Raw genomic sequence first — 57671 nt, forward strand, 5'->3', positions numbered from 1 at the left:
CCTCGGCAATCGCGTGTGGATGATGATGCGGGGCGCGCGTGCGATCCGACAGGCCCGCGATGCCCTCTTCCTCATAACGTTCGAGCCACTTGTAGCCGGTCTTCCGGCTCACCGCGAACCGCCGGCAAATCGCTGCAAACGACTCCTGCCGCTCCTCAACCGCCATCACAAAGCGCATCCGCTCTTCCACGGCACAGGTTCCCCCAAGTCCCATCGGCAAGGCCCTCCTTGCCGATCAGTTGACCTGTTACCCATGTCGTCGGTCTATTCTGTCACCCATGTAGCCGGTTAGGACCGCAGGGCTCCCTCCCCCTTGCGGGGGAGGGTTGGGGAGAGGGGTAAGCCACACACTCGAACGAAGAGATCGGGTGACCTTTGCCATCCATTGCGCGCCAGACAAGCTGTGAGCCTTGTGTCGCGCGACGTCTTACAGCGGAGCAAGCGGTACCCCTCTCCCTAGCCCTCCCCCGCAAGGGGGGAGGGAACCCGCCAGTGCGTCCCTGACTGACCGTGAGGAGCATCCGTAACCGCAATGTGATGATGAGACGGTGACGCGATGTGAGCACGCGCGTCAGGCTCCCTCCGGCGTCCGCGACGAGCGAAGCTCGCTCGTGGGTCGGGAGAGGGGTAAGCCGCGCACTCTAACGACAGGATCGGGCAAGCCCGTGTCAAACCATCGCGCGCTACGCTGAAACTGAAGGCCTCGCGGCTGTCTCAAACGCCTCCTCACCGCCTTCTTTTTGGCTGAAGACGTCGTGCTTTGCTGGTAGGACGTCACCGATTTCATCGTTCCGGGAAACTTCGCATGCGCGCGCTTTGCCTTCTGCTGCTTGGTCTGGCGACGGCTACCCCTCACCTCGCCTTCGCCCAGATGAAACTTCCTTCCAAGACGACGCCGGGCGCGAGCGAGATTAGGTATTTCACCGCGATCGATGGGCTGATGGATGGCAACGCCGACGTCGTGCTGAAGGAAACCCGCCAGGGCAAGACCGTCACCGCGGCTACCCTCGACGTCTGCTATCCCGCCGCAAAAGGCTCCGACCGCAAGGACCGCTTCGTCGCCAACCTCGCCGTCAGCGGCCAGAGCCTGACCGGCACCACGCAGAGCCTCGGTGACAAGCAGCCGGTCACCATCAAACTGACGCGCAAACCGACCGGCGATACCTTTGAATTCCGCGGCCAGATCACCATTGGCCAGAACGTCACTGAGGTGACCTCGACGGACAATTCCGATCTCAGCGAGAAGGAGTTTTTGGAGAATCAGACCAGCGATGACGGCATCACGCCATCGCCGAAGGATTTTACCGACGTCTCGCCGGAAGCGATCGGCGTGCGGATCAAGCTCGATGCGGCGCTGGATTTCCTCAGGGGTCTGAAGGGTGAGGCCGTCGAGGTCGGCCTCTCTAGCCTGTCGATCACCTGCGATGCGCTGCGCGCCGGCGAGCAGACTATCAACCTCACCGCCGATCCGGAGCGGGCTGCTGCGCTGATTGCGAAAGCCAAAGCGATGCCCGGCGTGGTCGCGGCGGGCTGGACCAGCGGCGCGATCGAGATGGACCGGACCATTCGCTTTGCAGCCGCCGAATGGCGTGACGGCGATAAGATCAACAAGGACAAGATTGCAGCGGCGATCTCGGCCGTACTCGCCAAGACGCTTTCTGCCAAGCCGGCGGAGGCCAGCTGGAACGCCAACACCGGAAAGCTGGAGCTGGCCTTCAAGCGGCCGAGCCCCATCTATCCGCCGCTCGGCCTCACCGAAACTGTCGAGTTCACCGCCCTGGTCTCACCGGACAAACCGGGCACAACCGACCGCCTGATGCTCTGGATCTCAAACCCTGTCATCACGACCGCGGACGAAAGCGCGGGCGCGAAGCTGAACCTGTCGGAGGATTCCACCGGCGCCGACGAGGAAGGCGGTGAGCCCAAGGACGACAACGGCTCGCTCGACGCGCTGGCGAAGGAGTTCAAGGGCCAGCGCTGGGACGCTGACAAGTCGGTGTGGAAGTAGTCCGCTTTGCACGATATCCGATGCCGTCGGTCATCACGCACAATTACCAGCCCTGTGCCTCGATCGTTAAGATTCGATTCAGCTTAGAGGAACATCATCGGCTAACCAAAATGCAGGTTACGCCATGTACGACCGCGAGCCGAGTACCGTTGAGAGCATCTTGTCGGGGAATGTGGCTGGCGGCTTAAGTCCGTCGAGCCTGCGGAATTTCCTCAGAAACGATCGCGACGACGTGTTGGTCGTGCGCGAGTCGCTTCACGATCGCGCACGCAGTTTCGTGCTGGTCGCCGCGGCAGTGGCCGCTAGCTTTGGACTGGGATGGGCCGGTGGCCTGAGCTGGCCGCAATTTGCAGGCACGCTCGGCCTTGAAACAGTTGCGTGGCAGGAAGCGCCCTCGCCGCGCGTTGCTGAAGCGCGCTCAGGCGGCAAGAGTGAAGGCGCCCGGAAGACGGCAGCCGCATCGGATTCGCCTGCCACTGTCGGCAGCATTCCAAAGCCATCCGCTCTGTCGCCGGCCGCTGCACGCCCGTCTGCAGGTGCGGTCTCGCAGGCCAATGTGAGCTCTTCCGCCGCTGCTATCGCGCTGCGACAACCGCCATTGGCCGCGCCGCCGGAAACCAGGCCGACGACCATTCCCGGTTGGACCGTCGTGGATGTGCGGGATGGCACAGCCGTTCTCGAAGGCCCTGATGGTATCAGGATGGCCGCACGGGGCGATGCAATCCCCGGGCTCGGGCGAATAGAGTCCATCGTGCGCTGGGGCAATCGCTGGATCGTTGCCACCGCCAATGGACTGATTGCGACGCAGTGACTGCCACGGGGAACGATGCCCGAGCCGAGTTCACGGCTCGCGCGATGCAGGCGTTCTAGTTCGTATTGATGCGGAAACGCAGCGTCTTCGTGCCGATGAACGACACGAAATCGCCCTGCCGTTTCCAGGTGCCCGCTTGCGCCAGGGCCGCGATCAGTTCGTCATCCTGTTGCGCGCGATCCGCCGGGCATGGCCGGTTTTCCATCGCACCGGGGACGAATATCACGGTGTTGCCGGCCACAGAGAACTGGCCCTTGCCGCCCTTGCACCAAAGTTCGAGCACCACCTCACCGTTGTCGCCGATCTCCAGGTTGGGAATCCGCTTCGACCCACGCTGACGATCCACATCGAGCTGCATTTCCGCTCCGAACGGAAAGCCGTCATCGGCGGCGAGCGCCAGGCCGAACGGCAAGACGGCGGCGATCAGCAGGAGTGAAGCGGCGCCAACCCGGGCCGTACGTATGAATGAAATCATGCACCCTCTCGAAAAACTTCCGGACCTACCGCGCCGCGCGCCGTTCTATTGAACGGCGGCGTGATTGGCTAGGGCCTACAGCAGCGGCAAGCGGTGATGTCTCGCGCGGTAACGGCTCGCGGAAGTCGTCGACGGATCCGGTCAGGGACGCACTGTCGGAAGGGTTCCCTCCCCCCCTTGCGGGGTTAGGGAGAGGGGTGCCGCTTGCTCCGTTGCTAAACGAAGCGCGATGAAGAAGGCTTCCGTCTCGGCGCGCAAATGTTTTGGCACATGCTGGCCTGATCTCTTCGTTCGAGTGCGTGGCTCACCCCTCTCCCCAACCCTCCCCCGCAAGGGGGGAGGGAGCCTGACAGTGTGCTCACCTAACGCTATTCTCCCGCGACTGCGCTATTTCAGCACCAGCAGCGTGAACGGGTAGACGTAGGCCTGCAGCGTCACCAGCACGCCGACCAGGCAGGCCAGCACGATCGAATGCAGGAAGACGTAGCGCAGGATCGAGCCTTCGTGGCCATACCAGTTGGTCGCGGTCGAGGCGACCACGATCGATTGCGCGTCGATCATCTTGCCCATGACGCCGCCGGAGGAGTTGGCGGCGGCCATCAGCACCGGCGACAGGCCGAGCTGTTCGGACGTGATCTTCTGCAAGTTGCCGAACAGCACGTTGGAGGCGGTATCCGATCCCGTCAGCGCCACGCCGAGCCAGCCGAGCAGCGTGCCGAAGAAGGGATAGAGCACCCCGGTCGCGGCGAAGGCGAGGCCGAGCGTGGCGTCGACGCCGGACAGCCGCGTCAGCGTGCCGATGGCCAGCATCGCCGAGATCGTGGTCAGCGAGATCGCGCACAGCCTGATGGTGCGGCCGTATTCGGCGACCATCTTCGCCGGCGAAAAGCCCATCAAGAGGCCGGAGATGATGGCGGCGAGCAGCATGCCGGTTCCGGTGAAGGACAAGTAGGTGAAGTCGAACACGGCGGCCTCCGGCGTCGGCTTAGCGGCCACCGGCGGCACCTTGTTGATCATGTTGTGCAGCTCGGGCACCTCGAATTTCCACGCGAAGTTCGCGTTCGCCCAGCCCTTGAACGCGCCGGTGCCCCAGATCAGCATCACGACGCAGACGATGATCCACGGGAGCAGCGCGCTCCAGAGCTCGCTCTGGCTGAGCTTCTTCGTATCCAGCGGCTTGGCTGGAGCCATGGTCGCAGCCGACTCATCGCGGCCGCGCAGCGCCGGCGAGGTCCAAAGCTCGCGCGGGTGCCACACTTTAAGAAACAGGATCAGGCAGCCCATCGAGATCAGCGACGCTCCGATGTCGACGATCCACGGATTGATGAAGTTCGAGATCACGAATTGCGGGACGGCGAAGGAGACGCCGGTGACGAGAATGGCGGGCCAGATCGCGATCATGCCGCGCCAGCCGGCGAATGCCCAGATCAGCCAGAACGGCACGACCAGCGAAAAGAACGGCAATTGCCGGCCGACCATCGCACCGAGCACATACGGATCGAGGCCGGTGACAGACGCAAGTCCCTGGATCGGCGTGCCGAGCGCGCCGTAAGCAACGGGCGCGGTGTTGGCGATCAGCGACAGGCCGGAGGCGGCCAGCGGCGAGAAGCCGAGACCGATCAGCACCGCGCCGGTGATCGCAACCGGAGTGCCGAAGCCGGACGCGCCCTCGAAGAAGGCGCCGAAGGCGAATGCGATCAGCAGCAGTTGCAGCCGGCGATCAGTGGTCACGCCGCCGATCGCACGCTGCAGCAGTTCGAACCGACCGGTCTCCACCGTGATGCGGTAGAGGAAGATGACGTTGAGCACGATCCAGCCGATCGGAAAGAAGCCGATGACGACGCCGAGCAGCGAGGCGCGTATCGACATATCCGTGGGCATGGTGAAGATGCCGATGGTGATAATGTTGGCGACGATGAGCGCGATGATGGCGGCGAGATGGGCCTTGACCTTGCCGCTCGCAATCAGCACCAGCAGCGTGACAACAGGCAGGGCGGCGGCGATTGTCGAGAGTGCGGTGTTGCCGAGCGGATTATAGTGCTGGTCCCACATTGCGGTTCTCCCACATTGTTATTGGAACGCCCGGCAGCGTGGAGGGGCCGGGCGGAGGTTTTCAGCGATTGTGGGAGCGACCTTGCAAGGCGAGGCCAGGCTGCATTAATGCCAGCCAACGCTCACAACCTCGCGAAGTTCGATGGCCGCCGCCCCTCGCCGTCGCAGCCATGCTAGGGTCTGACCGGCGCCTGCGACAAGCCGTCGCAGGCCACCTCTGCCATAACCTTAGTCGTAGACCCTAATTCCTCCATTCTTTCAGGGCCTTACGCCACATCTTCCGGAGACGGTGATCTGTGAACAACATCCGCCCGACGCTCGCCACTGTATGGCGTATCGCAGCCCCCTACTTCAGCTCCGAGGACAAATGGGCCGGCCGCATTCTGCTGGCCGCCGTCATCGCGATCGAGCTTGCGGTCGTCGGCATCAACGTCCTGATCAATCAGTGGAACGCCCGCTTCTACAACGCCCTGCAGGACCGCAACTGGGACTCCTTCGTCAGCGAGATCATCTATTTCTGTGTCGTCGTCAGCATTTTCATCGTGCTGGCGGTCTATCAGCTTTACCTCAATCAATGGCTGCAGATCCGCTGGCGGAAATGGATGACCGCGCAATATCTCGGTGACTGGCTGCATCAAGCCAACCACTACCGGATGCAGCTTCAGGGCGACGCCGCCGACAACCCCGACCAGCGCATGACCGATGATGTCAAGCTGTTCGTCGATCGCACGCTCAACATCGGTATCGGCCTGTTGAACTCGATCGTCACGCTGGCGTCCTTTGTCGGCATCCTGTGGGGTCTTTCAAACGCCGCGCCGCTGCACCTGTTCGGCCAGGAATATGCGATTGCCGGCTACCTCGTCTGGGGCGCATTGATCTATTCGGTACTAGGCACCGTGCTAACCCATCTGATCGGCTGGCCGCTGGTCGGCATCGATTTCCGGCAGCAGCAATATGAAGCGGATTTCCGCTTCAACCTGGTGCGCGTGCGGGAAAACTCCGAACAGATCGCACTGCTGCACGGCGAGCAGGCCGAGCGCGAGCGCCTTATGGTTCGCTTCGGACGCGTCGTTGAGAACTGGCTCGCCATCATGAGCCGGACCAAGAAGATTACGGCGTTCACGGCGAGCTACAATCAGGCGTCTGTGATCTTTCCCTACATCCTGGTGGCGCCGGCCTATTTCGCGCAAAAAATTCAGCTCGGCGGCATGATGCAGACCGCATCGGCGTTTTCGAATGTGCAGGGCGCGCTCTCGTTCTTCATCACCATCTATCGCCAGTTGGCGGAGTGGCAGGCCGTGGTCAATCGTCTCGACGGATTCGAGGCCGGCATCGCAGCGGCGAGAGAACTTGCCAGCCGCAGCGAACGCGTTCACGTCGTCAAGGCCGGCGATGGCGCCATCGACCTCAAAGATCTGACGCTGCGGCTGCCAAACGGAACGCCGCTGGTGAATGCAGGTAAGTTCAGCTTCCGCAAGGGCGAGCGAACGCTGATGACGGGCCCTTCAGGCTCCGGTAAGTCGACGCTGTTTCGCGCCATTGCTGGCATATGGCCGTTCGGGACCGGCTCCATCACGATTCCGGCCGGGGCAACCATGATGATGCTGCCGCAGCGCCCGTATTTCCCCACCGGTTCTCTGCGAGGCGCGATCGAATATCCAGCCAAGGAAGGGACATTCACAGACGGTCAAATCAGCGAAGCGCTCAAGCAAGTCGGGTTACCGAGGCTCGCGTCGCAACTCGACGAACACGGGCACTGGAACAGGACGCTTTCGCTCGGTGAACAGCAGCGCCTCGGACTGACCCGCGCGCTGTTGCACACGCCGCAGTATTTGTTCCTCGACGAAGCGACGGCGTCGCTCGACGAACCTTCCGAGGCGGCACTGTATCAACTGCTCGAGAAGAGATTGCCGACGACCACCATCGTCTCGATCGGCCATCGTTCGACGCTGGATGCCTTCCACCAGCGCAACATCGTGCTCGCGCGTGACGGCGATCGATTCGCGCTGCAAAAGGGAAACAGCGCCGCAGTGTCGTAGCCTTGTAGCCCTTCAAAACCAGCGCTGCGGCCAGCGCTGGCGGCGCACGCCGCGATGCCAGAAGTAGGAGAATGCGGTGAGCAGCAGTGCGCCGGCCAGCACCGGCGCCAATAGGAAGGTCCAGGGCAGATTGCCTGATACGACCAGCAGCGGATTGATACCTGCCGGCGGGTGAAAGGTGCCGGTCACGTACATGGCGAGGATCGCAAGGCCAACGGCCGCGGCAGCTGCCCAGGCCTGCGGTCCCGTCAGCTTCAGCACGGCGAGGCCAACCAGCGCCGATATCAGATGCCCGCCGATCAAAGCGCGCGGCTGCGCCGGCTCCGCGTTCGGCGATCCGATCACCAGCACGATGGAGGTCGCGAACGGAATCACCGCCAGCGGATAGTGCGCGGCGAACGAGAACAGCTCCATGACGCCGATGGCGATCGCGCCGCCGAGACCGGCGACTGCGCCAGCCACGGCGCTGCGGTGATCGTTGCGCGAGATCGCATTTCGTAAGCTGCGCCGCCAATCCCGTTTCATTCGCGCTACCCCAAAAGAAAAGGGCGGCAGATCGCTCTGCCGCCCCTTCGTCTTCGACAGGAAGAGCTTACTTCAGGCTGGTCATCGCGGTCAGGTCGGCCGACAGCTTGACGATGCCGGCGGCGCCGCACCAGTTCGAACCGACGCCGGTCGGATTGATCGGGGTCACGAAGGTGCCGGCGTTGACGGCGAGATTGCCGCGGGCCGAGAAGTCGCTGGTGAAGGCGTTGCAATCGCCCTTCGACAGGTTGGTGTCGGAGTAACGGAAGTCCAGCGTGAACACCTTGTAGGTAAAGCCGATGCCGATGTTCCAGGTGTTGTAGTCGGCATAGTTGATGCCGTTCGGGAATGCCGGGACGCCATAGAAGGAATCCGAGGTGCCGAGCCACTGGCGGCCGAACTCACCCGACACGTACATGCCGATGCCGCTGGCGCCGAACCATGCGCTGGGGGCGATCGCCTTGCCGACGATCGAGGCGTAGGTACCTTCGGCGCCGCTGTTGAGGAAGCTCGGCGTATAATAGACGTTACCGCCAAGCGAGAAGTTGTCGTTGAAGGTGTAGTTCACCTTGCCATAGACCTCGAAGAAGCTGAGGTCCTTCTTGATGACGTTGCCGTTGATCAGCGCGTTCTGCTGACATTCGAGGCTGAGCGGAACGCCGGCAGTATCGGTGGCAGCGCCGTAGTGGCAGGTGCCGCCTGGATAGATGTAGCCCCAGGCGCCGACGTCGAAAGCAAAAGCGCCGAGGGTGTAGCGGGCGCCGCCGTAAGCGTCGACTTCAGCCGCGGCGCGGTTCGGGAAGGAGATGCTCGCGGCACCCAGGCCGACATAGAGCTGGAAGTCCTTGGTGACGTTGAAGCGCGGCTCGAAATAAGCGTTGACCGAGGGCTTGTGATTGGACTGGGTGATGCCGCGGAAAATGTAGTCGTTGGTGATCCCGGCGCCGAAGGCGATGTCCCAGGGATCGAAGGCAGGCGGTGGCGGGGCCTTGACGGCCTTCACCCGCAGATCCGCGGCGAGAGCCGAGCCCGATACCATTGCCAGCGCCGTTGCTAACAAAGCCAGTTTCTTCATGACAATCCCCAATTACCCTTCTTGGCAGTTCGTCCCGGCCCCCCGGCCAAGCGATAACCGACTGCGACCAAATGTCTTTGCGGTCACAGAGTGGGCTGCGGCACCACTATCGTGAAGCAAAAAAGTCAAGCAGCCGCCGCCTTTTTAGGCATTCTACCGATTTTGAGAAATGTTCTGCGCGCGTGTTGCATTCTCACAACAATTTTCTCGGCTTCCGTGCCGCTCGGACGACACCAGAAACCGAAAGAGGCAACACCAGCGAGCACCCGAACGAAGCTTTTTGCGAATCAACTTCCCCGTGAAAACACCGCTTCGGTCGTCTCGCGGACTGAACGAAAAAGGCCGCAGCGACGGACGCTGCGGCCTCTGGAAATCATTCTACGCGAGCGGCTAGGTGTGGTCGCCGCCATTCGACGAACCCGCCGCCCATGAGGGGTTGGACGGTTCGGGAGAAGCCCAGCTCGGCGTCGACGCAGACGCGGGCTCCGGCTCGGGCGCCGCCGTCTCCGGCGGAGGAGCGGCAGGCTTGCGCTTCTTTGCCGGGCTCTTCTTCGCGGCTTTTTTCGGCGCGGCCTTTGATTGCTTGGCAGCCTTCTTCGCAGCCTTCTTGGCGGATTTCTTCGCGCCTTTCTTCGCAGTCTTCTTTGCCGATTTCTTCGCGGACTTTTTCTTCTTCGCCGCTACGGCCGTCTTGGCCTTTTTAGCCTTCTTGGCCTTCTTACTCTTCTTCGCCATCTGGTCCTCCTGTTGACGCTGTCCATGTCTGACGAGCGCTTCGCATAGTCCTGTTCGAATAGTCCCGTTCGAATAGTCCTGGGCCAGAACGGGACGACACTTCTTCGAAGTGTCCTCCTGCTCTATCCCACATCCGGGCACGATCTCCGGGCAGACATATTCGCGTCTGTCGGTGAAGACCCTGCCCCAACCGGCGCCACCGGTGCAGGGCAGGCTCATCAAGATCACGCCCGAAAGGCCGATCGATCAATTCAATCCTGGCTTTGGACCTCCTGTCGCCCAATCGAGAAGCTCAATCGTGTGCACCACAGGAACTGACGTACCACCGGCAATCTGAACCATGCATCCAATATTGCCCGCAGCGATCATGTCCGGTTTGACTGTCGCAATATTGGCGATCTTCCGATCGCGCAATTTGCTCGCAATGTCAGGCTGGAGAATGTTGTAGGTCCCCGCCGAACCGCAACACAAATGGCTCTCAGGCACATCTTTCACCACGAATCCATTCTTGGAAAGCAATTCTTTCGGAAGGCCTGTGATTTTCTGTCCATGCTGTAGCGAACAGGCCGAGTGATAGGCCACTGTCACGTCGCCTTTCTGACGCGATGGCGCGAGCTCGAGGCTCGCGAGATACTCCGTGATATCCTTTGCCAGCGCAGAGATTTGCGCAGCAGAAGCAGCGTAGTTGCGGTCCTCCCGCAGCAGGTAGCCATAGTCCTTAATGACCGTGCCGCAGCCCGATGCCGTGACCAGGATGGCGTCGAGGCCGCCTTGTTCCGCCTCCTTTTTCCACAGCGTGATGTTGGCGCGCGCCCGCGCCAGCGCGTCGCCATCCTGCCCGAGGTGATGGGTGAGCGCGCCGCAACATTGCTCGTCCTTGACCAGCACCACCTCGATGCCGTGGCGCGTCAGGAGGTTGATGGCGGCCTGGTTGATACGCGGGGCCAGCACCTGCTGGGCGCAGCCCTGCAGCAGCGCGACCCGCCCTCGCCGCTCGCCCTCGGCCGGAAACACGCTGCCGCCGGCGGGCCCCGGCGCGGGAAGGCTCTTGGGCGCGAGCTCCAGCATCGCCTTGATCCGGCGCGCGAGGCCGGGCGTCGCGGCTTTCGGTGCAGGCAAAAGGGCCGCGAACGGACGGGCGAGCCGCGCCATGATCATGCTGGCGCGAAACAGGTCGGGGCGCGGCAGCACACGCGCCAGCACCGCGCGCAAGGCCCGTTCGGCCAGCGGCCGCGAATAGTCCCGCTCGATCCGCACTCGCGCCTGATCGACCAGGTGCATGTAGTGCACGCCCGAGGGACAGGTGGTCATGCAGGCGAGGCAGGAGAGACAGCGGTCGATATGCTTGACCACTTCCGCCGTCGGCGGCTTGTCCTTCTCCAGCATTTCCTTGATCAGATAGATCCGCCCACGCGGGCTATCGAGCTCGTCGCCGAGCAGAACATAGGTCGGGCAGGTCGCGGTGCAGAACCCGCAGTGCACGCAGGCGCGGAGGATCTTGTCGGCTTCGGCGATGTCAGGATCGGCGAGCTGGGCCAGCGAGAATTCGGTCTTCATGTCGGAGTTCCCCGCGCCATTCGCCCGCGGTTGAGAATGATCTTGGGATCGAAGCTGTTGCGCACGCGTTCGCTCAAGGCGGCAATCCCGGCAGCTTGCGGATGGAAGACGTCAACGTTCTGCCTGATCTCCGCGGGCGCCCGGATCAGCAAGGCATGGCCGCCGGCTGCCTCGACGCGCTGCCGCACCAGGGCGGCCTGCGCGTCCGGCCTGGGCGGCAATGCCGCCCAGATCAGGCCGCCGCCCCAATCATAGATGACATCGCCCCCGGTCTCGCGCGCCAGCGCCTGGCCCAGCGCACCGCCGGCAGCGGGCGGACAGACGATCCGCCACACCGGCCAGGCGCCGAGCGCGCCATTTGCGGCAAAGGGCTCGACATCGCGGATGGCGCCCCACGCCGTCGCCGAGGCCGCATCCTCCAGCACGTCCACCGCGCCAAATTGCGTCAGCACTTTACCCAGCGAGCTGGCGCGATCGGCGACCGACGCCGCAATGCCTTCGAGCCGCAATAAGGTGACCGCCCGCCCCTGCGCCGCAACGCCCGCAAGCGCTCCGGTTGCAGGCCGGAACGCCGAGTTCGGCAGATGCGCCGCGCCCGACACGTCATAGGGAGAGCCGAGCGCTGCAGTCATCGCCCGGTTCGCAGAGAGATCGTCGAGCCCGAAAAGCACCAGCGTGCGCTCGCTCTCGCCCTTCGGCATCACCTTCAGCGTGACCTCCGTCATGACCGCCAGCGTGCCCCATGAGCCGGCCAGGAGCTTGCAGAGGTCGTAGCCGGTGACGTTCTTCACCACCTTGCCACCGGTCTTGAAACTGTCGCCGAAGCCGGAAACCGCGTGCGCGCCGAGCAGATGATCGCGCGCCCCGCCAGCCCTGATGCGGCGCGGACCGGCGAGGCCGGCGCCGATCATGCCGCCGATGCTGCCGTTGCCGGATACGCCCAATAGCGCGGACGTATCCATCGGCTCGAAGGCGAACTGCTGGTTCTTGGAATCGATCAGCGACTGCACATCGGCAAGCGGCGCGCCTGCCTGCACCGTAATTATCAGCTCGTTCGGCTCATAGGAGGTGACGGCGTTGAGATCAGAGACATCCAGCACGGCATTGGTCGCCATCGGATGGCCGATGGCGCGCTTGGTGCCATGGCCGATGATCTCAAGCGGTTGCTCGCTGGCGATCGCCGCGCGCATGACGTCCTCGACGTCCTTGGCGTCTCGTACCTTTAGGGTGTCCACGGCGCACCTGAATTGATCGGAACATTCGCTTTCGCGTTGCGAGGTCTGTTGATGCGCAGTTTCCGCATCTCCTCTGTCACCGCCCGGGGCTTACCCCTCTCCCCAACCCTCCCCCGCAAGGGGGGAGGGAGCCCATCTGCCCTTGCGTCCCTGACGAACTGCAATCCTCCTGTTTCTTCACAACGCGCTGGAGCTGTAACGCAACGTGAGGCAAGCACGCTGGTCAGGCTCCCTCCCCCCTTGCGGGGGAGGGTTGGGGAGAGGGGTGAGCCGCACGGGCGGTGCCTATAAAAGCTCCCTTCGCGTCTGCAACTGGCTTCGAAGTCCATCACTAAAATCTCGGTAAATCCGGAAACGCCAGCTTGCCGGCGTGGACGTGCATGCGGCCGAGTTCGGCGCAGCGGTGCAGGGTCGGAAACACCTTGCCGGGGTTGAGCAGGCCCTGCGCGTCGAAGGCGCATTTCAGGCGCTGCTGCTGGTTGAGGTCTACTTCCGAAAACATTTCACCCATCAGGTCGCGCTTCTCGATGCCGACACCATGTTCGCCGGTCAGCACGCCGCCAAGCTCCACGCAGGTCCGCAAGATATCGGCGCCGAAGGCTTCGGCGCGTTCGATTTCGCCCGGCTTGTTGGCGTCGTAGAGGATCAGCGGGTGCAGATTGCCGTCGCCGGCGTGAAATACGTTGGCAACACCGAGGCCGTATTTTTCGGAGAGCTCGCGGATACGCGTGAGCGCCTTCGGCAGCGCGCCGCGCGGGATGGTGCCGTCCATGCAGAGATAGTCCGGCGAGATGCGGCCGACCGCGGGGAATGCCGCCTTGCGGCCCGCCCAGAACAGGTTGCGCTCGGCCTCGCTGGTGGAGATCTGCAACGTGACGGAGCCGCAGCCTTTCGCGATTGCCTCGACGCGCGTGATCAGCTCATCGACCTCGATCGCGGGGCCATCGAGCTCGATGATCAAAAGCGCTTCGACATCGAGCGGATAGCCGGCATGGACGAAGGCTTCGGCGGCGTGGATCGCGGGCTTGTCCATCATCTCCATGCCACCCGGAATGATGCCGGCGCCGATGATCCGCGCCACGCATTCGCCGGCAGCCTCGACTTCGGCAAAGCCGACCATCAGGGCGCGGGCTGTTTCCGGCTTCTGCAGAATGCGCACCGTGATCTCGGTGATGACGCCGAGCAGCCCCTCGGAGCCCGTGATGATGCCCATCAGGTCGTAGCCGGAATTCTCCGCGGCCTTGCCGCCGATCCTTAGGATCTCGCCCGACATCAAAACGATCTCGCAGCCGAGCACGTTGTTGGTGGTCATGCCGTATTTCAGGCAATGCACCCCGCCGGAATTCTCCGCGACGTTGCCGCCGATCGAGCAGGCGATCTGCGAGGAAGGATCGGGCGCGTAGTAGAAGCCGGCATGCGCCACTGCCTGGCTGATGGCGAGGTTGGTGACGCCGGGTTCGGTCACCACCACGCGGTTGTCGAAATCGATCTCGCGGATGCGCTTGAACTTGCCGAGGCCCAGGAGCACGCCATCGGCGATCGGCAGCGCGCCGCCTGATAGCGATGTGCCGGAGCCGCGCGGCACCACCTTGATGCCTTGATCATGGCAGTATTTCAGAACGCGCGAGACCTGCTCGGTGGTGTCGGGCAGCACCACCACCATCGGCGGTTGCCGGTAGGCTGTGAGACCATCGGATTCATAGGCCAGCATTTCGGCCGGCGTATCGATTACGCCCTCGCCCGGCACGATCGCGCGCAAGGCGGTCACGATTTCGCCGCGACGATTGAGAACCGCCTGATCGGCAGCTGGCATCATGATGGCCATGCGTGTCCCTCCAGGCCTGGCGCACTCTCGAATTATCACGACAAATCAAGCACGTCTGACCTGCTTTGGGTAGGCCACCAAGGTCGGATACCGCGCCAAACGGCTAGTTCTCTCTCGGGCAAGTCCGCCGCAACGAAACCTGTCAAGGTTTCGTGGCTTGTCCAATCGAAGCGGCCCGTGCCACAAGCAATGGCCCCCGACAAACCTTAGGGAAGAGACAAAGAGCATCCTATGAAGAAATTGACTTGGAGTGCGCTGGTTGCCCTCACCTCAATGACTGCAACATCCGGCGCATGGGCGCAGGACGTTGCCGCCGGCAAGACCTCGTTCAACAAGTGCCTGGCCTGCCACGCGATCGGCGAAGGCGCCAAGAACAAGGTCGGCCCTGTGCTGAACGGGCTCGACGGTCGCAAGTCCGGCACCATCGAGGGCTATTCCTATTCGGAAGCCAACAAGAATTCCGGCATCACTTGGGGCAAGGACGTCTTCCTCGAATACATCAAGGAGCCGAAGGCGAAGATTCCCGGCACCAAAATGGTGTTCGCGGGCATCAAGAACGAGAAAGAGGCCAACGATCTGTGGGCGTACATCGCTTCCTTCGACAAGGACGGCAAGCAGAAGTGAGAGCTGGGCTCTCACTCTCCCCTGGAGGGCAGGGCTCACATGGAGCGCAGCGTAATGTGAGACGGGGGTGGGGTGATCTCTCCACTCGGGCACTGCTGCAGGTGGAGAGATCGTCACTCCACCCGCCGCTCATTGCATGAGCGCCGGCCCTCCCCCTCCAAGGCCCTGGAGGGGGAGGGTGAGCACCCGTCGCATCAAGCCAGCGTGTGCACGATCACCGGTCCGGCCGTCGCCGTTGCCGGCCCGGTTAACAGCGGCGCAAGATCGTGCTCGATCCAGGCCAGCGCGCGCCTGTTGGATTCTTCGGCGGCGGCAAAATTGTTGAACAGGCTGATCGCGATCACGGTGTCGTCGGGCGCGTAGACCACGTAATAGCCCATGAACCCCTCGACCCCGCTGATCACGGGTATAGCGCCTTCCTTGATCCTGCGTGTGATCTCTTCGGCCTTTCCGGCCTTTGCCTTGCCCTGACGAATGGCGGCATACATGGCGCTCTCCCCTCGAAGGTCGGCTGCCCGATATCGCAACTCTTTCAGGCTTATCCCTCGCGGGACGAGCAGCGGAATCCCGCGCGCACCGATCGTATCCCATCCGAAGCCATCAGACCACGCAACGTTCAACGCGCGGACGCCGCCACACTCGGCGCCACCGCGCCAATCATTGCCTCAATCTCGGCGACGACGAGGTCGGGAACCGCATGCTGGATCATGTGGCCGACGTCAGGCAGCACGATCAATTTCACGTTCGGCGCCGCCGCCGCGAACGGCCGCGAATGTCTGTCGGTCGACACCGTCTTGTCGGCCTCGCCGGTGATGATGGTGACCGGCGCCTTGATCTCACCGTAGCGCGGCGCCTGCTCGGTGACCGCCGCTTTCAGCGTCACCAGATCGCGCGCATTGGCGATGAACTCGCGCGGCCGCAGCAGCAGCGGGGTGGCGGTGTTTTTGACAAAGCCATCAGGCATGGTCTGCGGCAGGAACACGCCGCGCGCGCCGGAATCCGCCAAGAAAAGGCCGAGCGGCAGCGTGATCGTGTAAGCGAACAGCGGCCCGATGACCGGGGTCGCGATCAGGCGGTTGTAGCTCCCGACGCCACCGGGCCACGGATAGGCCACCGGCGCCAGCATCACGAGGCCCGCGACGGATTGCGGGTAATCCAGCGCAATCCGCGCCCCCAGCGCGCCGGCCCAGGAGTGCACCACGAAGATCGCTTTGCTGACGCCGAGCTTGGCCAGCGCCTCCTCGATCATGCGAGCCTGGATTTCGGGCGTGGAGTCCTCAAGGCGGGCACGGGTGCTCCAGCCATGTCCGGGGCGGTCGATCAGGATCACGCGGCGCTTTCCGGCGAGCAGTTGCCCGACCGGCTGCCGCATCACTTCGAGATTGGAACTTGCCCCGTGCAACATCACGACCGGCGGGCCGGCGGCATCCCGTGGACCGATATCGAGGATGTGGAGGGCACCGCCCACCACCTCGATCATCCTTCCTCGGGCCGGATGAGCGCGCTCCGCGAAGAAGACGCCGACCTGCGTGACAAGTGCCAGCACCGCCAGCGCCGTCACGACAATCACCACCGCCATCGAGAATTTCCGGCTGAATTTTTTGCACCAGCGAGCTACGGCCCTAACAGGCGCGGGTTTCGGAGATTGTCCGATAGTGTCTCGGTTTGAAATTTCATCAACCTTTTTCCGATAGGGTCCGCGCAGGGTCGGGATCTTAGCGGCCTCCGCATTGAGCGCCACGAGCGCCACGCCAAGCGTCCAGTGGACTCGGCGGAATTGTCGAAAACAAATACAAAGCAAGCGCATGACAGTGGTTCTCAAACTGGTTTGAGAACGCGTTCATCCATCGCATGAAACGGCGCAATGACATACGCAAGATCAGGTTCTATCGCTCGGCACACGCGTAGCGACCCCGCACCCGCATAGCTCACCCAAATAAGGATAAAGCCCCTGAGACTCAGGCTGAGAGCCATCCCGGTTGTCCACAGAAGGGCGCCTCTGTGGATAGCGGGGTCATAATGATGTCATCGGCAAATTTGTACAGTGGCGCTGACACTTTCGCCATGTGTGCGCGTGCTGATTAGGGGGCTAGTCAGGCGCCGCACTTTACCCAACATCCACAGGAACCGGGGCGCTCACTACAAATTGTTCCAGGCGTATCATTGGAGGACTGCCCATGATTTCCGACGCAAGCGAAGCCGCCATCGACCAGATCGTAGCGAGTTGCGATGGCGACATCCGCGGCGCACTCAAGGCCTTGCTGCTGGTAAACGAGAAGCTCGAGGCAGAATTGGCGCAGTTCTACGCGGCGGTCGGCCTCGACGGCATGGCCCGCGGCAGCAACGCTCTACACTAAGCTAGCGCCCTATTCTGGTTTCTTTTCGTCCGGTACCCCCTGCGGGAGGTTCCGGTACGAACCGGGCAACTGGGAATGTTCGAACGTGCCTGCTTGGCATCGTCGTTCGATCTGTACGGTCCGGTTCCGAACCAGATATCTCTGCCAACTTGGTCGTTGATGACGGGATTGTTGGCATTTGCCAGCGGTCCGCGGCGCGACGTTCCCGCCTGAAGCGCGAAACATCAAATATCGCGGCCTTCGACCTTTTCGGTGAGGGTCTTGACCAGCTCCGGCACCTTCTCGAGGTGCGGATTGACGGCCAGTGCCTTGCGGAACGCGTCCAGCGCGCGTTTCTCGTCGCCGACGTCTTGCATGATCATGCCAAGACCCGCCAGCGCGCCGAAATGCCGGGGCTCGCGGATCAGCACCTGGCGGATGTCCTCCAGCGAACGGGTGTAATCGTTCTTCAGGTAATGCAGCGTCGCGCGCCGGTTCCATGCCTCGGTATAGTCAGGGCGCAGCTTGACGACGGCATCGAGCAGCTTCAGCGCGACGTCGATCTGCTTGGCGTCCATCGCAGCCTTGGCACGTGTCATCAACAGCGCGGCCGTATCGCTCGGGGTCTGCATCCACAGCGCCCAGATCCGCGCCTCGACATGCTTGGCGCTGGCCTCATCAGGAGCGGCCTTCAAGGCGCCGAACAGGAAATCCAGCCCGCGGCCCCGGTCGGCACCGACGTTCGGAAGCTTGCTTGGCGCTTCCGGCAATTTCTTCTCGGCTTTCGGCGGAGGAATGACCCGGGGATCGTTCTGGGCGAACGCAGCCGCCGGCATGGCCGTGATGACCGCGGCAAAGATCGCGATCCGGCAGTTACGGGCGCTCGGGAATCTCACAAGCATGAGCCAAGTCTAGACGCGCAAAACCGCGCCGCAAAGCAGCACTTCGTCAAAGACCTGTGAAGGGAGGCGAAATCAGCCGGCTTGGCGGGCTTAGCCTTGGTGATTAACCTTGGCGGGCCTTGAAGCGGCGCTGCACCTTGTTGATCACGTAAACCCGGCCCTTGCGGCGGACCAGACGGTTGTTGCGGTGGCGCCCGCGCAGCGATTTCAAGGAGTTACGGACTTTCATGGGACAATCCTGATGCTTTGAAAGGCCGTGCTGGAGGCCCGAACCTGAGCTACCCGAAAGTGGCAAAATGGGATTAACCCCGAAGAGCGGCTGGCCGCCCGGGATGGGGCGGTTTCTAAGCAGCACGGCACCGAATGTCAATGCGGAAGGGCCGTTTCGGGCCTCTTGCGCTGCCGCCCCCCCGGAATAGCGGTATTCCCGGCGATGCGCAGCATCGAAACCGCGAGATTCCGGGTCTGGTCCTTCGGACCATCCCGGAATGACGCTGTGGAGTTACCTGACCTGATTTACTGGCAAAACAGGTCGCGCGGAAACTCTACCAGGGCCTCGCCGGTCGCGACCTTTTCGCCCGTCTGGTTCTTCACCACCACATCGATCAGCACCCAGCGGGATTTTTCGGTCACCTGCTTGGCCTTGATGATTCCCGAAGGCTGAATGGTGTCGCCGGGACGGACCGGCTTGACCCATCGCGTCTCCAGCCGGCGGTGGATCGCACCCGCAGGGTATGCCCAGTCAGTGATCATGCGCGAGATCAGCCCGAAATTGTTCATGCCGTGCATGATGATGCCGCCGAAATTGGTCTTGCCGAAATTGCCCTTCATGTACTCGTCGTCGAGATGCAGCGGGTTGTAGTCGAGCGAGGCATCGCAAAACAGGCGGATCGATTCGCGGCTGACCGCGAATGCGGGCCCATCGATGGCGTCGCCAGCCTTGAGCTTTTCGAACGTCGTGGTCATCGCGCCCTCCCGCTCACATCGGCCGAATCGTCCAGCCGCGGCCGGAACAGATTACGTCACCCTTCTGGTTGAAGAAGACGTTGTCGTGCACCACGAACAGTCTTTCGCGCTTGATGAACTTGTCGAGCGCGCGGGCCTGCAGCGTGATGACATCGCCCGGGCGTGCCGGAACATGATAGCTCCAGGACTGCCCGGCATTGACGGTGCCCGGCGAGCGCATCCAGTCGTCGGCGGGCGTGCAGGAGAACATCAGGAGGATGTGGATCGAGGGCGGCGCGATCAGCCCGCCATAGCGCGTGGTCCTGGCATAGGCCTCGTCGAAATAGATCGGATGGGTTTCGCCGACCGACTTGCAATACAGCTCGATCGCGTCCTTGGTCAGCGTGTAGGGAATGGTCTTGCGCGGCTCGCCCGGAACAATCTCGTCCCAGACCTTTCTCAAATTGGCGTCTTTCCAGAAATCGGTCTCGAAAGCTTGCGCTTCGGCCATGCCGCACTCCCGTTATTTTCCGCCTTTTGGTTCTGCCGCCTTGCGGAATTCGTTATATAGTATAATCAATTTTTTAGACCCAAAAATCAAGCTGCCGGGGAGCCCCATGCCCAAGCTCAAATTGCCCGATATCGAAAACGTCGTCGCGATCGACATCCACACCCATGCGGAAGAGCCCTGCGGCCTGCACGCCGACGACGGCTATGACGATTTCCAGGAGCGCATGGCGGAGTATTTCAAATCGCCGCACAAGCATCCGCCGACCGTGCCGGAGACCGCCGCGTGCTATCGCTCGAAGAACATTGCGGCCGTGATCTTCCCAGTCGATGCCGAGCGCGAGACCGGTTTTCGCCGCTACAACAATTACGAGATGCTGGAAGTGGCGTCGGATCATCTCGACGTCCTGATCCCGTTCGTCTCGATCGATCCGCACAAGGGCAAGTTAGGGGTGCGCGAAGCGCGCAAGCTGATTGAGGAATACGGCGTCCGCGGCTTCAAATTCCACCCGACCATGCAGGGCTTCTACGCTAACGACCGCATGGCGTATCCGCTCTATGAGGCGATCAACGAAGGCGGCGCGATTGCGCTGTTTCACACCGGACAGACCGGCGTCGGCAGTGGCATGCCCGGCGGCATGGGCATGCGGCTGAAATATTCCAATCCGATGTACATGGACGACGTCGCGGCTGATTTCCCTGATCTGAAGATCATCCTCGCGCATCCCTCCTTCCCCTGGCAGGAAGAAGCGCTGTCGGTCGCGACCCACAAGCCGAACGTCTACATCGACCTCTCCGGCTGGTCGCCGAAATATTTCCCGCCGATTCTCGTCCGCTACATCAACTCGATCCTGCAGGACAAAATGCTGTTCGGCTCGGACTGGCCGGTGATCACGCCGGACCGCTGGCTGGCCGATTTCGCCAAGCTCGACATCCGCGAGGAAATCCGGCCGAAGGTTTTGAAGGCCAACGCACGGAAGATTTTGGGTATCTAGCGGAAGATTTTGGGCATCTAAAGGAGTATCATCGGCGGCAAAGCTTGCGAGGTGTCCATGACCATCAAAGCCGTCGTCTTCGACGCCTATGGCACGCTCTACGATATCCAGTCGGTGGCCGATGTCACCGAGGATGCGTTCCCGGGCTATGGCGAAATCATCACCCAGGTCTGGCGGATCAAGCAGCTCGAATATACTTGGCTGCGTTCGCTGATGCGGCGCTACCGGGATTTCGCCGAAGTGACGCGCGACGCGCTGGCTTACACGCTGGCCAGTCTAGGGCTGGAATATGATGAGGCTACCTTCGCGCGCATCATCGACAAATATCTGCATCTCGATCTCTATCCGGACGCACTCGCTTCATTGTCGGCGATGAAGGATCGCAAGCTCGCGATCCTGTCGAACGGCAGCCCTGATATGCTCAATACGCTGGTGAAGAACAGCGGCCTCGACCAGGTGCTCGATGCGGTCATCAGCGTCGATGCCAAGAAGACCTTCAAGCCCGCGCCGGAGGCCTATGCGCTGATCGAGGAGGTGCTGAACGTCCCGCCCGCAGAAGTGCTGTTCATCTCCTCCAATCCATGGGACGCCTGTGGCGCCAAGGCGGTCGGGCTGAACGTCGCCTGGATCGAGCGGGTGACGCCGGAAGCGATGGCCCTTGCGTGCCTCGAAAGCGAGACGCTGCCGCCCTTGACGATGTTCAAGATATTGCGCACCCAGATGGATACGCTTGGCGTCGTGCCCGATCATCGTATCCATGGCCTCGCCGAGCTCCCTGCCCTGGTGTCTGCCCAAAGGTCCTGAAATGAGTCTGGAATCCGTTCGCGCCTTCTTCGCCGAGAAGGCGCCCGATATTGCCGTGATCGAATCCGAGATGAGCTCCGCCACAGTCGCGCTGGCTGCCGAGGCTTATGGCGTCGAGCCGGCGCGGATCGCCAAGACGCTGTCCTTGCGCGTCGGTGATCGCGTGGTGCTGATCGTGGCGGCCGGCACCTCGCGGATGGACAACAAGAAGGTGAAGGCGCTGTTCGGCGGCAAGCCGAAGATGCTTGGGCTTGAGGAAGTCGCCGAAATCACCGGGCACGAAGTTGGCGGCGTCTGCCCGTTCGGACTGAAGACGCCGCTGCCGGTCTATTGCGATGTGTCGCTGAAGGCGTTCGACATCGTGGTGCCGGCCGCGGGCTCGACCCACAGCGCGGTGAAAATCACGCCGGCGCGCATGGCCGCATTAACCGGGGCTGAGTGGGTCGATGTCTGCGAACTCAGGCCCGAGCGCGAAGCTGTGGCCTAATAGTCTTCCTCATAGTAGGGCGGGGGCTGCACCGGCCGCGGCCGTACCAGCGGCTGACCCGGCTGCGGGGCGCGGGCACGTGGCGCGTTTTGTTGCAGCCCGCGGGGCGCCGGGCGCGCGTCGGCCTGCGATTCGAATACCGCACGGCAATTGGGAGAGAGCTGCGGGGTGTTGTAGCGCAAGCAGGCCACGATGCGGCTGACATCCGGGATTTGGTCACCACATAGCCGCCACACATCAGGCGTGCAGGCCATCTGCTGTTCCCAGGTTCCGCGATATTCCTGCGACGATGCGGGAGCGATCACGCCGGTTCCGCCGATTGCAATGGCAAGGCCGAGGACAATCCGCTGCGTTTGCATGGATGAAGTCCCTTTGTTCGATTTCGAATTGACGCGGGAACCCCGCGCGGCGATGGGCATCAAGCCTGACGGGTGAATGCGGCCACGCGACGTTGGTGCGAACAAAAAAATGTGAAGCAGGTTCCCTACTCGACCTTGCCGATCTTCTTCACCGCGGCGACCAGCCGCGCGCTGTCTTCCGCAACGAATTTTGCGAATTCCGGCGCGTCGAGATAGGCGACGGGGCTGCCGGCGGCCTCAAAGGTCTTGACGACCTCGGGCGCCTTCACGGCTTCCGCCATCGCTTGGCGCAGCCGCGTCATGATCGGCGCCGACAGCGCGCTCTGCGCGAACAGTCCAGCCCAAATGTAGAACTCGACATCCTTGTAGCCGAGCTCCTTGAAGGTCGGCAGATCGGGAAAACTCTTGATGCGCTCGGCGCCCCAATTGGCGAGCACGCGCATCTTGCCGTCCTCGACCTGCTGCTTCAGCGTGCCCGGCGCCGATGCCACCGCTTGAATGGTGCCGCCGAGCAGGGCGGTCAACGCAGGGCCGGCGCCTCGGAACGGCACGTGCAGCAATTTGATGCCGGCGCTCGCGGCAAACATTTCCATCGCCACATGCAGCGTGCCGTACGGACCGGACGAGCCGTAAGGAATTTGTCCAGGACGCTTCTTCGCATCGTCGACGAAATCCTGCAGCGTCTTCCACGGCGCGGACGCCGGCACTGCGAACAATGTCGGATCGGCGAGCACGCGCGCGATCGGCGCGAACTGCGACACTTCATAGGCCACGGGGCGATCGAACAGCCGGTCGGCTTCGGGCAGCACCGCGAGCGACGACAGCGTCATCAGGAGCGTGTGCCCGTCCGGCTCGGCGCGCGCGGCCGCCGCATTGCCGACCGATCCGCCACCACCACCCGCGCGGTTTTCAACGATCACGGGCTTGCCGAGGATCCGCTCCAGCGCTTGGCCAATCGGCCGCGCCGCGAGATCGGCCTGGCCGCCCGGCGGGAATGGCACGATCATGGTGATGTTGCGCGAGGGGTATGGGCTTTGCGCTGACGCGACGGTGGTGAGCGCGGTGGACGCCAGCGGCAGCACGGCAGCGGCCTTGAGAAGTTCGCGGCGGTTCATGGCGAGTGCCTCCCAGTGATTTTGTTTTGATTATCAGGTGAGCCTAGCCTGAAGCCGACAGCAACGCGATAGCCGTACCTCTCCACCCTCCCCTGGAGAGCCCTCCAGGGGAGGGTGAAGACAAAGCCCGCTTAGCTGGTCTTCCGCCTCTTCGTTTTCGCAAAATGCTTGGCCAAAAACTCCGCCAGCACCTCGACGCGGGCGGGGCGTGGGCCGCCGGGTGGGGTGACGAGATGCACGGCGCCTTCGGGTTGATGCCAGCCCTTGAGGATCACCTCGACCTTGCCGGAGGCGATGGCGTCGCCGACGATGAAGTCCGGCAGGTCGGCGATACCGAGGCCGGCGATCACGGAAGGTAGCACCGCCTCGCCATTATTGACGCGGAGCTGGCCTGCGGGGCGCACGCTCGCCTGCTCGCCTGACGCGTTGGTGTAGTGCCAGACGCCCGCCGTCGAGAGATAGGCGTAGCCGAAGCATTTATGCTCAGCGAGGTGCATCGGATGCGTCGGCCGGCCGTAGCGCTTTAAGTACGACGGCGCCGCCACCGTGTAGCGCGGCATGCTGCACAGCCGACGTGCGATCAGCGAGGAATCCGGCAGCCGCGCGATGCGCAGGCCGGCGTCAAAACCTTCGCCGATCAGGTCGACCGTCGCGTCACTCAAATGAAGGTCGATCGAGACTTCCGGATAGGCGGCGAGAAATTCCGGCAGGATCGGCGCCACCGCCTTCACGCCGAAAGTCATGGGCGCCGCGAGCCGCACCAGCCCGCGCGGCGCCATCGATTGCGACAACGCTTCGTTCTCGGCGTCCTCGCCATCGGCGAGCAAGCGCGCGGCGCGCTCAGCGAGCCTCTGCCCGGCATCGGTCAACGCGAGCCGCCGCGAGGTGCGGTTGAACAGCCGCGCGCCGAGCCGCTGCTCCAGCCGGCTGACCGCCTTGGAGACGGTGGCCTTGGATAGCGCCAGTTCAGTCGCAGCCGAGGCAAACGACCGCAACTCCACCACTTTCGCGAAAATCGCCAGGGCCTCGAAATCCGGGAGTTTCGACACGGGCCGCCTCCTACGGTTCGCTTTTGGAAACAATGAGTTTCAATAGTTTCTATTTCTATATCACGGTCGAGCACATATCCCAGGGCCATCGGAATGCAAGCAATGGAGAAATCCAATGACCAAGAAGCTGTCAGGCAAGGTAGCCCTCGTCACCGGCGGTTCGCGCGGCATCGGAGCGGCAAGTGCCCGCGCACTTGCCGAAGCAGGCGCCAGCGTCGCGATCAGCTATGTCGCTTCCCCCGACAAGGCCGAAGCCGTTGTCACTGAGCTGAAGGCCAAGGGCGTCAACGCCCGCGCCTACAAGGCCGACCAGGCCTCCTCCGCCGACGTCGACCAGCTCGTGAAGAACGTCGCCAAGGATTTCGGCCGGCTTGACATCCTCGTCAACAATGCAGGCGTCGCTGTCGGTGGCCCGATTGATGACGCCGATACGGACACCGCAGCGCTGGCCCGCCAGGACGCCATCAACGTGCATGGCGTGATCACAGCGATCCGCGCGGCGGCGAAGCTGATGGGCGAAGGTGGCCGCATCGTCACCATCGGCTCCGGTATCGCCACCCGCGCCTCGTTCCCGGGCCTTGCCGACTACGCCGCCACCAAGGCTGCGGTCGTCGGCTACTCCAAGGGTGCAGCGCGCGACCTCGGACCGCGCGGCATCACCGTGAACGTGCTGCAACCGGGATCAATCAACACCGACATGAACCCGGACGACGACCGCGAATTTGCCGACGCCCAGCGCAAGCAACATGCGCTGCAACGCTTCGGCACAGCTGAAGAAATCGCTGCCGGCGTGCTGTTCCTCGCGAGCCCCGAAGCCTCCTTCGTGACCGGCACAGTGCTCAACGTCGACGGCGGCTTCGGCGCCTAACGCAAATCCAGCGAGGTCGAGCGCATGCCGCCCGGCCTCCTCATTCAAAACTTTTCAACGAAGGAATATCCCAATGATCGAACTCAGACCTTTTGCAAAACTCGGCAGCGCCGATCACGGCTGGCTGAAGGCGAAGCACCACTTCTCCTTCGGCAGCCACTACGATCCGAACAATATGGGCCACGGCGCATTGCGCGTGTGGAACGATGACGAGATCGCGCCGAACACCGGCTTTCCCGCGCATCCCCATGCCAACATGGAAATCATCACCTATGTCCGCGAAGGCGCGATCACGCACCAGGACTCGCTCGGCAACAAGGGCCGCACTGAAGCCGGCGACGTGCAGGTGATGAGCGCGGGAAGCGGCATCCGTCACTCCGAATACAATCTGGAGCCTTCGAAGACGAAGATCTTCCAGATCTGGATCGAGCCGACGACGACGGGCGGCCAGCCGACCTGGGGTGCAAAACCGTTCCCGAAGGCGGATCGCTCCGGCAAGCTCGTCACCATCGCGAGCGGCATCGAAGGCGACAGGGATGCGCTGCCGATCCGCGCCGATGCGCGGGTGCTCGCCACCACGCTGAAGGCAGGCGAGAGCGCGGAATACGAACCGCGCAAGGCGCGTCACCTTTATCTGGTGCCCGCTGCCGGCAGCGTCGAGGTCAATGGCGTGCGCGTCAATGCCCGCGACGGCGCCGCGATCCGCGACGAGGCGAAGCTGACGATCACAGCGCTGGAAGATAGCGAACTGGTGCTGGTCGACGCGGCGTAGCCACACTCACCGATCGTCATGCCCGGGCAAAAGCGCGAAGCGCGTCTTCGTGCAAGGTGACCCGGGCATCCATCAACTTCGGAAGACTCTTTCCGAAGAATGATGGATTGCCGGGCCAAGCCCGGCAATGACGGCCTCCAAGAACAATCGACATACCCGAACTCAACAGGAAAACCATCATGGCCAAAGTACTCGTGCTCTATTATTCCGCCTACGGTCACATCGAAGCGATGGCAAATGCCGTCGCCGAAGGCGCGCGCAAGGCAGGCGCCATCGTCGACATCAAGCGCGTGCCGGAACTGGTGCCGGAAGCCGTCGCCAAGGCCTCGCACTACAAGCTCGACCAGGCCGCGCCGATCGCGAAAGTCGAAGACCTCGCCAATTACGATGCGATCATCATCGGCACCGGCACGCGCTTCGGCCGCATGGCCTCGCAGATGGCGAACTTCCTCGATCAGGCCGGCGGCCTCTGGGCCAAGGGCGCGCTGCATGGCAAGGTTGGCGGTGCCTTCACCTCAACTGCGACCCAGCATGGCGGGCAGGAAACCACGCTGTTCTCGATCATCACCAACCTCCTGCATTTTGGCATGACCGTCGTCGGCCTGAACTACGGCTTCGCCGGCCAGATGAAACTCGACGAAGTCACCGGCGGCGCGCCCTACGGCGCTACCACGATCACCGGCGGCGACGGCAGCCGCCAGCCGAGCGAGAACGAACTCGCCGGCGCGCGCTATCAGGGCCGCGTGATCGCGGAGACCGCCAGCAAACTGCATGGGGGATAAGTAGATGCTACGTGGGGTGGGCAAAGGCGCACTTCCCGCCGTGCCCACCACCACACGATGGTTGTTGAGAGTGGTAGGCACGCCTGCGGCGTTGCCCACCCTGCGAAGCCGCGGTTCGTGGCTAATGCCGCAGCTGCGGCTTCACGATGGTCTGGCGCACCTCGGCGCCGCAGTCGGCGCATTCATAGGTGAAATCGATCTTCGCCATGCTCCAATGCGGCTCGACGTCGCGCACATACATTTCGAGCCCCACACAACTCGGACAGATGACGAAGCCCGGCTCGATATTGTGATTATGGATGTAGGCTGGCATGTCGGCTCTCCCCAAGAAGACCTAAAGAGCATTCACCCCTGCCCCGGCGCGGAGCATACGCCTGCCTCCCGCAGGCGATCATGAACTCTCGCGAACACAGGGAGAACGTCCCCACAATCCCAGCATGTGTGACAGATTTGCATCGCTACGGAACTGCAGCCGTAGCGCGTCAATTCTCTTCGTGTGACAACGGCTTACCCAGCAAGCTCGGAATACGTCTTATCCCATGTGCTGAAGACCTCCCGTCATCGCCGCGCTCCTAAAGGCTTCCCGTTGTCTCCGTCCCGAGATCGTAGCCAGGCGTCATGCTAGGGGTGGACGAAGCGGAGAACGCTGCTGCGGTTGCTCGCGTGAAACGGCCTGGCGTATCTGGCTTGAACCGCGGCGCTTGTCTGGCGCTATCTGGCCACCAATCCGCGCGCGCTCTACTATTGCTGAACGGAAGCCGATCGAGCGGCTTCGGCAGAAAATGGAAAAGATGAGCAGCCGTCCAGCTATTCTCGTCACCGGCGGTGCCGGCTATATCGGCTCGCACTGCTGCAGGGCATTGGATGCGGCGGGCTACCTGCCCATCACCTACGACAACCTTTCGACTGGCCACCGCAGCTTCGTCGCGGGTGAACTCGTCGTCGGCGACATCGCCGACAAGGTGACGCTGGCGCGGACCTTTGCCGAGCACGACATCGTCGCTGTCATGCACTTCGCCGCCTCGAGCCTGGTCGGCGAATCCGTCGCCGATCCGCAGAAATACTACGTCAACAACCTCGCTGGCACGCTGTCGCTGCTGGAGAGCATGCGCGCAGCCGGCTGCAATCGCCTGGTGTTTTCGTAGACCGGCGCGGTCTACGGCAATGCCGACAACAAGGCGCTGCCGGAAAACTACCCCTGCGCGCCGATCAATCCCTATGGCGCCTCGAAATGGATGATCGAGCGCGTATTGACCGATTATCGCGCAGCCTACGGCTTCGGCTCGTTCGCGTTGCGCTACTTCAACGCCGCGGGCGCCGATCCCGCCGGCGGCATTGGCGAGATGCGCGAGATCGAGACGCACCTGATCCCACGCGCCATGATGGCGCTGCAGGGACATGTGCCTGACTTCGCGGTGTTCGGCGATGACTACGACACGCCAGACGGAACGGCGATCCGCGATTACATTCACGTCGCCGACCTCGCAACAGCCCATGTGCTGGCGCTCAAGATGCTGCTGGACGGTCATGCCGGCGGCGCCTTCAATCTCGGCACCGGCAATGGCTTCTCGGTGCGCGAAATTCTCGCGGCGATCGCAGCCGAGACCGGGCGCGAAGTGCCGCATGCGATCAAACCGCGTCGCGCCGGCGATCCGACCTATCTGGTCGCCGATCCCTCCGCTGCGCGCAAGACGCTCAACTTCCACCCGGTGCATTCGGATCTGGCGACCATCATCCGTACCGCCTGGGCGTGGCACAGGAAGGCTCATCCGCTGAAGGCGGGTGTGCCTGATCGGGACTAATTCTGACGGCCTTGATGCGGAAGCACCCCCACCCCAGCCCTCCCCCGCAAGCGGGAGAGGGAGTCCAAGGTACGGCGCAAGCGATCAGCGGCCTTACAGCGGCTTGATCTGCACTTTGCGAAACTTGATCACGCCGGAACCATATTGCAGGGCGAACGGCCCGCTGGCGTGTTTTGAATCCTGAACGTCGACAGTTTTCTGGCCGTTAAACACGACGACGAGGTGCGGCCCCTTGGCGGTGATCTCGTAGGTATTCCACTTGCCGCCCGCCTTCGGCATCGGGTCGACCTTGGCTAGGTCGACGATCGCGCCGGTACCGTAGGTCGGATCGGGCCGTTTGTCGAAGATGTTGACCTCGTAGCAGATCTTGGCGTCGATCTTACCGGACTGGTCGCAGCGAATGAAAATTCCGCTGTTGGCGTCATCGTCGGCCCAGAACTCGACCTTCATCTCGAAATCCTTGTAGGATTCCTTGCTGACGAGATACGAGGGGTCCTTACCTTCCGTGATCTTGTCCGCCACCAGGGCGCCGTCCTTCATCGCCCAATTGGCTTTGCCGACCTCGGTCCAGTCGCCCATCTTGGTGCCGTCGAGAAGCGTCACCCAACCACCGCTCTGACCCGACGCAACGCTGGAAAATTGCACGGCTGCTGCACCCAGCAACAGGCCGGCCGCAAGTATCGTCAAACGCTTCATGAATGTAACCCTCCCGTGGCTGCTTTTTGGTTGGCGGCAACCTAGCATCACAACGAACGGCGTAAATCCGTTTTTCATGCTGCAGGTGCGTCGTACGATGGAGTCCACGAAGCTGTTGGCCGGTTGAATGACCACCTAGCAACCATTTCGGCGGCGCAGCGTTTTTTTGTTTCCAACCATAGAGGATGCGAAACATGAACGTTGCCTCGCAGATCCGAGAGCATATGGACGTCATCTCGTCGGACAAGAAAACGGTCGGCAAGGTCGACCACATGGAAGGGCCCGATAAGATCAAGCTGACCAAGCAGAGTTCACCCGATGGCCAGCATCACCACTTCATTCCGGTGTCATGGGTCGATCACGTCGACCAGCATGTTCACCTCAATAGGTCAGGCGCGGATGTAACCACGCACTGGGAGCATGGCCGCCAGTAACGGCCCGACATGCATTGCGCCGGGTCAGGATGCGGCTATGATCTGATGTCAGGAGATGGGATGCATCCAGCGGCACGACTGCAATTTGAACGCATAATCGGCGAATATGCCCGCTGGCGTGCCGTTCCCGAAGCGGAGCGATCGCCCGCCCCGGCCTGGTGGTGGGGACCGGCGATGGAGCTGCGCAACGCGCCGCAATCGTTGCCGGCGGAATGGTGTGCCGCGCTCGGCCTGCCCTATCAGGCGACCTATGCGGCAGGCGCGGAAATCTTCCTTAAGGCTTTCGGCGGACAGACATCCTTGCCCTGGCCATCCGAATTTCCTCGCAAGGCTGAAGGATTAGACGTCAAGCCCGAGCGCGAGCTGCATCCGCAACCGTCAGACGACAGCGCCTTTCAACCCTGAGCCGGCTTCCGGCTGCAATGGCGGGGAAGCGAGATGCGGCTCGGCCCGAAGCAGATCGGCCATTTGCTTTGCAGGTAGCGGTTTGGAGAAGAGGAAGCCCTGCATTTCATCGCAGGCGTGGTCGCGCAGGAAGGTCTCCTGCTCCACGGTCTCGACACCCTCCGCGATGATGGTCATGCCAAGCGCCTTGCCCATGCTGATGATCGCCTGGGCAATGGCCTGGTCTTCGGAATCGACGGGCAGGTCGCGAATGAAGGAGCGATCGATCTTGATGGTATCGATCGGAAACTGTTTCATCAGCGACATCGATGAATAGCCGGTGCCGAAATCGTCAATCGCAAGACGAATGCCGCGGCTCTGGATCGCGTCGAGGATCTTGATCGCGCGCGAGACGTTGCGCATCACCATGCTTTCGGTGACTTCGAGCTGCAACAGCACCGGCGACATGCCACTCGCCAGCAGCGCCTCGTCGACATCGTGCAACAGATGCGCATCGGCGAATTGCCGCGGCGACAGGTTGACCGCCATGGTCACCGGCCGCAGGCCGCGACGCTGCCAGGCCATATTCTGCGCGCAGGCTTCCTTGAGCACCCAGCGGCCGATCGGAACGATCAGGCCGGTTTCCTCGGCGAGCGGAATGAATTGCCCCGGCGAAACCGTGCCGAGTTCGGGATGATCCCAGCGCAGCAGCGCCTCGACGCCGGTGATCTGGCGGCTCTCCATGTCAATCTTGGGCTGATAGTGCAGCGAGAACTGATCCCGCTCCAGCGCGCGGCGCAGCGCGCTTTCCAGCTTCAGACGCTCGATCGACTGCGTCTTGATCTCCGTCGAGAAGAAGCGGAAGCCGTTCTTGCCGTCTTCCTTGGCGAGATACATCGCCATGTCGGCATTCTTGGTCAGCGTCTGTATGTCGGTGCCATCAGACGGATACATCGCGATGCCGATCGAGGCGGTGGTATGGCATTCATGACCGCTGAGCAGTAGCGGCTGGCTCAGGACCGAAAGAAGCTCGCCGGCGATACGCTCGACCTCGTGGCGCTCGGCAGTTTCCTCGAGAATAACCACGAACTCGTCGCCGCCGAGACGCGCCACCACGTCGCTCGAACGCAATGCGCGGCGCAGCCTGCCGCCGATCTCCACCAGCAGCATGTCGCCGGCGTCGTGTCCCAGCGAGTCGTTGATGACCTTAAACCTGTCGAGGTCGATAAACAGCAAAGCAAACTGACGCTGGTAGCGCGCGCCGGCATCGATCGCACGGCGCAGCAGGCCGTTGAACATTTCCCGGTTCGGCAGGTTGGTCAGGCTGTCGTGCGACGCCAGATATTCGATCCGTTCGTCGGCCTTGGTCTTTTCATCGGCCCGGTCGAAATTCTCCAGCGCGAAGGATACGTTGTTGACGAGCCGCTGCAGCAGCTCGGCGAATTCCGGCGTGAACGTATCCTTCTCGCGCGACATGAAGGACATCACACCGATGACCTGCCCGTGCGTCAACAAGGGGAATGAAGCGCCGGAATTCGTGCCGTTAGTGCGCGCTGTACCGTGAAATGCCGCGGCGCGCGCATCCGCGAGATAATCGTTCATGATGCAGGCCCGCTGCGAACGTATCGCCTGACCGCACAGCCCACGCCCCTCCGGGTGCGCCTCATTGGTTGATATCTTCGCCTGGCGGGCACTGTCGGCCGTCGGACCGTCGGCGGCCACGACCTCGAGATAAGCGCTGTCGGGCTTAATCAGCGCGATGGAGGTCAATGTAAACCTGCCGCCCTTCGCCGCCGCTTCGCACACCAGTTCGAACAGTTCCGGCCGCGACGATGCACGGATGATCGCCTCGTTGGTCGCGCTCAGCGCCGCCAGCATGCGGGTCAGGCGCTCCTTCTGAACTTCGGTTCTCGCCTTGTCGTCGGCGCGATCGAAGTTCTCCAGCGCGAACGATACGTTGTCGGCCAGTCGCTGCAGCAGCTCGACGAATTCGGGAGTAAAGGTGTCCTTGTCCAGGGACATATAGATCATGACGCCGACCGGCTCGTCACGCACCAGCAACGGAAACGCGGCGCCTGACTGTGCGCCATAGCTGCCTACGACGGCCTGGAAGGCGGCGACGCGGTGGTCGGTGACATAATCATTTGTGATGCAGGGACGCCTGGTTCGGAACGCCGAGCCGCTGAGCCCCCGTCCCTCCGGACGGTTTTCATCGGTCGACAACCTGACGTGCCGCGTTGTCTCGGCGGCCGGCCCCGAGGCCGCCACGATTCTGAGGAGATCGCTTGCGGGATCTTTCAAAGCAATCGTGGTCGAGGTAAACCTGCCGCCGTCGGCCGCCGCTTCGCACACGAGGTCAAAGAGCTCGATGCGCGACTTGGCCCGCATGATGGCTTCGTTGGTTCTGCTCAAGGCAGCGAACATCCGCGTCAGGCGCTCTTTCTGACTTTCGGTTCTGGCCTTCTCGTCGGCACGGTCGAAGTTCTCGATTGCGAACGAAACGTTATCTGTGAGCCGTTGCAATAGTTCGGCAAATTCGGGCGTGAACGTGTTCTTCTCAGAAGAGATGAAGAACATCACACCGACCGCTTGGCCGGAAACCAGCAGCGGAAATGCCGCGCCTGACATGGCGCCGTCGCTATGGATGAATTGATGGAATGCCGATCCACGCGGATCGGCGCGCAGATCGTTGCCGATGCAGGCTCTCCGGGAGCGGAAGGCGTTGCCGCAAAGGCCGCGGCCTTCCGGGCGATCCGCATTGGTCGAGACCTTGACTCGGCGCATGTTGTACGCGGTCGGACCCGCGACAGCAGCCATGTCCATGTCATCGCTGTCGGGTCCTGCCAGCAAGATGCTGGTTGAGTTGAAGCGGCCGCCCTTCGCGGCGGCTTCACAGACCAATTCGAACAGCTCCGTCCGCGACGTGGCGCGAACAATCGCTTCGTTGGTCGCACTGAGCGCCGCCAGCATGCGCGCCAGTCGCTCCTTCTGCAAGTCGGCTTTGGCCTTTTCATTGGCGCGCTCGAAATTGTCCAGCGCGAACGAGACGTTTTCCGCGATCCGCGCCATCAGGGCGACGATCTCCTCATCCTCCGCCCACAATTTTCCAACAAAGAACAACAGCACGCCGACGCTCTCGTCGGCCTTGATCAGGGGAACCGCGACGCAGGCCGTGACGCCGGTTTCGCGCGCGGTCTGATGCCAGGGCTGCCCTTGGGTCGAACTGAGGATGTCGTTGTTGATTGATGGCTGCTGGGTCCGGAACGCCTTGCCGCAGACGCCCTTGCCATAGGGATTGTCGGCATCGATCGAGAACGGCGCCCGCATGATCTGTTCGACGATTTCCCCCGTGCCGGCGACCGGCTTCAGCCAGATCGAGTCCGGCTGCGCCATCAGGACCACCGTGGCTGCGGACTTGCCGCTATGCACGGCGGCGTCGCAGACGCGCTGGTAGAGTTCCTGTTCGGTCTTGGCGCGAAGGATGGCTTCGTTGGTCGCGCTGATGGCGCCGAACATCCGGTTCAGGCGACGCAGGGTGCGCTCGCCGTTCTTGCGCGCGGCCTCGTGGTCGAAATTGTCGAGTGCAAAGGAAATGTTTGCCGACACGCGCTCCAGCATCGCGACGAGCTGCCCGTCGATCGAGTGCGCCTCGCGCCGCGAAACCAGGAGCACGCCGACGCTCTGGCCGTTGCAGCGCAGCGGCAGCGCAGCAGCCGCACCCACCTGATTGGCCCTCGCGCCCGCACGCCACGCCAGCGAGCGCGCATCGTTGAGGAAATCATTGCTGACGCATACGCGCCCATCACGAAACGCTTGTCCGGCAACGCCGGAACCTTCGGGCTTACCGGCTAGAACCGAAATGTCGATGCTGCGCAGGCGGGGAACGTCGTCGCCGCAGCCGGCGACAAAACGAAGGAGATTGGTTTCCGGCTCGAGCAGGAAGACCGCCACGGCCAGGAAGTCGCCGACCGAGAACGCCGCTTCGCAGACCTTCGCGTATAGCTCTTCCGGTGATTTGGCGTACAGAATCGCTTCGTTGGTCGCATTCAACGCCGCGAGTGTGCGCGCGATGTCGGTATTCACCGTCCCCACTCCCTGCCGGCAGCGCCGGGCTGCCCCTCGCGGATTTTATGCGTGTAGAGGGCCTAAATGCTCGTTATTGGCGATCCGAGTTTGCGAGTCAGAGTAAATGTCGGACCAACGTCAAACGACGCTGATCGGGAGAACTACGGTACTTTTACGATTTGTCAGCCATACCGCCGGCTCCCTGTGGCCCAGAGGCGGGTTCACCGGAGACAGCTTTCGGGATTCAGCAGGACGAAATTCCGGACGCGCTAGAGCCGTACTGGCGGCATGGCTAACAAGATATTTCCACGCTTGCCCTGCCGCCGCTGCTTTGAGAGCATGCCGCCAGCAAGCAAGACCCGCCATCCGCGCGGGCGTTCCAGGGCAAGGAAATTCCCATGCCGATGGTCCAGGCCGACCGTCTCACGCGTATTGGCATCGCCCTGCTCAAAGCCGCCGGTGCGTCGGAGGAAGAGGCCCGCGCCGTCGCAGTCGGCTGTGTCGATGCCAACCTTGCCGGCCACGATTCGCACGGCGTGATCGCGATCCCGACCTATATCGACCGCATCAAGGCCGGCCATATCGTGCCCGGCGCGAAATGGACGATCGTCCAGGAGTCGCCGACCACGACCGTGATCGACGGCCATTGGGGTTTTGGCTTTCACGTCAACGCCAAGGCAATGGCGCTGACGATCGAAAAGGCGAAGACCGCCAATGTCGCCGCCTGCACCGTATTCCGGCAGAGCCATGTCGGGCGGCTCGCAGCCTATCCGCTGATGGCGATGCGCGCGGGCATGATCGGGATTGCCGCCGCCGATTCCGGCCGCTCGCCGAAGCACGTCGCGCCGTTCGGCGGCCGCGAGGCAAGGCTCGGCACCAACCCGATCTCGATTGCGGTGCCATCGGATCTCGAGGCGCCGTTCTACCTGGACATGGCGACCTCCGCCGTCGCGGCCGGCAAGATCGCGCTGTCGGTCGCACGCGGCGAGCAGATTCCACTGGGCTGGATCATCGACGCCGAGGGACGGCACACCACCGATCCCACGCAATATCGCAAGGGCGGCGCGCTGCTGCCGCTTGGCGGCAGCGAGGGCTACAAGGGAAGCGGGCTCGCCGCGATGGTCGAGGTGCTCTGCGGCCTGCTCACGGGGCTCGGCTTCGGCGTCGAGCCGACCGGCCGTCACAATGACGGATGCTTTATGGCGGTGTTCAATGTCGCCGCGTTCCGTCCGCTCAAAAATTTTGAGAAGGAGGTGGGCGAGTTCGCGCGCTATCGAAATCGACCCCGCCGTCGGAAGGCTCACCCGGCGTGTTCTATCCCGGCGAGGTCGAACACATGCGCGAGCAGCAGCGCCGGCGCGACGGCATCGAGGTCGAGGACGCGACCTGGGAGAGGCTGAAGGCATTGGCCACCGACTACAAGCTCACCGCCGAGCTAGATCTGAAATGAAACCGGCGCGCACAAGGGGAACGGCATGACACGGCAAATGGTGCTGGTTGGATTCTTGCAAGCGCAGAACTGCACCAATCTGCCGAGTTCGTGGCGGCATCCGGAATCGCGCGACGATTCGATGTCGGCCGACTACTACCAGGAGATCGCCCGGATTCTCGAGGCCGGCAAGTTCCACATGGCGTTCTTCGACGATCGCCTCGCGATGCCCGACCGCTACGGCAACGACCACGCCCACACCGTCGAATACGGCATCCGCTGCGTGAAGATGGACCCGCTGATCGTGCTAACGACGATGGGCATGGTCACCGAGAGGCTCGGGCTGGGGTCGACCTGTTCGACCACCTATTACGAGCCATTCGACGTCGCGCGCCGCTTCGCCACCCTCGATCTGATGTCGGGCGGGCGCGCCGGCTGGAACGTCGTCACCTCACTCAATGACGGCGAGGCGCAGAACATGGGCAAGGACGCCCATCTCGAACATGACTTCCGCTACGACCGCGCCGACGAGTTCATGGAAGTCGTACTCGGCCATTGGGACAGCTGGGAAGACGGCTCGCTGATCATGGACAAGAAGAGCGGACGCTTCGCCGATCCTTGCAAAGTGAAGCGGCTCGATCACAACGGGCGGTTCTTCAAGTCGCGCGGGCCCTTCACCGTGCCGCGCTCGGCACAGGGCCATCCCGTGATCATCCAGGCCGGCGCATCCGGCCGCGGCCAACGCTTTGCTGGGCGATGGGGCGAGGTAATCTTCACCGCCGCCCGCAACGTCTCCGCCGCCAAGGAAGGCTATGCGGCCGTGCGCAACGAGGCGGCGAAGGCCGGGCGCGATCCTGACCAGATGTTCCTCTGCAACCTCACCACGCCCATCTGCGGTGCGACCAAAGCGGAAGCTGAGGACAAGATGGCGCTGATCAATAAGCTGCCGCTGCAGATCGACGCGCTGTCGCTGCTCGCGGAAGCGCTGAACTACGACTTCGCCTCCAAACCGCTCGACGAGCCGCTGACCACGGAAGAGCTCAAGAGCATGCAGGGCATCCTCGGCATACGCGACGGCGTGCTCAAGAATTCGGGCAAGAGCAATCCCTCAGCGCTCGACTTCGTCAACTTCTCCGGGCGCGGCCAGGTGCAGGATGCGATTGTCGGCGGCCCGAAGGAGATCGCAGACAAGCTGGAAGAGATGTTCGTCGAGCGCGGCTGCGACGGCTTTGTCATCGCGGCCACCATCGTGCCGGGCTCCTATGGCGATTTCGTCAAGCATGTCGTGCCCGAATTGCAGCGCCGCGGGCTTTTTCACCAAGAGTATGCCGGCAAGACCTTGCGCGAGAACCTCGGGCTGCCGCGTCCCGCCGCGGGCGCCTGGAAAACCCGGCCGCAGGCCGCCGCCGAGTAAGAGGAAGAACCATCCGTTGGCCCAAATTTACCGCCGCCGGCAAGTTTGTGGTCTAACGTCCTCAGAAATAAGGACAGGCGCCAGAACCGGCAGCAGGTAAAAATTGATCCGGACGGGTGTCTTATTCGCACGGAGGATCATTATGGCTCGCAGCTCCACCTTGCTCGGCTCGGCCCTTGCCGGCCTTGCGCTCGCCGCAACGTCTCCACTGGCGGGCCAACCGGCGATCGACCTCGATCAGCTTACCGCAACGCAAGCCGCCGCCGATCTCTGCGCCGGCAAAATCACTAGCAAGGCGCTGACCTCGGCGGCGCTGGCGCGCGCCAAGGCGAAGACCGATCTCAACGCCTTCATCACGCTGGACGAGGCAGGCGCGATGAAGGCCGCCGAAGCGTTCGATGCCAGCCGCAAGAAGGGATCGTGCAAGCCGCTCGGCGGCGTGCCGATCGTGATCAAGGACAATATCGAAGTGGCCGGCCTTCCCTCTACGGCCGGCACGCCGGCGCTGAAGAATTTTGTGCCGAAGAGGGATGCGCCGGTGGCGGCAAAGCTGCGCGCCGCGGGCGCCATCATCATCGGCAAGACCAACATGCACGAGCTTGCCTTCGGCATCTCCGGCTTCAACGCCGGATTCAAGACCGGCGCGGAGCCTGGCGTGCGCAACGCCTATGACGCGACGAAAATTGCCGGAGGTTCGTCATCGGGCACGGGTACCGCGGTCGGCGCGCGGATCGTCACCGCAGGCCTCGGTACCGACACCGGCGGCTCGGTCAGGGTGCCCTGCGCGGTGAATGGCTGTGCCGCGCTGCGCCCGACCGTCGGCCGCTATCCGCAAGGGGGCATCGCGCCGATCTCTCACACCCGCGACACCGCAGGCCCAATGGCATCCACGATGGCCGACGTGGCCGTGCTCGACCGGATCATTGCCGGCGGCGGGGCGATTGCGCCGGCCGATCTGAAGAAGGTCCGGATCGGCGTCGACAAGGCCATGCTGGCAAATCTCGACGGCGATACGGAGGCCGCGTTCAAGGCCGCCCTGGACAAGCTGAAAGCGAGCGGCGTCACGATCGTCGATATCGAGATGCCGAAATTGGCCGAGCTTAATGGTCAGGTCGGATTTCCACTCGCGTTGTATGAAGCCTATGACGACATGATCGGCTATCTCAAGAAGAGCGGCTCCGGCGTCAGCATCGAGAACCTTGCCAAGGAGATCGCAAGTCCTGACGTGAAGGGCACCTATGACGGGCTCGTCATTCCTCGCAAACTGCCGGGGCCGAATAACACGGTCACCGACGCCAAGCCGGCCTATGATGCCGCCATGAAGACCGCCCGGCCGGCGCTGCAGGCGCTCTATCGCGATACTTTCGCCAAGAAAAAACTCGACGCCATCGCCTTCCCGACCGTTCCGAAGGTCGCCATTGCCTCCAATCCGGACTCGTCGAGCCTTGCCAATTTCCTGCTGTTTATCCAGAACACCGATCCCGGCAGCAATGCCGGCATTCCCGGCATCCAGCTTCCGATTGCGCTGGGCGCATCGAGCAAGCTGCCGGTCGGTCTCGAACTCGATGGCCCTGCAGGGAGCGATCGCAAGTTGCTGGCGATCGGCATGGCGATGGAGAAGGTATTCGGGCGGTTGCCGCCGCCGCGCTAACCGCAGCTAATGCCGTGCGAACAGGCTGGCGACCCCGCTGCGGCGGCGGACGCCGAGCTTGGCAAAGATACGCTCGATATGGGTGCGGACGGTCGAGACTTCGACCTGCAGCCGGTGCGCGATCTCCTTGTCGCTGAGATCGTCCGATATCATCCGCGCGATCTCGAACTCGCGTACCGAGAGTTTCAGGATCGGCGAGCCATCCGCCGCGATGGCTGCCGCTCCGCCGGCCGCGCGGACCAGCGCACCGGTGAAGGCCGGCTCGATCAGCCGCAACAGCTCCAGCGTATGGCCGTCGAAATTCTCCCGCCGCCGGCCGCGCCAGATCCTGACGTCGCCGATATTGCGGCTGCCGACGAAGCTGTAGGCATTGACGCCCCAATGCAGTCCGTCGCGGGCGAGAAAGTCGTTGAAGAACTCCGTCCGCATCAGCTCGCGCTGCGGCATCACCTGCGTGACCAGCGTCGCCTCACGCCGCGCCTGAAGCTTTAGGGTGATCGGATCGTGCTGCTGATAATAGCGGTCATAGGCCGCGATATTGGCCGGGTCCATATTCAGGAATACGGCATTCTCGAAGCGGCCGGTCGCATCCTGCCAGACGAAGGAGGCGTAGTGATCGGCTTGCAGGAGTTCGAGCAAATGATGGCCGACCGCCGCACGCACGTCGCGCTCGCTGAGATCTTCGGACAACAGCCCGAAGATGCGCGCCAGCACCCGGCTTTCGGAAGCGCTCACATACATGGCGCGATCCTAGCCGGGAACGGCGATCAGGGGAACCAGGGTCGCCGCCGCGGCCGCTCCGCTGTTACACCGCCGTCGCCTTGGCGAAATCGATGTAGATCTCGCGCAGGCGGTTGGTCATCGGGCCGGGTTTGCCGTCGGCGACCTGCTTGCCGTCGATCGACACCACCGCCTGCACAAACACGCTGGCGCTGGTGACGAAGGCTTCCTTGGCGGCTAGCGCCTCCTCGATTGAAAACGCCCGCTCCTCGACGCGGAGTTGGCGCTCTTCGGCCAGCGCGACTACCGCCTTGCGGGTGCAGCCGGGCAGGATCTCGCTGCCGTTCTGTCGCGTCACGATCACATCGTCCTGCGTGAGAATGAAGCACGAGGACGAGCCGCCCTCGGTGACCTTGCCGTCCTCGATCATCCAGGCCTCGCCGGCGCCCGCTTCCGCCGCTGCCTGTTTGGCCAGCACCTGCGCTAGCAGCGCCACGCTCTTGATGTCGCGCCGCGCCCAGCGCAGGTCGGGCACCGTGATCACCTTGATGCCGGTCTTGGCCGAAGGCGCGTTGATGATGTCCTTTGAGGTCGTGAACATGATCAGCGTCGGCTTGACGCCCTTGGGAAAGGCGAAGTCGCGCCCGGTATCGGCGCCGCGCGTCACTTCCAGATAGACCATGCCGTTCTCGAGATTGTTGCGCGCGACCAGTTCCTTCTGGATCTCCTGGATGCGTTCGATCGTCTCCGGCAGCGCCAATTCGATTTCGCCGACCGAGCGCTCCAGCCGTGCCAGATGCGAGGCGTTGTCGATCAGCTTGCCATCGAGTACGGCGGCGACTTCATAGATGCCGTCGGCGAACAGGAAGCCGCGATCGAGGATCGAGACCTTCGCCTCTGAAAGGGGCACAAACGAGCCGTTGACGTAGGCGATCTGTTCCAAAGTAGAGTCTCCTGGGTAGCGAAGCCGCTGCAGCGGACGTTATAGATAATCGTCATTGCGAGGAGTGAAGCGACGTTGCTTCGCTTCGCTCGCAATGACGCGGATAGGTCGACGCACCTCAATGCGACAGAATCTTCGACAAAAATTTCTGCGCGCGTTCGCTGCGCGGGCTGCCGAAGAAGTCGGTCTTCTGCGCGTCCTCGACGATCTCGCCCTTATCCATGAAGATCACGCGATGCGCGACTTTGCTGGCAAAGCCCATTTCGTGGGTGACCACCATCATGGTCATGCCTTCATGGGCAAGATCGACCATGACGTCGAGCACTTCGCTGATCATCTCCGGATCGAGCGCCGAGGTCGGCTCATCGAACAGCATCGCAATCGGGTCCATCGCGAGCGCCCGCGCGATAGCGACGCGCTGCTGCTGCCCGCCGGACAGTTCAGCCGGATACTTATTCGCATGCACCGTCAAGCCGACGCGCTCGAGCAGCTTGTTACCTTTGGCGACGGCCTCCTCATGCGAGCGGCCCAATACTTTCTCCTGGGCCAGGCAGAGATTGTCGATGATGCGCAGATGCGGAAACAGCTCGAAATGCTGGAACACCATGCCGACGCGGGCACGCAGCTTCGGCAGATCGGTCTTGGGATCGTTGACCTTGATGCCGTCGAGAATGATCTGGCCTTCCTGGAACGGCTCCAGCGCGTTGACGCATTTGATCAGCGTCGACTTTCCCGAGCCCGAGGGGCCGCAAACCACGACCACCTCGCCCTTGGCGACACTGGTGGTGCAGTCCTTCAGCACCTGGAAGGTCGGCCCGTACCATTTATTGACGTGGCTGATTTCGATCATGAGGTCTCACCGAACGATAGCAATGCGTGCCTGCAGGCGCCGGACGCCATAGGACGCAACACAGGAAATCACGAAATAGACCGCGGCGGCGAACAGGTACATCTCGACCAGGCGCCCGTCACGCTGCGCCACCTTGCTGGCGGCGCCGAGGAAATCCGGGATCGACAGCACGTAGACTAGCGAAGTGTCCTGGAACAGCACGATGGTCTGCGTGAGCAGCACCGGCAGCATGTTGCGGAAGGCCTGCGGCAGCACGACGTAGCGCATGCTCTGGCTGTAGGTAAGGCCGAGCGCGCTCGCGGCGGCCGGCTGCCCCTTGGAAATGGACTGGATGCCGGCGCGCATGATCTCGGAGAAATACGCCGCCTCGAACATGATGAAGGTAACGAGCGAGGAGGTGAACGCGCCGACCCGAATCGGCCGCGACGCGCCGGTCAGCCACTGCCCGATATAGGGGACCAGGAAATAGAACCAGAAGATGACCAGCACCAGCGGTAGCGAGCGCATGAAGTCGACATAGAGCCCGGCGATGCGGCCGAGCAGCTTGTAGCCGGACAGCCGCATCAGCGCGATCAGCGTGCCGAAGATCAGCCCGCCCAGCGCGGACAGGCCAGTCAGCATCAGCGTAAAACTCATGCCGTCGAGGAAGAGGTACGGCAGCGAGCGGCGGATGACGTCGAAATCGAGGTTGTCGAACATCGTCATTTCCCCGTGATATAGCCGGGGATCGCCAGGCTGCGTTCGAGGAAGCGCATGCCGGTGACGACGATGATGTTGATCGCAAGATACATCACGGTCGCGGCGGTGAAGGCTTCGAACACCTGGAACGAAAATTCCTGCATCGCGCGCGCCTGGCCGGTGAGCTCGATCAGACCGATCGTGATCGCCACCGAGGTGTTCTTGACGGTATTGAGAAATTCGGACGTCAGCGGCGGCATGATGATGCGGAACGCCATCGGCAGCAGCACGTAACGATAGCCTTGCGTCAAGGTCAGCCCGAGCGCGGTCGCGGCCTGCTTCTGGCCCCGCGGCAGCGAGGCAATGCCGGCGGCGAGCTGCACGGCGACGCGCGCCGACATGAACAGCCCGACGCCGATCGCGGCCGTCCAGAACGGCGCATTCGGAAGCTGCTTCAGCCAGAGCCCGGCAGCACGCGGCAGCAACTCGGGCAGCACGAAGAACCACAGAAACAGCTGCACCAGCAGCGGCATGTTGCGGAAGAATTCGACGTAAGCGAAGCCGATCCAGGATGCCGTCTTCGACGGCAGCGAGCGCAGGATACCGATGACCGTACCGAAGATCAGCGCAATGATCCAAGCCAGCAGCGCCGTCTTGATCGTCAGCCATAGTCCGGACACCAGCATGTCGAGATAGGTGCCCGACCCCGTCGGGTTCGGCTCGAAGAAGATGTGCCAGTTCCAATTGTAGTTCACGAAGCACCCCGCCCGAAAGCGCCGGTAAAGCCCTTGTTCACTAACGCTTATGCAAAAGTCCGGCCATTCTGCATTTCAAAATGGCCGGACTATTGCTGTTCGCCTTCATCCTGAGGAGCAGCGCTCCTCACCATGAGGCTCTGGCTTACTTATACGAATCCGGATCCGGCGAGTCCGACGGCTTCGCAAACTGGTTCTTCAGCTCGGCGCTGATCGGCACGTTGAGGTTCAGCCCCTTCGGTGGAATCTTCTGCATGAACCACTTGTCGTAGATCTTCTGCCCCTCGCCGCCCGTATAGAGCGCGGTAGTTGCAGCATCGACCACCTTCTTGAAGGCCGGATCGTCCTTGCGCAGCATGATGCCGTAAGGCTCGGGCTTGGAAAATGCATCCTTGGAGATCACATAATCACCCGGCGCCTTCGAGCCGGCCACCAGGCTTGCCAGCAGGATGTCATCCATCACGAACGCCACCGCGCGGTCGGTCTCGACCATCAGGAACGCTTCGGCGTGATCCTTGGCGGGAATGATGTTGATGTTGAGGCTGCGCGCGGCGTTGGCCTCAGTAAGCTGCTTGATGTTGGTGGTGCCAGCGGTGGAGACCACCGACTTGCCCTTGAGATCGTCGATCGAGTTGATCTTGCTCGCCTTCTTTGAAACGTAGCGGCTTGCGGTCAGAAAGTGGGTGTTTGTATAGGAAATCTGCTTCTGCCGTTCGACGTTATTCGTGGTCGAGCCGCATTCGAGATCAATGGTGCCGTTGGCGAGCAGCGGGATGCGCGTCGAGGACGTGACTGGATTGAGTTTGATCTCGAGCTTGTCGAGCTTGAGCTCCTTCTTCACGGCATCGACGATCTTGTAGCAGATGTCCATAGCGTAGCCGATCGGCTTCTGGTTGTCGTCGAGATAGGAGAACGGAATCGACGAGTCGCGATAGCCGAGCGTGATGGCGCCGGTTTCCTTGACGTTCTTCAGCGTCCCGGTGAGTTCCTGGGCCATTGCCGGGGTGGTGCACAGCGCACCCGCGAGCAAACAGCCGATAATCTGACGATGTTTCACGTAACTTCTCCCTCCAAAGGTTTCAGATGATTGCTCATCCACCCTAACTCAGCGACTTGCCGGGCCGTTTGGCCGGCGGTCTCGAGCCTGTTTTGGCAAGACCGCCTCCGGCGTGCCCGGTACTATACCTGCACAATTCGGACCAAAACAGATTTAGCGGCCGCTGGCTATTCGTCCGATCGCGAAATGCTACTAAGGATAAAGGCAGCGCCCACTTCTCGCCGCCGATCGGAGTTAACCGCTTCCGGCCGGACGCCGCCGCGGTGCTCTCCGTTAACCAAGCGACGCCCCGGCCAGCGAGCGCCATGCCGCATAAAACATCGGACATGTCGCTTTCAATGACCCGCACGCCGACAATCGGGGCGCCTTCCAGGATCAGATCGACCAGCCGGGCGAAATAGACGCCGGGCGAATACATCAAAAGCGGCACCGGATGCGACGCCCGCCCGGGCAGCAATCCACCGCCCTTGGCGACCAGCCCCACGCTGGCATAGGGCCGCAGCAATTCAGTGCCGAGGGTGACGCGCTCGTAGCGATCCGGATCGAGATGGATCGGCTGCTGGGCATGATGGTAGCAGATCATCAGGTCGACATTGTCCGAGACCAGCGAGGTCACGAGATCGTGGATGTTGCCGACGACGACCGAGCAGCTCAGCCGCCGCTCCTGTGACCAGGCCTGCCACCAATGAGGCAGCCGTGCGGTTGCCATCGCGAACGGCAGGGCAATGCGGATATGTTCATTGCGGCGAAGCGGCTTGCCGCCCAGTTCGTCGCGGCTGTCGAGCATCTGCCGCAGGAGTTCGCCGGCATGCTCGCGGAAGCGCTCACCCTGCGGCGTGAGCTGCGTCGGGTAGACGCTGCGGTCGATCAGGTCGAAACCGAGCCAGGCCTCCAGCGACTTGATGCGGCGGCTGAACGCGGCCTGCGACGTGTTTCGTCTTTCTGCTGCACGGGTAAAATTGCCGGTCTCGGCCACCATCAGAAAATCCTGAAGCCAGCGCAGCTCCATCATGGCCCCCGCGCTGCAGGCGACCGGCGCGGTAGGGCGACGGCGGCCGCCCTCGGACCGCACGGGATTGCGGATACCGTGCCGCGTTGGTTCTCGATAGGAAATCTGAAGCCCCATGCCGCCAAAGCTAGCGGATCGGCCTCTCGCATGACCAATGCAAGCTTTGCATCATGGCGGGCCGCCGGCTCCGCTTCAGCCATTCCCGTCAATCCTTGCCGTATCATCTGAGCCCCCGCGCCTCGCCCAAGAAAGATCATTCTCCTTAGCCTGCCACGTCTCCGGAAGGCTATGCAAATTTTGCATCATGCAGAGTTCGCATCAGTAGCGGGCTTCGGGGCGGCCTAACCTCGCGAGCGACAATGCTTCGGCCGGTCTGACTCACGCGTCGATCGGGCGATCACCAGAACGAGACCTTGAAATGAAAATCTGTGTACTAGGCGCCGGCGTCATCGGACTGACCACCGCATGGTGCCTCGCGGAAGCCGGGCACGACGTCGTCATCATCGACCGGCATGCTTCGACCGGGAAAGATGCCAGCGCCGCCAACGGCGCCCAGCTCTCCTACGCGTTCGTGGCGCCGTTGGCGTCGCCGGCAACACTCAAGAAGCTGCCGGCGCTATTGCTGTCGCCTGACGCCCCGATGCGTATCCGCGCTGGCCTCGATCCGGCCCTTATCTCCTGGGGCATACGATTCCTGCTCGCTTGCCGGCCGGGCGCTGTGCGCGAGACCGTTGCGGCACAGCTCGCGCTCGCCGCCTTGAGCCGGCGTGAGCTGACACGACTGACGCAAAGCCTGGGCCTGTCGTTCGGGCTACGGACGGCCGGCAAGCTGGTGATTTACCGCTCGGCGCGCGAATTCAAGACGGCATTCCGCAGCGTCGTCGCGACCGGCAAGCAACACGATCAGCAGGTTCTGACCGCGGCCGAATGCCTCGCGCTGGAGCCGGCGCTCCAGCTTGATGCGGGGCAACTCGCGGGCGGTATCTTTACTGCTTCCGAACAGGTCGGAGATTGCGCCGCGTTCTGCGCAGCGCTGACAATTCGCCTGAGACAGCGAAGCAATGTCGAGTGGCTGCTCGATACGCCCATTATCGGGCCGATACGATCCGGCGGCCGGCTCGTCGCCATCGATACCGGCAAGGGACAGGTGCAGGCGGACCATTTTGTTCTATGCATGGGCGCGACGTCAGGCGCGTTTGCGCGAGCATGCGGCTTTTATCTGCCGATCTATCCGCTCAAGGGCTACAGCATCACGCTTACGCCGCCGGCGGGGGCGCGCATTCTTCGACACAGCGTCACCGACATGGCGCGCAAGCTGGTGTTCGCTCCGCTCGCGCGGGATGGACGACCGGCGGTCAGGATCGCTGGCATCGCCGACCTTGAAAGAAACGACATGACACTCGATGGCCAGCGCGTCGACATTCTGCGACGCGCCGCGGCCGAGCTGCTCGGGATCGACGCGGCCGGTGACATAGCGCCATGGTGCGGGCTGCGCCCAACCACGCCGGACAGCCGGCCGATCATCGGTTGGTCGCCGCTCGACGGTCTCTTCATCAATTCGGGCCACGGCATGCTCGGCTGGACCCTGGCCTGCGGCAGCGCGCGGCTCACGGCCGACATGATCGAACGCAAACGCTCGACCAGCGAAACGAGCGCCTTTGCCCTGCGGCGCGCGGCCTAGCGCGACCCACACTGCGAATGAATGGAACCGACCTCTCCCGGGCAGGTCCATAGCGCTGTTTCGAACATGTCGTGATGCACGGCAGGCAAATTCCGTCTCTCGGGATGGCCGCGTCAGGCCAATTGTCGCACATGCCATTCCAGCCGATTGCAGCGCCGCCGCTTGTCAATAAGCTTTTCTTCTACGGCGATTTCGGGGAAGATCGCCTCCGGGAAAGAAAACAAACGCGCCTCACCAAAAAAGGGGGCCGACGGGGAGTGTTACGAAATGTTGCGACGCAGCCATTTGACGATCGCTGTCGCCGCCATCGGCATGCTGATATCGGCAGCCGCCGGCGCGCAGGAATATCCCACCAAACCGATCACGCTGATCGTCCCATGGCCGGCGGGCGGCTCGACCGATATCTCGATGCGGGCGATCGCCGAAAGCGCGTCCAAGGTGCTAGGACAGCCGATCGTCATCGACAACAAGGCCGGCGGCAGCGGCACGGTCGGCCCGGCCACCATGGCGGCAAGCGCCAAGCCCGACGGCTACACCATCGCGCAAATTCCGATCACCGTCTTCCGCCTGCCCTTGATGCAGGAGGTCTCGTGGAATCCGGACAAGGACTTCACCTATATCATCCACCTCACCGGCTACACGTTCGGGGTCACCACCAGCGCCGAGTCGCCCTTCAAGACGTGGAAGGACGTCGTCGATTACGCCAAGCAGAATCCCGGCAAGGTGACCTATGCGACACCGGGCGCCGGCACGTCGCTGCATATCGGCATGGAGCAGATTGCATCGATGGCCGGCATCAAGCTGACGCAGGTGCCGTTCAAGGGCGGCGCGGAAACCAATGCCGCTGTGCTGGGGCAGCACACCATGCTGCAGGCGGATTCGACCGGCTGGCGGCCGCTCGTCGATGCCGGCAAGCTGCGGCTGTTGATGGTATGGACCTCGGCGCGCTCGCCGAACTATCCTGATGTGCCGACGCTGAAGGAGCTCGGCTATCCCATGGTCTACGACTCCCCGTTCGGCATCGCCGGACCGAAGGGCATGGACCCGAAGATCGTCGCCAAGCTGCACGACGCGTTCAAGAAGGCGCTGGAAGATCCGGCTGTGATCGCCACGCTGGCCAAGTTCGACATGGTGCCGAACTACAAGAATACCGAAGACTACAAGAAGTTCGTCGTCGAGGTTACCGAGTCAGAGCGTAAGGTGGTCGACAGGCTCGGTTTGGCGAAGAAGACGAATTGAACTCCGCCGTGTCCCGGACGCGGTGCAGCGCGCTTGGCGCTGCTCCGCGGAGCCGGGACCCACTGCGTCCGCAAACACTACGCCCGCAAATTTATGGACCCCGGCTCTGCAGCGCACCACTTCCGTGCTGCGCAGCGTCCGGGGAACGGCTGAAAGAGTAATCGATGAGTAACGACAGCCACGTCAAATTCCGCCTCAACAATTCCGAACTGTGGGGCGGGCTGATCGGGCTTGCTTTCGGCGGCTACGTCATCTGGTCCGGGCTCAAGCTCAAGCTCGGCACCATCAACGATCCCGGCGCCGGCTTCGTGCTGTTCTATGCCGGTATCCTGATGTGCTTGTTCGCCACTTCGATCATCATCTCCGCATTGACAGAGGGCGGGCCGACCTTCGGCTCGCGCTGGGTGAGCACGCGCTGGACCAAGCCGTTGCTCGTCATCATCTGCCTCGTCGCGTTTTCCTTCGCGCTCAACCCCCTCGGCTTTCTGCTCTCTTCCATTCCGCTGATGTTGCTGTTGTTGCGCGTGGTCGATCCGGTGCGCTGGTCGCTGGCCATTCCGATTGCAGTACTCGTTCCGCTTGGCATGTGGTGGATCCTCAAACGCCTGCTGCTGATCCAGTTGCCATCAGGCATTTTCGAAATCGGCTGATCGCACCATGGATACACTCGTTAATGTCGCCCATGGCTTCGGCGTCGCGCTTCAGCCCATCAATCTGATCTACTGCTTCATCGGCGTCTTCATCGGCACGCTGGTCGGCGTGCTGCCCGGCATCGGTCCAATCTCGGCGATGTCGCTCTTGCTGCCAATTACGCTGTCGGGCACCCCGGAATCCGGCATCATCATGATGGCCGGCATCTATTACGGCTCGATGTATGGCGGCTCCACCACATCGATCCTGGTCAATATTCCCGGCGAGGCCGCTTCCGTCGTCACCTGTATCGACGGCCACCAGATGGCCAAGGAGGGCCGCGCCGGTCCGGCGCTCGGCATCGCGGCGTTCGGCTCGTTCTTCGCCGGGACCTTCGCGCTGATCGCGCTGATGCTGGTGGCGCCGAAGCTCGCCAGTGTGGCGATCGCGTTCGGACCGGCGGAATATTTCAGCCTGATGGTGCTTGGCCTCGTCGTCCTGACCTTCCTGACGCAGGGCTCAATGGCGAAGGCGCTGTTGATGGCGTGCGTCGGCGTCGTGCTCGGCGTGGTCGGGCTCGACAGCATCACCGCGCAGCCGCGCCTGACCTTCGGCCGGGTGGAGCTGATCGACGGCATCGGCCTCGTCCCTGTGGTGATGGGCCTGTTCGGTGTCGCTGAAGTGCTGCTGAATACCGAGCAGGTCATCAAGCGCGACATCATCAACACCAAGATCACGCACCTGTTTCCAAGCAGGGAGGACTGGAAAGTCACGACCGGTCCGATGTCGCGCGGAACGATCCTTGGGTTTTTCCTCGGCATTCTGCCCGGAGGCGGCGCGGTGATCTCGTCGTTCGCCTCGTACGCGCTCGAGAAGCGGCTGTCCAAAACGCCCGAGCGGTTCGGACATGGTGCCATCGAGGGCGTGGCAGGTCCCGAAGCCGCCAACAACGCCGCTGCCGGCGGCGCCTTCATTCCGCTGATGACGCTCGGCATTCCGCCGAATGTGGTAATGGCGCTGTTGCTCGGCGCCTTCGTCATCCATGGCCTGCAGCCCGGCCCGCTGATGATCACGCAGAACCCCGGCCTGTTCTGGGGCATCGTCGCCAGCATGTATATCGGCAATCTGATGCTGCTCGTGCTCAATTTGCCGATGATCGGGATGTGGGTTCAGCTGCTCAAGCTGCCCTACAACGTCCTGTTCCCGCTGATCATCCTGTTCACAATCATCGGCGTCTATTGCTCCAGCAACAACGTGTTCGACGTCCACGTCATGATCGCGTTCGGCGTGATCGGCTATTTCATGCGCAAGCTCGGCTACGAGCCCGCGCCACTGGTGCTGGCGTTCGTGCTGGGGCCGATGCTGGAGAACAATCTGCGCAAGTCGCTGATCCTGTCGCAGGGCGATCTCATAACCTTCGTGGAACGTCCGATCTCGGCCGTCTGCCTGACGTTCGCGCTGGTACTGCTGGTCGCGCCGCTGCTGCCATCGCTCGCCAAGAAACGCGAGCTGGTCGCGCTGGATGAAGAGGCGTAAGCCGCCCCCGACAGATGGGCGTCAATCGACCGATCGTTGCCCTACCGCGTGACAAGCGGTTATTATGGACCGTCCGTGAGGACAGGAATCCAGACGTGGGGTCCGCGATGGCCGGTTTTGCCATGCCCGAGACGCGTTACGCGCTCAGCGGTGACGTCAACATCGCCTACCAAACCCTGGGTGATGGACCGGTCGATATCATCGGCGTTCCCGGCCTCTGTTCTCACATCGAATTTGCGCACGAGTTCGCCGGGTACACGACCTTCCTGCGACGTCTTTCGAAGTTCGCGCGAGTGGTGACATTCGACAAGAGAGGACAGGGCTTGTCGGACCGAATCGCCGGCGCTCCCAGCCTGGAGCAGCGTATGGACGATATGCGCGCCATCATGGACGAGATCGGCTCCAAGCGCACCATCCTGATGGGCCACTCGGAAGGGTGCCCGATGAGCATCCTGTTCGCGGCGACCTATCCCGAACGCGTTTCGCATCTGATTCTGTTTGGCGGGTTTGCAAATGCTGCCGACCTGGTGCCGCCAGGCGTTACTCAGGAAAAGGTGGAAGCCTATTTGACCCAGCGGGTGAGAAGTTGGGGTAACGGCGACCTGATGAAAACGGTCATGCCAAGCCAGGCGCAAGATCAGAATGCAGTGGCGTTGATGGGCAAGTTCGAGCGGTTGGCAAGCAGTCCGGGCGCATTGAAGACGATCCAATTGCTGAACAGCCAGATCGACGTAACCTCGATTCTGCCGACGGTGCAGGTCCCGACCCTGGTGCTGCACCGCAAATCCGACGCCGTCGTGCCAGTTGCGCTTGGACGCAAGTTGGCCAAGCAGATCCCGAACGCCAAATATATCGAATATCCCGGCGGCGACCACGCTTTCTGGACGGGCGATACAGATACACTGCTAGGCGACATCGAGGAGTTCATCACGGGACACCGCGACGGCGATACCGTGGAATTGGAGCGCATACTGGCTACCGTGATGTTCACGGACATCGTAGATTCGACGCGCAGGGCCGCCGAAATGGGTGATCAGCGGTGGCGCGCCCTCCTCGATCATCATGACCAGCTGGCGCAGCGATTGATCAGTAAGCACCGCGGCTCCCTGGTGAAGAGCACCGGTGACGGCGTGCTGGCCATCTTCGATGGACCAGGCCGTGCCATTCGATGCGCCCTAGCATTCAGCGCAGCAGCCCAGCAGATCGGTCTTCCGCTGCGCGCCGGCCTTCATACCGGCGAGATTGAACTCAGGGGCGAGGATATCGGCGGCATAGCCGTTCATGCTGCGGCTCGCGTATTGGCACAATCCGCCGCGAACGAGGTGCTGGTATCGAGGGTCGTCACCGATCTGGTCGCTGGCGCGGGTCTGAAGTTCGGCACTCGTGGTTCGTATGAACTCAAGGGTCTCCCCGGCCGATGGGAACTCTTTGCCGCCAGCCAATGATCTCAAGCAGAGTTCAGCGGTCTGCCCCGCATCTCGCCGAGATCCCAGAACAGACCGGCCATGATGGCGAGCGCTTCCTCCGTCACCGGCAGTAGAATGTGCTCGTCCGGCGCGTGCTGCGAGCAGCCGGGATAGGAATGCGGCACCCAGATCGTCGGCAGGCCCAGCCCTTCGGCGAACACATCATTGGGCAAGGAGCCGCCGAAGTTCGGCAGGATCGCCGGCGGCTTGCCGGTGGTCCTCAGGATCGAGTTCGCGGTCCAGCTCACCCAGGGACTGTCGACATCGGTGCGCGAGGCGGCGAAGCGCTGCGTGCCGCTCACCTGCACCATCGGAAAGCCGTTGGCATGCAGATGCGCGCGCACGGCGTCGACGACTTCTTCATATCTGGTGCCGACGACGAAGCGAAGCTGCAGCACCGCGTTGGCATGCCCCGGAATGGCGTTCGCAGGCTTCTCGATATTGCCCGATGACATCGCCAGCACTTCCAGCGTGTTCCAGGCGAACAGCCGCTCGGCCGGCGACAATCCCTCCTCGCCCCAATCGGGCGCTAGCGCCGGCTCGTCCGCGGTCGGCTCGATCTTCACATCCGCGAGCGCCGCGCGGACGGCATTCGAAATCCGCGGCGGCTTGAGGGCGTCGAGCTTCATCCGGCCCTTGCCATCGACCAGGCACGCGATGGCGTTGCAAAGGATTGTCGCGGGATTGGCGAGCACGCCACCCCAATTGCCCGAATGGTGCCCGCCTTCACGCAAATTAACGTCGAGATGGATACGGTTGCCGCCGCGGCAGCCGAGAAAGATGGTCGGCCGCTCGGCGGACAGACGCGGTCCGTCGGACGCCAGGAACAGGTCGGCCTTGAGCTCCTCGCGATGGGCTTCGCAAACCTGCCGCAGATCGGGCGAGCCGATCTCCTCGCCAGTCTCGATGATGAACTTGGCGTTGAAGCCAAGCTTGCCGCCACGGGCTTCGCGCACGGCGCGGAGAGCCGCGAGATTGATGCTGTGCTGGCCCTTGTTGTCGGCGGTACCGCGACCATAGACGCGATCGCCTTTGGTCGTGGTCTTCCAGGGATCGAGATTGTCGCGCCATTCGCCTTCCATGCCGTCGACGACGTCACCATGGCCATAAGTGAGCACGGTCGGCAGCGAGGCATCCTCTCGATAATCCGCCAGCAGATAAGGTCCCCTGCCGGTCGGCGATTCGATCAGGCGCGTGGAGAAATCGAGCGCGGCGAAAGCGGGCTGCAGGTCCTCGACGAGATAGGCACGGAGCGCCTCGCTGCGGCCGGGATTCTGGCTTTCGGTCCGGTAACCGACCCTGCGGCCGAGCTCGGCGATAAACGCGCCGGAATGAAGATGCTCGCGTACCCGCGCGATCGCGTCGGCTCTATCAGCCATATTTTCTCTTCCTTCGTTCACTCACAGGAGCCGCAACCTATCGGGATAAGCCGTCCGCTGGAAGTGGCGCGGCTAACGAATGGGCCTTGCTAAATGCAGCGAGGGTGCAACAATTTCGGGCAACAGCCCGGCATTTAACCGGGCGAATGCGCGGAGGAACTCTGCGCGGTTCGAGGTGCGTCATGACAAAACAAATCCGGCTCAACGCCTTCGCCATGAACTGCGTGGCGCATCAATCGCCGGGGCTCTGGACCCATCCACGCGACCGCACGCTGGGGTACAACCGCCTGCCCTATTGGCTCGACCTGGCAAGGGTGCTGGAGCGCGGCCGGTTCGACGGGCTGTTTCTCGCTGACGTGCTCGGCGTCTACGATGTCTATGGCAACAGTCCGGACGCCGCGCTGCGCAACGCCGCGCAGACGCCGGCCAACGAGCCGCTGATGCTGATTCCGGCGATGGCGGCGGTCACGCAGAATCTCGGCTTCGGCGTCACCAGCAATCTCTCCTTCGAGCCGCCCTACCCGTTTGCGCGGCGCATGTCGACCCTCGATCACCTGACCGAAGGCCGCATCGGCTGGAACGTGGTGACCGGCTATCTGGACAGCGCAGCCCGGGGCGCCGGCAAGGACAAGCAGACCGCGCATGACGACCGGTACGAGATCGCGGACGAATATATGGAGCTGGTCTACAAGCTCTGGGAAGGAAGCTGGGAGGACGGCGCCGTGCTGCGCGACCGCGCGCGCGGCATTTTTGCCGATCCGTCGAAAGTGCATCGCATCGCGCATGAGGGCGCCCATTACCGGCTCAACGCGATTCACCTGAGCGAGCCGTCACCGCAGCGCACGCCGGTGCTGTACCAGGCCGGCACCTCGCCGCGCGGCCGGCAGTTCGCCGCCCAACATGCCGAATGCGTGTTCATGTCAGGCCCGTCGGCCAAGATCATAGGCCCGCGCGTGGCGGCGATCCGCGCATTGGCAAAGGAGATCGGCCGCAACCCGGCCGAGATCCTGATGTTCTCGATGATGACGATCATCCTCGGCCGTACAGAAGCGGAGGCGAAAGCGAAATACGCCGACTATCGCAGGCACATCGCGCCCGAGGGTGCGCTGGCCTTGATGTCAGGCTGGATGGGCGTCGATTTCTCGAGCTACGATCTCGATCAGCAGGTCCGCCACGTCCAGAACGATGCCGGCCGCACCGCGCTCGACAACGTCACGCGCGCTGATCCTGACAGGGTCTGGACCGTGCGCGAGGTGGTCGAGCACGTCGGCATCGGCGGCGCCGGCCCTGTCGTGGTCGGCACGCCCGAAAAGGTCGCCGATGACATCGAGGCGTGGTTCGAAGAGACCGACGTCGATGGTCTCAACGTCGCATTCGCCACCTCGCCCGGCGATTTCGAGGATATCGCCGACATGCTGGTGCCCGAGCTGACGAGGCGCGGGCGGTACAAGAGCGGATATGCAGAGGGTACGTTGCGGGAGAAGCTGTTCGGCAAGGGCCGCGCGCGGCTAACGGAGCAGCATCCGGCAAGCCGGTATCGCGCGAAGGCAAGCGCTGCGTAGCCCGGATGAGCGAAGCGACATCCGGGAAGCCAACTGACACCGGCCCCGGATATCGCTTTGCTCATCCGGGCTACGAACTGCGAAGGCGCGCCCGCGCTTTCATCATCGAACCGCAAAGCGTGCCAGCGCGTCCCAATCGATCTCGATGCCAAGGCCGGGCCCCTCGGGCACGCGCACGATGCCGCCGGTGTGTTCGATCGGCTTAACCAGAAGCGCTTGGCGAATGGGGTGCTCGGTCCGGTCGAACTCCAGGATCGGCTGGACCGGCGCGAGCGAAACCGGCGTGTGGGCAGGGATAACCGCCAGTAGCTGCAAGGACGCGGCGATCGCGATGCCGGTGCCCCAGACATGCGGATTGTAGCGGACGCCAAATGCTTCGGCCATGTCGGCGATCTTCTTGCATTCGGTGAGGCCGCCCGCTGCACATGTGTCCGGCTGGAGGATGTCGATCGCATGCGATGTCAGCACATCCCGGAAACCGAACCGCGTGAACTCGCATTCGCCGCCGGCAATGGGGATGGAGAGCGCCGTCTTCACCGCGCGATAGCCCGCCACATCCTCCGGCGGCACCGGCTCCTCGAACCATCCGATATCGTATGGCTCGATCATCCGGCCGAGGTAGATCGCGGCCACCGCGTCGTAGGCATGATTGGCATCGACCATCAGGGCGATGTCGGGCCCGATCGCCTCGCGCACGGCGCGCGTCACCGCCGCATCCTCTTCCACCCCGAAGCCGACCTTGAGCTTCACCGACTTGAAGCCTTCCGCGACATAGCCGGCCGCCTCCTCGGCGAGATAGCGGAGCGGATCGCCCGATTTGCGGCGGTAAAGACCGGTCGCGTAAGCCTGCACTTCGGTGCGGAGCGGACCGCCCAGCAGCTGGTAGGCCGGCACGCCAAAATGCTTTCCCTTGATGTCCCACAGCGCGATGTCGATCCCGCTGAGGCCTTCGATCACGACGCCCTTCTGCCCGTGATCGCGGAGCCGCGCATAGATCATCTGCCACAAATAATCTGTTCGCAGCGGATCCTCGCCGATCAGCCACGGCGCCACGCTCTGGACGACGGCAGCGGTCATCCGTGCCGGACCGTAGCATTCGCCCCAGCCGGTCAGGCCAGTGTCCGTCTCGATCTCGACCACCATGGCGGTGCGGGTATCGTACCAGGCCCGGGAATACGCAAAGGGCTGCGAAAGCCTCGCCTCGAGGATGTGCGTTCGGACAGCGCTGATGATCATGCGTCGGCCGGTTCAATTCACCGCATTGCTAACCACGACTTCAATCAGCTTCGCGCCGGGGCGGCTGAAGGCGGATGACAACACCGGTTTGAGCTGACCCGGATCGGTCACCTTCGTCGCTTCCAGCCCGAGCGATTTCGCCATGCCCGTAAAATCCACCGGCGGATCGATGAAATCCATGCCGACATAATTATCGTCGCCATGGAAGGCGAGCAGCCGCTGCTTGATGATGCGATAGCCGCCATTGTTGACGATGACAAAGGTCAGCGGCAGCTTGTGGTTCGCGGCGGTCCACAGCGACTGGATCGAATACATCGCGCTGCCGTCGCCGGAATAGCACACGACCGGCCGCTGCGGATGGGCAAGGCTGACGCCGACGGAAGCCGGCAATCCCCAGCCGATGCCGCCCGAAGCCAGCGCGTGATAACCGTAACGGTCGCGATGCGGACGCAGCGCGATCATCTGCCGCGATGACGTCAATCCCTCGTCGACCAGGATGGCATCGTCGGGCATCGCCTCGACCACCTGCAGCGTCAGCCAGTCCGGATCAATCGGCGAAGTCTTGGCGTGCTTCGAAATCTGCTCGATCAGCGGCTTGCGCCTCGCCGTCCAGTTCTTTGATGCCAGCGCAGCCAATCCCTCTCGCGCACGCGCCTCAAGGGCGCGCCCACCAGCCGCCTTCAGTGCAGGAATCAGCACGCGCAGGGTTTCCCGCACATCCGCCTTCAGCGCGATCTCGGCGCCATAATTCTTGGCGATATCCCAATCGACCAGACCGACCTGGACGATCGAAAGTCCGTCCGGCAAGGGATCGATTTCGCTATAGACCGACATCCGCAAGGGATCGCCGCCGAGCGCGATGATAAGATCATAAGGCGACAGCGCGTCGCGCGCGATTTTCTGGACCCGCGCCAGCGCACCCATGAAGCACGGGCTCTCGGAGAGGAAATGCGCGCCATAGGGCGTCGGCGATTGATAGGCAGGACAACCCAACGCTTCCGCGAGTTGCGCGGCTTCCTGCAAGGCGTCGCTCTTGACGATCTCGTCGCCGACGATGATCACCGGCCGCTCCGCTTTGAGGATGCGCGCGGTCAGCGCCTGCAGCGACTCTTCCGACGGCTTGACGCGGGTGTCGATCCGGGTCGAACGGCCGAGGTCGATGCCGGCTTCCGAATTGAGGATGTCGCCCGGCAGCGAGATGAACACCGGCCCTGTCGGCGGCGTGGTCGCGATCTTGGCGGCGCGGCGCACGATCCGCGGCAAATCCTCCAGCCGCGTCACCTCGACCGCCCATTTCACCAGCGGCTCGGCCATTCGCACCAGCGGACCATAGAGTACCGGCTCGGTCAGGCCATGGCCCTGCTCCTGCTGGCCGGCGGTGAGGATCAAGGGCGTGCCGGTGAAGCTTGCGTTGTAGAGCGAGCCCATGGCGTTGCCGAGGCCGGGCGCGACATGGACGTTGCAGGCGACGAGCTTGCCCGAGGCACGGCTGAAGCCGTCGGCCATGGCGACGACCAGGCTTTCCTGCATCGCCATCACATAGGTGAGGTCCGGATGGTCCTTCAGCGCATGCATGATCGGCAGTTCGGTGGTGCCGGGATTGCCGAACAGATGCGTGACGCCCTCGTCCTTCAGCAGTGCCAGAAATGCGGAGCGGCCGGTGATTTTGTTTTTCATAGTTCCTCCCACCCACGCTGCGAAGAAGCGCGGGGTGGAAACAGATGACCAAACTTGGCGCGCGTAAGCAATGGATCGCGGTCATGGCTGCTCTGCACGGGCATTTTCCGTGTCCCCGACGCCGTGCAGCGCGGCAGCGGTACACCGCGGGACCCGGACAAAAAACGCGAAAACAACCCCATGCAAAGTAGAATGGGACCCGGCTCGCAGCGCTCAGGCAGCTTGCGCCTGCGGCACGAGATTGTCCGTCGTCACGGCCTCATCCCGCTCTAGGCCGTGTACTCATTAAGCGACTGACTGATGTCCGCTCAACCCTCAACAGCGGCGGAATAGCGGACATAGCCCGATGTCGCAGAAGGGACCCTGAGCGGACCTGGGTCGCGATGTATCGTTCGCAACAGATCAACTACGAGAGGCCCCCTCCAAGGAGCAATATGACGCCGGCTAAAGCGATCATGAAAATCAGGACCATCAAGAGCATCGTAAACATCACTTT

At 62.8% G+C, this 57671-nt stretch carries 54 protein-coding genes and 1 pseudogene (1 of these 55 running past the window's edge); 23 read left to right on the plus strand and 32 right to left on the minus strand.

All coding sequences use genetic code 11. The features are described 5' to 3' along the window. Positions 1–214: helix-turn-helix domain-containing protein (locus tag J6524_RS34610; RefSeq protein ID WP_225678389.1), on the minus strand; the 214-nt coding region annotated here is incomplete at its 3' end. Positions 215–805: 591 nt separating this feature from the next. On the opposite strand from J6524_RS34610, the gene J6524_RS34615 reads away from it, so the two are divergent. Together J6524_RS34615 and J6524_RS34620 are read left to right on the plus strand one after the other, a co-directional pair. Beyond that, positions 806–2008: a hypothetical protein gene (locus J6524_RS34615; protein WP_225678390.1), complete on the plus strand. Its 1203-nt coding sequence runs from the start codon at positions 806–808 to the stop codon at positions 2006–2008. 160 nt (positions 2009–2168) lie between these two features. Continuing rightward, positions 2169–2819 (plus strand): hypothetical protein, encoded by a 651-nt coding sequence (locus tag J6524_RS34620; RefSeq protein ID WP_225678391.1) that lies wholly within the window; start codon positions 2169–2171, stop codon positions 2817–2819. 55 nt (positions 2820–2874) lie between these two features. Here J6524_RS34620 and J6524_RS34625 read toward each other — a convergent pair whose 3' ends face one another. Together J6524_RS34625 and J6524_RS34630 are read right to left on the minus strand one after the other, a co-directional pair. Continuing rightward, positions 2875–3294, minus strand: coding sequence for an META domain-containing protein (locus J6524_RS34625; RefSeq protein WP_225678392.1), 420 nt, complete (start codon positions 3292–3294; stop codon positions 2875–2877). A 387-nt stretch (positions 3295–3681) separates the two neighbouring features. Then, the gene (locus J6524_RS34630; RefSeq protein WP_225678393.1) at positions 3682–5346 is read right to left on the minus strand and encodes an L-lactate permease; all 1665 of its coding nucleotides are present in this window, start codon (positions 5344–5346) and stop codon (positions 3682–3684) included. Between the two features lie 296 nt (positions 5347–5642). Between J6524_RS34630 and J6524_RS34635 the strand changes: the two genes are divergently transcribed. Beyond that, the gene (locus J6524_RS34635; RefSeq protein WP_225678394.1) at positions 5643–7385 is read left to right on the plus strand and encodes an ABC transporter ATP-binding protein/permease; all 1743 of its coding nucleotides are present in this window, start codon (positions 5643–5645) and stop codon (positions 7383–7385) included. Between the two features lie 12 nt (positions 7386–7397). On the opposite strand, the gene J6524_RS34640 is transcribed toward J6524_RS34635, so the two are convergent. The 6 genes from J6524_RS34640 to J6524_RS34665 all read right to left on the minus strand — a co-directional run bounded on the left by J6524_RS34640 (position 7398) and on the right by J6524_RS34665 (position 14337). Next, on the minus strand, positions 7398–7910 hold the full coding sequence (locus J6524_RS34640; RefSeq protein ID WP_225678395.1) for an HPP family protein: 513 nt from the start codon (positions 7908–7910) through the stop codon (positions 7398–7400). Between the two features lie 67 nt (positions 7911–7977). After that, complete coding sequence (locus J6524_RS34645) at positions 7978–8985, minus strand: TorF family putative porin (protein ID WP_225678396.1); 1008 nt, start codon at positions 8983–8985, stop codon at positions 7978–7980. A 390-nt stretch (positions 8986–9375) separates the two neighbouring features. Next, positions 9376–9720, minus strand: a complete 345-nt coding sequence (locus J6524_RS34650) for a histone (protein WP_225678397.1) — start codon at positions 9718–9720, stop codon at positions 9376–9378. Positions 9721–9966: 246 nt separating this feature from the next. Next, entirely contained in the window at positions 9967–11277 is a 1311-nt protein-coding gene (gene glcF / locus J6524_RS34655; protein ID WP_225678398.1) for a glycolate oxidase subunit GlcF, read from the minus strand. Further along, positions 11274–12512 (minus strand): FAD-binding protein, encoded by a 1239-nt coding sequence (locus J6524_RS34660; RefSeq protein WP_225678399.1) that lies wholly within the window; start codon positions 12510–12512, stop codon positions 11274–11276. Before J6524_RS34660 ends, glcF begins: the two co-directional genes overlap by 4 nt. Positions 12513–12843: 331 nt before the next feature. Further along, positions 12844–14337, minus strand: a complete 1494-nt coding sequence (locus J6524_RS34665; RefSeq protein WP_225678400.1) for an FAD-linked oxidase C-terminal domain-containing protein — start codon at positions 14335–14337, stop codon at positions 12844–12846. A 231-nt stretch (positions 14338–14568) separates the two neighbouring features. On the opposite strand from J6524_RS34665, the gene cycA reads away from it, so the two are divergent. Beyond that, complete coding sequence (gene cycA, locus J6524_RS34670; RefSeq protein ID WP_225678401.1) at positions 14569–14961, plus strand: cytochrome c-550 CycA; 393 nt, start codon at positions 14569–14571, stop codon at positions 14959–14961. Between the two features lie 194 nt (positions 14962–15155). Here the strand turns inward: cycA and J6524_RS34675 are convergent, their stop codons facing one another. Together J6524_RS34675 and J6524_RS34680 are read right to left on the minus strand one after the other, a co-directional pair. Beyond that, positions 15156–15449, minus strand: a complete 294-nt coding sequence (locus tag J6524_RS34675; protein ID WP_225678402.1) for an antibiotic biosynthesis monooxygenase — start codon at positions 15447–15449, stop codon at positions 15156–15158. A 128-nt stretch (positions 15450–15577) separates the two neighbouring features. Beyond that, positions 15578–16540, minus strand: coding sequence for an alpha/beta fold hydrolase (locus tag J6524_RS34680; RefSeq protein ID WP_225678403.1), 963 nt, complete (start codon positions 16538–16540; stop codon positions 15578–15580). Between the two features lie 598 nt (positions 16541–17138). Here J6524_RS34680 and J6524_RS34685 point away from each other — a divergent pair. After that, on the plus strand, positions 17139–17318 hold the full coding sequence (locus J6524_RS34685) for a hypothetical protein (RefSeq protein ID WP_225678404.1): 180 nt from the start codon (positions 17139–17141) through the stop codon (positions 17316–17318). Between the two features lie 224 nt (positions 17319–17542). Here the strand turns inward: J6524_RS34685 and J6524_RS34690 are convergent, their stop codons facing one another. The 4 genes from J6524_RS34690 to J6524_RS34705 all read right to left on the minus strand — a co-directional run bounded on the left by J6524_RS34690 (position 17543) and on the right by J6524_RS34705 (position 19655). Further along, positions 17543–18133: a tetratricopeptide repeat protein gene (locus J6524_RS34690; RefSeq protein WP_376712116.1), complete on the minus strand. Its 591-nt coding sequence runs from the start codon at positions 18131–18133 to the stop codon at positions 17543–17545. A gap of 169 nt (positions 18134–18302) precedes the next feature. Beyond that, complete coding sequence (ykgO, locus tag J6524_RS34695; protein ID WP_002718645.1) at positions 18303–18428, minus strand: type B 50S ribosomal protein L36; 126 nt, start codon at positions 18426–18428, stop codon at positions 18303–18305. A 287-nt stretch (positions 18429–18715) separates the two neighbouring features. Next, positions 18716–19165 carry a MaoC family dehydratase gene (locus J6524_RS34700; protein WP_225678406.1) on the minus strand — a complete coding sequence of 150 codons (450 nt, stop codon included), beginning with the start codon at positions 19163–19165 and terminating at the stop codon, positions 18716–18718. A 13-nt stretch (positions 19166–19178) separates the two neighbouring features. Next, the gene (locus J6524_RS34705; protein ID WP_225678407.1) at positions 19179–19655 is read right to left on the minus strand and encodes a MaoC family dehydratase; all 477 of its coding nucleotides are present in this window, start codon (positions 19653–19655) and stop codon (positions 19179–19181) included. Between the two features lie 106 nt (positions 19656–19761). Here J6524_RS34705 and J6524_RS34710 point away from each other — a divergent pair, with 106 nt between their 5' ends. From J6524_RS34710 to J6524_RS34720, 3 genes are read left to right on the plus strand one after another with little or no spacing between them, the layout of a single operon-like run. Then, positions 19762–20646: an amidohydrolase family protein gene (locus J6524_RS34710; RefSeq protein ID WP_225678408.1), complete on the plus strand. Its 885-nt coding sequence runs from the start codon at positions 19762–19764 to the stop codon at positions 20644–20646. A gap of 57 nt (positions 20647–20703) precedes the next feature. Continuing rightward, complete coding sequence (locus J6524_RS34715) at positions 20704–21450, plus strand: haloacid dehalogenase type II (RefSeq protein WP_225678409.1); 747 nt, start codon at positions 20704–20706, stop codon at positions 21448–21450. Between the two features lies 1 nt (position 21451). Continuing rightward, entirely contained in the window at positions 21452–21937 is a 486-nt protein-coding gene (locus J6524_RS34720) for a YbaK/EbsC family protein (RefSeq protein ID WP_225678410.1), read from the plus strand. Here J6524_RS34720 and J6524_RS34725 read toward each other — a convergent pair. The 3 genes from J6524_RS34725 to J6524_RS34735 form a co-directional block, all read right to left on the minus strand. After that, the gene (locus J6524_RS34725; protein WP_225678411.1) at positions 21934–22296 is read right to left on the minus strand and encodes a hypothetical protein; all 363 of its coding nucleotides are present in this window, start codon (positions 22294–22296) and stop codon (positions 21934–21936) included. The genes J6524_RS34720 and J6524_RS34725 overlap by 4 nt on opposite strands. A gap of 125 nt (positions 22297–22421) precedes the next feature. After that, complete coding sequence (locus J6524_RS34730) at positions 22422–23411, minus strand: Bug family tripartite tricarboxylate transporter substrate binding protein (RefSeq protein ID WP_225678412.1); 990 nt, start codon at positions 23409–23411, stop codon at positions 22422–22424. 131 nt (positions 23412–23542) lie between these two features. Beyond that, entirely contained in the window at positions 23543–24460 is a 918-nt protein-coding gene (locus tag J6524_RS34735; protein ID WP_225678413.1) for a LysR family transcriptional regulator, read from the minus strand. Between the two features lie 115 nt (positions 24461–24575). Here J6524_RS34735 and J6524_RS34740 point away from each other — a divergent pair, with 115 nt between their 5' ends. The 3 genes from J6524_RS34740 (at position 24576) to wrbA (ending at position 26882) form a co-directional block, all read left to right on the plus strand. Further along, positions 24576–25328, plus strand: coding sequence for an SDR family NAD(P)-dependent oxidoreductase (locus J6524_RS34740; protein WP_225678414.1), 753 nt, complete (start codon positions 24576–24578; stop codon positions 25326–25328). A gap of 73 nt (positions 25329–25401) precedes the next feature. After that, positions 25402–26100: a pirin family protein gene (locus J6524_RS34745; protein ID WP_225678415.1), complete on the plus strand. Its 699-nt coding sequence runs from the start codon at positions 25402–25404 to the stop codon at positions 26098–26100. Positions 26101–26279: 179 nt separating this feature from the next. After that, the gene (gene wrbA / locus J6524_RS34750) at positions 26280–26882 is read left to right on the plus strand and encodes an NAD(P)H:quinone oxidoreductase (protein WP_225678416.1); all 603 of its coding nucleotides are present in this window, start codon (positions 26280–26282) and stop codon (positions 26880–26882) included. A 121-nt stretch (positions 26883–27003) separates the two neighbouring features. On the opposite strand, the gene J6524_RS34755 is transcribed toward wrbA, so the two are convergent. Next, entirely contained in the window at positions 27004–27195 is a 192-nt protein-coding gene (locus J6524_RS34755) for a hypothetical protein (protein ID WP_225678417.1), read from the minus strand. A gap of 478 nt (positions 27196–27673) precedes the next feature. Here J6524_RS34755 and galE point away from each other — a divergent pair. After that, a pseudogene (gene galE, locus J6524_RS34760) lies at positions 27674–28684 on the plus strand (UDP-glucose 4-epimerase GalE). Between the two features lie 93 nt (positions 28685–28777). Here galE and J6524_RS34765 read toward each other — a convergent pair. Further along, on the minus strand, positions 28778–29380 hold the full coding sequence (locus tag J6524_RS34765) for a 3-keto-disaccharide hydrolase (protein ID WP_225678418.1): 603 nt from the start codon (positions 29378–29380) through the stop codon (positions 28778–28780). A 194-nt stretch (positions 29381–29574) separates the two neighbouring features. On the opposite strand from J6524_RS34765, the gene J6524_RS34770 reads away from it, so the two are divergent. Together J6524_RS34770 and J6524_RS34775 are read left to right on the plus strand one after the other, a co-directional pair. After that, a complete protein-coding gene (locus J6524_RS34770; RefSeq protein WP_225678419.1) occupies positions 29575–29814 on the plus strand; it encodes a DUF2171 domain-containing protein in 240 nt (79 codons plus the stop codon). Positions 29815–29874: 60 nt separating this feature from the next. Continuing rightward, on the plus strand, positions 29875–30219 hold the full coding sequence (locus J6524_RS34775; RefSeq protein WP_225678420.1) for a hypothetical protein: 345 nt from the start codon (positions 29875–29877) through the stop codon (positions 30217–30219). On the opposite strand, the gene J6524_RS34780 is transcribed toward J6524_RS34775, so the two are convergent. Beyond that, the gene (locus J6524_RS34780) at positions 30193–34281 is read right to left on the minus strand and encodes a sensor domain-containing phosphodiesterase (RefSeq protein ID WP_225678421.1); all 4089 of its coding nucleotides are present in this window, start codon (positions 34279–34281) and stop codon (positions 30193–30195) included. The two genes, J6524_RS34775 and J6524_RS34780, sit on opposite strands and share 27 nt — an antisense overlap. Positions 34282–34661: 380 nt before the next feature. On the opposite strand from J6524_RS34780, the gene J6524_RS34785 reads away from it, so the two are divergent. The 3 genes from J6524_RS34785 to iaaH all read left to right on the plus strand — a co-directional run bounded on the left by J6524_RS34785 (position 34662) and on the right by iaaH (position 38757). Next, positions 34662–35663 (plus strand): Ldh family oxidoreductase, encoded by a 1002-nt coding sequence (locus J6524_RS34785; RefSeq protein ID WP_225678422.1) that lies wholly within the window; start codon positions 34662–34664, stop codon positions 35661–35663. Between the two features lie 75 nt (positions 35664–35738). Then, a complete protein-coding gene (locus tag J6524_RS34790) occupies positions 35739–37106 on the plus strand; it encodes an LLM class flavin-dependent oxidoreductase (protein ID WP_225678423.1) in 1368 nt (455 codons plus the stop codon). Positions 37107–37332: 226 nt separating this feature from the next. Further along, positions 37333–38757, plus strand: coding sequence for an indoleacetamide hydrolase (gene iaaH, locus J6524_RS34795; RefSeq protein ID WP_225678440.1), 1425 nt, complete (start codon positions 37333–37335; stop codon positions 38755–38757). 6 nt (positions 38758–38763) lie between these two features. On the opposite strand, the gene J6524_RS34800 is transcribed toward iaaH, so the two are convergent. The 7 genes from J6524_RS34800 to J6524_RS34830 form a co-directional block, all read right to left on the minus strand. Further along, entirely contained in the window at positions 38764–39498 is a 735-nt protein-coding gene (locus J6524_RS34800; RefSeq protein ID WP_225678424.1) for a helix-turn-helix transcriptional regulator, read from the minus strand. A gap of 64 nt (positions 39499–39562) precedes the next feature. Beyond that, positions 39563–40420: a D-amino-acid transaminase gene (locus J6524_RS34805; RefSeq protein ID WP_225678425.1), complete on the minus strand. Its 858-nt coding sequence runs from the start codon at positions 40418–40420 to the stop codon at positions 39563–39565. Between the two features lie 118 nt (positions 40421–40538). After that, positions 40539–41270 (minus strand): amino acid ABC transporter ATP-binding protein, encoded by a 732-nt coding sequence (locus J6524_RS34810; RefSeq protein WP_225678426.1) that lies wholly within the window; start codon positions 41268–41270, stop codon positions 40539–40541. Between the two features lie 6 nt (positions 41271–41276). Then, a complete protein-coding gene (locus J6524_RS34815; protein ID WP_225678427.1) occupies positions 41277–41969 on the minus strand; it encodes an amino acid ABC transporter permease in 693 nt (230 codons plus the stop codon). 2 nt (positions 41970–41971) lie between these two features. After that, the gene (locus J6524_RS34820) at positions 41972–42703 is read right to left on the minus strand and encodes an amino acid ABC transporter permease (protein WP_225678428.1); all 732 of its coding nucleotides are present in this window, start codon (positions 42701–42703) and stop codon (positions 41972–41974) included. Between the two features lie 145 nt (positions 42704–42848). Continuing rightward, positions 42849–43700: an amino acid ABC transporter substrate-binding protein gene (locus J6524_RS34825; protein ID WP_225678441.1), complete on the minus strand. Its 852-nt coding sequence runs from the start codon at positions 43698–43700 to the stop codon at positions 42849–42851. A 103-nt stretch (positions 43701–43803) separates the two neighbouring features. Continuing rightward, complete coding sequence (locus J6524_RS34830; protein ID WP_225678429.1) at positions 43804–44772, minus strand: LysR family transcriptional regulator; 969 nt, start codon at positions 44770–44772, stop codon at positions 43804–43806. A 415-nt stretch (positions 44773–45187) separates the two neighbouring features. Between J6524_RS34830 and J6524_RS34835 the strand changes: the two genes are divergently transcribed. The 5 genes from J6524_RS34835 (at position 45188) to J6524_RS34855 (ending at position 51300) form a co-directional block, all read left to right on the plus strand. Continuing rightward, positions 45188–46450, plus strand: a complete 1263-nt coding sequence (locus tag J6524_RS34835; RefSeq protein WP_225678430.1) for an FAD-dependent oxidoreductase — start codon at positions 45188–45190, stop codon at positions 46448–46450. A gap of 267 nt (positions 46451–46717) precedes the next feature. After that, complete coding sequence (locus tag J6524_RS34840) at positions 46718–47689, plus strand: Bug family tripartite tricarboxylate transporter substrate binding protein (RefSeq protein WP_225678431.1); 972 nt, start codon at positions 46718–46720, stop codon at positions 47687–47689. Positions 47690–47853: 164 nt separating this feature from the next. Then, positions 47854–48339, plus strand: coding sequence for a tripartite tricarboxylate transporter TctB family protein (locus J6524_RS34845; RefSeq protein WP_225678432.1), 486 nt, complete (start codon positions 47854–47856; stop codon positions 48337–48339). A 7-nt stretch (positions 48340–48346) separates the two neighbouring features. Beyond that, entirely contained in the window at positions 48347–49855 is a 1509-nt protein-coding gene (locus J6524_RS34850; RefSeq protein ID WP_225678433.1) for a tripartite tricarboxylate transporter permease, read from the plus strand. Positions 49856–49962: 107 nt separating this feature from the next. Then, positions 49963–51300 carry an adenylate/guanylate cyclase domain-containing protein gene (locus J6524_RS34855; RefSeq protein ID WP_225678434.1) on the plus strand — a complete coding sequence of 446 codons (1338 nt, stop codon included), beginning with the start codon at positions 49963–49965 and terminating at the stop codon, positions 51298–51300. Between the two features lie 2 nt (positions 51301–51302). On the opposite strand, the gene J6524_RS34860 is transcribed toward J6524_RS34855, so the two are convergent. Continuing rightward, on the minus strand, positions 51303–52700 hold the full coding sequence (locus tag J6524_RS34860; RefSeq protein WP_225678435.1) for a M20 family metallopeptidase: 1398 nt from the start codon (positions 52698–52700) through the stop codon (positions 51303–51305). Between the two features lie 182 nt (positions 52701–52882). Here J6524_RS34860 and J6524_RS34865 point away from each other — a divergent pair, with 182 nt between their 5' ends. Continuing rightward, positions 52883–54262, plus strand: coding sequence for an LLM class flavin-dependent oxidoreductase (locus tag J6524_RS34865; protein ID WP_225678436.1), 1380 nt, complete (start codon positions 52883–52885; stop codon positions 54260–54262). A gap of 102 nt (positions 54263–54364) precedes the next feature. On the opposite strand, the gene J6524_RS34870 is transcribed toward J6524_RS34865, so the two are convergent. The 3 genes from J6524_RS34870 to J6524_RS34880 all read right to left on the minus strand — a co-directional run. Further along, entirely contained in the window at positions 54365–55498 is a 1134-nt protein-coding gene (locus tag J6524_RS34870; protein WP_225678437.1) for a mandelate racemase/muconate lactonizing enzyme family protein, read from the minus strand. 12 nt (positions 55499–55510) lie between these two features. Further along, positions 55511–57175, minus strand: coding sequence for a thiamine pyrophosphate-binding protein (locus J6524_RS34875; protein WP_225678438.1), 1665 nt, complete (start codon positions 57173–57175; stop codon positions 55511–55513). A gap of 406 nt (positions 57176–57581) precedes the next feature. Beyond that, positions 57582–57671: the end of a hypothetical protein gene (locus tag J6524_RS34880; protein ID WP_225678439.1), read on the minus strand. The gene runs 318 nt beyond the window's last position; the window shows 90 of its 408 coding nt (coding positions 319–408); its start codon lies off the right edge, out of view; the stop codon is at positions 57582–57584.

Origin of the sequence: Bradyrhizobium hereditatis (assembly GCF_020329435.1) — a bacterium.
GTDB lineage: Bacteria > Pseudomonadota > Alphaproteobacteria > Rhizobiales > Xanthobacteraceae > Bradyrhizobium > Bradyrhizobium hereditatis.

Coding starts and splice junctions, on each gene's coding strand:
- J6524_RS34770 (WP_225678419.1), top strand. CDS start 29,575: ATGAACGTTGCCTCGCAGATCCGAGAGCATATGGACGTCATCTCGTCG.
- J6524_RS34725 (WP_225678411.1), bottom strand. CDS start 22,296: ATGCAAACGCAGCGGATTGTCCTCGGCCTTGCCATTGCAATCGGCGGA.
- J6524_RS34790 (WP_225678423.1), top strand. CDS start 35,739: ATGACACGGCAAATGGTGCTGGTTGGATTCTTGCAAGCGCAGAACTGC.
- J6524_RS34715 (WP_225678409.1), top strand. CDS start 20,704: ATGACCATCAAAGCCGTCGTCTTCGACGCCTATGGCACGCTCTACGAT.
- J6524_RS34785 (WP_225678422.1), top strand. CDS start 34,662: ATGCCGATGGTCCAGGCCGACCGTCTCACGCGTATTGGCATCGCCCTG.
- J6524_RS34745 (WP_225678415.1), top strand. CDS start 25,402: ATGATCGAACTCAGACCTTTTGCAAAACTCGGCAGCGCCGATCACGGC.
- J6524_RS34840 (WP_225678431.1), top strand. CDS start 46,718: ATGTTGCGACGCAGCCATTTGACGATCGCTGTCGCCGCCATCGGCATG.
- cycA (WP_225678401.1), top strand. CDS start 14,569: ATGAAGAAATTGACTTGGAGTGCGCTGGTTGCCCTCACCTCAATGACT.
- J6524_RS34875 (WP_225678438.1), bottom strand. CDS start 57,175: ATGAAAAACAAAATCACCGGCCGCTCCGCATTTCTGGCACTGCTGAAG.
- J6524_RS34680 (WP_225678403.1), bottom strand. CDS start 16,540: ATGGCGGTGGTGATTGTCGTGACGGCGCTGGCGGTGCTGGCACTTGTC.
- J6524_RS34775 (WP_225678420.1), top strand. CDS start 29,875: ATGCATCCAGCGGCACGACTGCAATTTGAACGCATAATCGGCGAATAT.
- J6524_RS34855 (WP_225678434.1), top strand. CDS start 49,963: ATGGCCGGTTTTGCCATGCCCGAGACGCGTTACGCGCTCAGCGGTGAC.
- J6524_RS34740 (WP_225678414.1), top strand. CDS start 24,576: ATGACCAAGAAGCTGTCAGGCAAGGTAGCCCTCGTCACCGGCGGTTCG.
- J6524_RS34825 (WP_225678441.1), bottom strand. CDS start 43,700: ATGGCCCAGGAACTCACCGGGACGCTGAAGAACGTCAAGGAAACCGGC.
- J6524_RS34685 (WP_225678404.1), top strand. CDS start 17,139: ATGATTTCCGACGCAAGCGAAGCCGCCATCGACCAGATCGTAGCGAGT.
- J6524_RS34800 (WP_225678424.1), bottom strand. CDS start 39,498: ATGTATGTGAGCGCTTCCGAAAGCCGGGTGCTGGCGCGCATCTTCGGG.
- J6524_RS34865 (WP_225678436.1), top strand. CDS start 52,883: ATGACAAAACAAATCCGGCTCAACGCCTTCGCCATGAACTGCGTGGCG.
- J6524_RS34765 (WP_225678418.1), bottom strand. CDS start 29,380: ATGAAGCGTTTGACGATACTTGCGGCCGGCCTGTTGCTGGGTGCAGCA.
- J6524_RS34720 (WP_225678410.1), top strand. CDS start 21,452: ATGAGTCTGGAATCCGTTCGCGCCTTCTTCGCCGAGAAGGCGCCCGAT.
- J6524_RS34675 (WP_225678402.1), bottom strand. CDS start 15,449: ATGTATGCCGCCATTCGTCAGGGCAAGGCAAAGGCCGGAAAGGCCGAA.
- J6524_RS34640 (WP_225678395.1), bottom strand. CDS start 7,910: ATGAAACGGGATTGGCGGCGCAGCTTACGAAATGCGATCTCGCGCAAC.
- J6524_RS34710 (WP_225678408.1), top strand. CDS start 19,762: ATGCCCAAGCTCAAATTGCCCGATATCGAAAACGTCGTCGCGATCGAC.
- J6524_RS34730 (WP_225678412.1), bottom strand. CDS start 23,411: ATGAACCGCCGCGAACTTCTCAAGGCCGCTGCCGTGCTGCCGCTGGCG.
- J6524_RS34690 (WP_376712116.1), bottom strand. CDS start 18,133: ATGCCGGCGGCTGCGTTCGCCCAGAACGATCCCCGGGTCATTCCTCCG.
- J6524_RS34815 (WP_225678427.1), bottom strand. CDS start 41,969: ATGTTCGACAACCTCGATTTCGACGTCATCCGCCGCTCGCTGCCGTAC.
- J6524_RS34700 (WP_225678406.1), bottom strand. CDS start 19,165: ATGACCACGACGTTCGAAAAGCTCAAGGCTGGCGACGCCATCGATGGG.
- J6524_RS34705 (WP_225678407.1), bottom strand. CDS start 19,655: ATGGCCGAAGCGCAAGCTTTCGAGACCGATTTCTGGAAAGACGCCAAT.
- J6524_RS34615 (WP_225678390.1), top strand. CDS start 806: ATGCGCGCGCTTTGCCTTCTGCTGCTTGGTCTGGCGACGGCTACCCCT.
- J6524_RS34665 (WP_225678400.1), bottom strand. CDS start 14,337: ATGGCCATCATGATGCCAGCTGCCGATCAGGCGGTTCTCAATCGTCGC.
- J6524_RS34625 (WP_225678392.1), bottom strand. CDS start 3,294: ATGATTTCATTCATACGTACGGCCCGGGTTGGCGCCGCTTCACTCCTG.
- J6524_RS34650 (WP_225678397.1), bottom strand. CDS start 9,720: ATGGCGAAGAAGAGTAAGAAGGCCAAGAAGGCTAAAAAGGCCAAGACG.
- J6524_RS34835 (WP_225678430.1), top strand. CDS start 45,188: ATGAAAATCTGTGTACTAGGCGCCGGCGTCATCGGACTGACCACCGCA.
- J6524_RS34860 (WP_225678435.1), bottom strand. CDS start 52,700: ATGGCTGATAGAGCCGACGCGATCGCGCGGGTACGCGAGCATCTTCAT.
- glcF (WP_225678398.1), bottom strand. CDS start 11,277: ATGAAGACCGAATTCTCGCTGGCCCAGCTCGCCGATCCTGACATCGCC.
- ykgO (WP_002718645.1), bottom strand. CDS start 18,428: ATGAAAGTCCGTAACTCCTTGAAATCGCTGCGCGGGCGCCACCGCAAC.
- J6524_RS34810 (WP_225678426.1), bottom strand. CDS start 41,270: ATGATCGAAATCAGCCACGTCAATAAATGGTACGGGCCGACCTTCCAG.
- J6524_RS34630 (WP_225678393.1), bottom strand. CDS start 5,346: ATGTGGGACCAGCACTATAATCCGCTCGGCAACACCGCACTCTCGACA.
- J6524_RS34645 (WP_225678396.1), bottom strand. CDS start 8,985: ATGAAGAAACTGGCTTTGTTAGCAACGGCGCTGGCAATGGTATCGGGC.
- wrbA (WP_225678416.1), top strand. CDS start 26,280: ATGGCCAAAGTACTCGTGCTCTATTATTCCGCCTACGGTCACATCGAA.
- J6524_RS34830 (WP_225678429.1), bottom strand. CDS start 44,772: ATGATGGAGCTGCGCTGGCTTCAGGATTTTCTGATGGTGGCCGAGACC.
- J6524_RS34755 (WP_225678417.1), bottom strand. CDS start 27,195: ATGCCAGCCTACATCCATAATCACAATATCGAGCCGGGCTTCGTCATC.
- J6524_RS34850 (WP_225678433.1), top strand. CDS start 48,347: ATGGATACACTCGTTAATGTCGCCCATGGCTTCGGCGTCGCGCTTCAG.
- J6524_RS34870 (WP_225678437.1), bottom strand. CDS start 55,498: ATGATCATCAGCGCTGTCCGAACGCACATCCTCGAGGCGAGGCTTTCG.
- J6524_RS34845 (WP_225678432.1), top strand. CDS start 47,854: ATGAGTAACGACAGCCACGTCAAATTCCGCCTCAACAATTCCGAACTG.